General features: G+C 73.2%; 43 protein-coding genes (1 of these 43 running past the window's edge). 15 read left to right on the top strand and 28 right to left on the bottom strand.

Features of this window, described 5'->3' with window-relative positions; all coding sequences use genetic code 11:
* Positions 1 to 204 precede the first annotated feature (204 nt).
* From ABZY31_RS19490 to ABZY31_RS19480, 3 genes are all read right to left on the bottom strand, one after another.
* Entirely contained in the window at positions 205 to 1,065 is an 861-nt protein-coding gene (locus ABZY31_RS19490) for a MetQ/NlpA family ABC transporter substrate-binding protein (RefSeq protein WP_356412019.1), read from the bottom strand.
* 94 nt (positions 1,066 to 1,159) lie between these two features.
* Positions 1,160 to 1,828 (bottom strand): methionine ABC transporter permease, encoded by a 669-nt coding sequence (locus ABZY31_RS19485; protein WP_356412016.1) that lies wholly within the window; start codon positions 1,826 to 1,828, stop codon positions 1,160 to 1,162.
* On the bottom strand, positions 1,825 to 2,904 hold the full coding sequence (locus tag ABZY31_RS19480; protein WP_356412013.1) for an ATP-binding cassette domain-containing protein: 1,080 nt from the start codon (positions 2,902 to 2,904) through the stop codon (positions 1,825 to 1,827). Before ABZY31_RS19480 ends, ABZY31_RS19485 begins: the two co-directional genes overlap by 4 nt.
* Before the next feature lie 630 nt (positions 2,905 to 3,534).
* On the opposite strand from ABZY31_RS19480, the gene ABZY31_RS19475 reads away from it, so the two are divergent.
* Positions 3,535 to 3,903, top strand: coding sequence for a hypothetical protein (locus ABZY31_RS19475; RefSeq protein ID WP_356412010.1), 369 nt, complete (start codon positions 3,535 to 3,537; stop codon positions 3,901 to 3,903).
* Positions 3,896 to 4,324 (top strand): hypothetical protein, encoded by a 429-nt coding sequence (locus tag ABZY31_RS19470; RefSeq protein ID WP_356412007.1) that lies wholly within the window; start codon positions 3,896 to 3,898, stop codon positions 4,322 to 4,324. The genes ABZY31_RS19475 and ABZY31_RS19470 overlap by 8 nt, the downstream gene beginning before the upstream one ends.
* Before the next feature lie 24 nt (positions 4,325 to 4,348).
* Here ABZY31_RS19470 and ABZY31_RS19465 read toward each other — a convergent pair whose 3' ends face one another.
* From ABZY31_RS19465 to ABZY31_RS19455, 3 genes are all read right to left on the bottom strand, one after another.
* Positions 4,349 to 4,846: a GNAT family N-acetyltransferase gene (locus ABZY31_RS19465; protein ID WP_356412004.1), complete on the bottom strand. Its 498-nt coding sequence runs from the start codon at positions 4,844 to 4,846 to the stop codon at positions 4,349 to 4,351.
* Between the two features lie 37 nt (positions 4,847 to 4,883).
* Positions 4,884 to 5,402 carry a sigma-70 family RNA polymerase sigma factor gene (locus tag ABZY31_RS19460; RefSeq protein ID WP_356412001.1) on the bottom strand — a complete coding sequence of 173 codons (519 nt, stop codon included), beginning with the start codon at positions 5,400 to 5,402 and terminating at the stop codon, positions 4,884 to 4,886.
* A 91-nt stretch (positions 5,403 to 5,493) separates the two neighbouring features.
* Positions 5,494 to 6,681 (bottom strand): glycerophosphodiester phosphodiesterase, encoded by a 1,188-nt coding sequence (locus tag ABZY31_RS19455; RefSeq protein ID WP_356411998.1) that lies wholly within the window; start codon positions 6,679 to 6,681, stop codon positions 5,494 to 5,496.
* A gap of 290 nt (positions 6,682 to 6,971) precedes the next feature.
* Between ABZY31_RS19455 and ABZY31_RS19450 the strand changes: the two genes are divergently transcribed.
* Complete coding sequence (locus ABZY31_RS19450; protein ID WP_356411996.1) at positions 6,972 to 7,601, top strand: lysophospholipid acyltransferase family protein; 630 nt, start codon at positions 6,972 to 6,974, stop codon at positions 7,599 to 7,601.
* A gap of 44 nt (positions 7,602 to 7,645) precedes the next feature.
* On the opposite strand, the gene ABZY31_RS19445 is transcribed toward ABZY31_RS19450, so the two are convergent.
* The 3 genes from ABZY31_RS19445 to ABZY31_RS19435 form a co-directional block, all read right to left on the bottom strand.
* Positions 7,646 to 9,163, bottom strand: coding sequence for a membrane-associated oxidoreductase (locus ABZY31_RS19445; RefSeq protein ID WP_356411994.1), 1,518 nt, complete (start codon positions 9,161 to 9,163; stop codon positions 7,646 to 7,648).
* 88 nt (positions 9,164 to 9,251) lie between these two features.
* Positions 9,252 to 10,799: a DHA2 family efflux MFS transporter permease subunit gene (locus ABZY31_RS19440; protein WP_356411991.1), complete on the bottom strand. Its 1,548-nt coding sequence runs from the start codon at positions 10,797 to 10,799 to the stop codon at positions 9,252 to 9,254.
* Complete coding sequence (locus ABZY31_RS19435; protein ID WP_356411989.1) at positions 10,796 to 11,347, bottom strand: helix-turn-helix domain-containing protein; 552 nt, start codon at positions 11,345 to 11,347, stop codon at positions 10,796 to 10,798. The genes ABZY31_RS19440 and ABZY31_RS19435 overlap by 4 nt, the downstream gene beginning before the upstream one ends.
* A gap of 85 nt (positions 11,348 to 11,432) precedes the next feature.
* Between ABZY31_RS19435 and ABZY31_RS19430 the strand changes: the two genes are divergently transcribed.
* Positions 11,433 to 11,948 (top strand): HAD domain-containing protein, encoded by a 516-nt coding sequence (locus tag ABZY31_RS19430; protein ID WP_356411986.1) that lies wholly within the window; start codon positions 11,433 to 11,435, stop codon positions 11,946 to 11,948.
* Positions 11,949 to 12,028: 80 nt separating this feature from the next.
* On the opposite strand, the gene argH is transcribed toward ABZY31_RS19430, so the two are convergent.
* Both argH and ABZY31_RS19420 read right to left on the bottom strand, forming a co-directional pair.
* On the bottom strand, positions 12,029 to 13,456 hold the full coding sequence (gene argH / locus ABZY31_RS19425; protein WP_356411983.1) for an argininosuccinate lyase: 1,428 nt from the start codon (positions 13,454 to 13,456) through the stop codon (positions 12,029 to 12,031).
* Positions 13,457 to 13,561: 105 nt separating this feature from the next.
* Positions 13,562 to 14,755 (bottom strand): argininosuccinate synthase, encoded by a 1,194-nt coding sequence (locus ABZY31_RS19420; protein WP_356411980.1) that lies wholly within the window; start codon positions 14,753 to 14,755, stop codon positions 13,562 to 13,564.
* A gap of 120 nt (positions 14,756 to 14,875) precedes the next feature.
* Between ABZY31_RS19420 and ABZY31_RS19415 the strand changes: the two genes are divergently transcribed.
* Both ABZY31_RS19415 and ABZY31_RS19410 read left to right on the top strand, forming a co-directional pair.
* On the top strand, positions 14,876 to 16,519 hold the full coding sequence (locus ABZY31_RS19415) for a hypothetical protein (RefSeq protein ID WP_356411978.1): 1,644 nt from the start codon (positions 14,876 to 14,878) through the stop codon (positions 16,517 to 16,519).
* Positions 16,520 to 16,644: 125 nt separating this feature from the next.
* On the top strand, positions 16,645 to 17,313 hold the full coding sequence (locus ABZY31_RS19410; protein ID WP_356412029.1) for a L,D-transpeptidase family protein: 669 nt from the start codon (positions 16,645 to 16,647) through the stop codon (positions 17,311 to 17,313).
* A 21-nt stretch (positions 17,314 to 17,334) separates the two neighbouring features.
* Here the strand turns inward: ABZY31_RS19410 and ABZY31_RS19405 are convergent, their stop codons facing one another.
* From ABZY31_RS19405 to argC, 6 genes are read right to left on the bottom strand one after another with little or no spacing between them, the layout of a single operon-like run.
* Complete coding sequence (locus ABZY31_RS19405; RefSeq protein ID WP_356411975.1) at positions 17,335 to 18,141, bottom strand: hypothetical protein; 807 nt, start codon at positions 18,139 to 18,141, stop codon at positions 17,335 to 17,337.
* Between the two features lie 16 nt (positions 18,142 to 18,157).
* Positions 18,158 to 18,721 (bottom strand): arginine repressor, encoded by a 564-nt coding sequence (locus ABZY31_RS19400; protein ID WP_356411972.1) that lies wholly within the window; start codon positions 18,719 to 18,721, stop codon positions 18,158 to 18,160.
* Between the two features lie 7 nt (positions 18,722 to 18,728).
* Positions 18,729 to 19,988 carry an acetylornithine transaminase gene (locus tag ABZY31_RS19395; RefSeq protein WP_356411969.1) on the bottom strand — a complete coding sequence of 420 codons (1,260 nt, stop codon included), beginning with the start codon at positions 19,986 to 19,988 and terminating at the stop codon, positions 18,729 to 18,731.
* Positions 19,985 to 20,905 (bottom strand): acetylglutamate kinase, encoded by a 921-nt coding sequence (gene argB, locus ABZY31_RS19390; protein WP_356411966.1) that lies wholly within the window; start codon positions 20,903 to 20,905, stop codon positions 19,985 to 19,987. The genes ABZY31_RS19395 and argB overlap by 4 nt, the downstream gene beginning before the upstream one ends.
* The gene (gene argJ, locus ABZY31_RS19385; RefSeq protein ID WP_356411964.1) at positions 20,902 to 22,062 is read right to left on the bottom strand and encodes a bifunctional glutamate N-acetyltransferase/amino-acid acetyltransferase ArgJ; all 1,161 of its coding nucleotides are present in this window, start codon (positions 22,060 to 22,062) and stop codon (positions 20,902 to 20,904) included. Before argJ ends, argB begins: the two co-directional genes overlap by 4 nt.
* Entirely contained in the window at positions 22,059 to 23,099 is a 1,041-nt protein-coding gene (argC, locus tag ABZY31_RS19380; RefSeq protein WP_356411961.1) for an N-acetyl-gamma-glutamyl-phosphate reductase, read from the bottom strand. Before argC ends, argJ begins: the two co-directional genes overlap by 4 nt.
* 157 nt (positions 23,100 to 23,256) lie before the next feature.
* On the opposite strand from argC, the gene ABZY31_RS19375 reads away from it, so the two are divergent.
* The 5 genes from ABZY31_RS19375 (at position 23,257) to ABZY31_RS19355 (ending at position 25,979) form a co-directional block, all read left to right on the top strand.
* Positions 23,257 to 23,868, top strand: a complete 612-nt coding sequence (locus ABZY31_RS19375; protein WP_356411959.1) for a TetR/AcrR family transcriptional regulator — start codon at positions 23,257 to 23,259, stop codon at positions 23,866 to 23,868.
* A complete protein-coding gene (locus ABZY31_RS19370; RefSeq protein ID WP_356411956.1) occupies positions 23,865 to 24,212 on the top strand; it encodes a nuclear transport factor 2 family protein in 348 nt (115 codons plus the stop codon). The genes ABZY31_RS19375 and ABZY31_RS19370 overlap by 4 nt, the downstream gene beginning before the upstream one ends.
* A gap of 69 nt (positions 24,213 to 24,281) precedes the next feature.
* On the top strand, positions 24,282 to 25,019 hold the full coding sequence (locus tag ABZY31_RS19365) for a VOC family protein (RefSeq protein WP_356411953.1): 738 nt from the start codon (positions 24,282 to 24,284) through the stop codon (positions 25,017 to 25,019).
* Positions 25,020 to 25,063: 44 nt separating this feature from the next.
* Positions 25,064 to 25,552: a helix-turn-helix transcriptional regulator gene (locus ABZY31_RS19360; RefSeq protein ID WP_356411950.1), complete on the top strand. Its 489-nt coding sequence runs from the start codon at positions 25,064 to 25,066 to the stop codon at positions 25,550 to 25,552.
* 10 nt (positions 25,553 to 25,562) lie between these two features.
* Positions 25,563 to 25,979 (top strand): VOC family protein, encoded by a 417-nt coding sequence (locus ABZY31_RS19355; RefSeq protein WP_356411947.1) that lies wholly within the window; start codon positions 25,563 to 25,565, stop codon positions 25,977 to 25,979.
* A gap of 105 nt (positions 25,980 to 26,084) precedes the next feature.
* Here ABZY31_RS19355 and ABZY31_RS19350 read toward each other — a convergent pair whose 3' ends face one another.
* The gene (locus tag ABZY31_RS19350) at positions 26,085 to 26,489 is read right to left on the bottom strand and encodes a DUF5997 family protein (protein WP_356411945.1); all 405 of its coding nucleotides are present in this window, start codon (positions 26,487 to 26,489) and stop codon (positions 26,085 to 26,087) included.
* Between the two features lie 58 nt (positions 26,490 to 26,547).
* Between ABZY31_RS19350 and ABZY31_RS19345 the strand changes: the two genes are divergently transcribed.
* Positions 26,548 to 27,351 (top strand): LysR family substrate-binding domain-containing protein, encoded by an 804-nt coding sequence (locus ABZY31_RS19345; protein WP_356411943.1) that lies wholly within the window; start codon positions 26,548 to 26,550, stop codon positions 27,349 to 27,351.
* Between the two features lie 19 nt (positions 27,352 to 27,370).
* Here ABZY31_RS19345 and ABZY31_RS19340 read toward each other — a convergent pair whose 3' ends face one another.
* On the bottom strand, positions 27,371 to 28,807 hold the full coding sequence (locus ABZY31_RS19340; RefSeq protein WP_356411940.1) for a PLP-dependent aminotransferase family protein: 1,437 nt from the start codon (positions 28,805 to 28,807) through the stop codon (positions 27,371 to 27,373).
* Here ABZY31_RS19340 and ABZY31_RS19335 point away from each other — a divergent pair.
* Complete coding sequence (locus ABZY31_RS19335; RefSeq protein ID WP_356411937.1) at positions 28,806 to 29,768, top strand: DMT family transporter; 963 nt, start codon at positions 28,806 to 28,808, stop codon at positions 29,766 to 29,768. The two genes, ABZY31_RS19340 and ABZY31_RS19335, sit on opposite strands and share 2 nt — an antisense overlap.
* Positions 29,769 to 29,822: 54 nt before the next feature.
* Positions 29,823 to 30,011, top strand: a complete 189-nt coding sequence (locus ABZY31_RS19330) for a DUF1918 domain-containing protein (protein ID WP_356411934.1) — start codon at positions 29,823 to 29,825, stop codon at positions 30,009 to 30,011.
* Here ABZY31_RS19330 and ABZY31_RS19325 read toward each other — a convergent pair whose 3' ends face one another.
* Positions 30,012 to 31,277, bottom strand: a complete 1,266-nt coding sequence (locus ABZY31_RS19325; protein ID WP_356411931.1) for a family 10 glycosylhydrolase — start codon at positions 31,275 to 31,277, stop codon at positions 30,012 to 30,014. It lies immediately after the preceding gene.
* A 154-nt stretch (positions 31,278 to 31,431) separates the two neighbouring features.
* Between ABZY31_RS19325 and ABZY31_RS19320 the strand changes: the two genes are divergently transcribed.
* Positions 31,432 to 32,334 (top strand): 3-hydroxybutyryl-CoA dehydrogenase, encoded by a 903-nt coding sequence (locus ABZY31_RS19320; RefSeq protein WP_356411928.1) that lies wholly within the window; start codon positions 31,432 to 31,434, stop codon positions 32,332 to 32,334.
* Positions 32,335 to 32,354: 20 nt separating this feature from the next.
* Here ABZY31_RS19320 and ABZY31_RS19315 read toward each other — a convergent pair whose 3' ends face one another.
* From ABZY31_RS19315 to rplT, 8 genes are all read right to left on the bottom strand, one after another.
* A complete protein-coding gene (locus tag ABZY31_RS19315) occupies positions 32,355 to 32,885 on the bottom strand; it encodes an NUDIX hydrolase (RefSeq protein WP_356411925.1) in 531 nt (176 codons plus the stop codon).
* A gap of 53 nt (positions 32,886 to 32,938) precedes the next feature.
* Complete coding sequence (locus ABZY31_RS19310) at positions 32,939 to 34,297, bottom strand: transcriptional regulator (RefSeq protein ID WP_356411922.1); 1,359 nt, start codon at positions 34,295 to 34,297, stop codon at positions 32,939 to 32,941.
* A gap of 267 nt (positions 34,298 to 34,564) precedes the next feature.
* Positions 34,565 to 35,617, bottom strand: coding sequence for a PP2C family protein-serine/threonine phosphatase (locus tag ABZY31_RS19305; RefSeq protein WP_356411920.1), 1,053 nt, complete (start codon positions 35,615 to 35,617; stop codon positions 34,565 to 34,567).
* A gap of 138 nt (positions 35,618 to 35,755) precedes the next feature.
* Positions 35,756 to 38,284, bottom strand: coding sequence for a phenylalanine--tRNA ligase subunit beta (gene pheT, locus ABZY31_RS19300; RefSeq protein WP_356411918.1), 2,529 nt, complete (start codon positions 38,282 to 38,284; stop codon positions 35,756 to 35,758).
* Positions 38,284 to 39,411 carry a phenylalanine--tRNA ligase subunit alpha gene (pheS, locus tag ABZY31_RS19295; protein WP_356411915.1) on the bottom strand — a complete coding sequence of 376 codons (1,128 nt, stop codon included), beginning with the start codon at positions 39,409 to 39,411 and terminating at the stop codon, positions 38,284 to 38,286. The genes pheT and pheS overlap by 1 nt, the downstream gene beginning before the upstream one ends.
* Before the next feature lie 152 nt (positions 39,412 to 39,563).
* Positions 39,564 to 40,685: an ATP-binding protein gene (locus tag ABZY31_RS19290; protein WP_356411913.1), complete on the bottom strand. Its 1,122-nt coding sequence runs from the start codon at positions 40,683 to 40,685 to the stop codon at positions 39,564 to 39,566.
* Between the two features lie 57 nt (positions 40,686 to 40,742).
* Positions 40,743 to 41,606: an RNA methyltransferase gene (locus tag ABZY31_RS19285; RefSeq protein WP_356411910.1), complete on the bottom strand. Its 864-nt coding sequence runs from the start codon at positions 41,604 to 41,606 to the stop codon at positions 40,743 to 40,745.
* Positions 41,607 to 41,778: 172 nt separating this feature from the next.
* Positions 41,779 to 41,889, bottom strand: partial view of a 50S ribosomal protein L20 gene (gene rplT, locus ABZY31_RS19280; RefSeq protein ID WP_330329547.1) — the final stretch only. It continues 276 nt past the right edge of the window; only the last 111 of its 387 coding nucleotides appear in the window; its start codon lies off the right edge, out of view; the stop codon is at positions 41,779 to 41,781.

The following is a 41,889-nucleotide window of genomic DNA, read 5'->3' as shown; positions in this document are numbered from 1 at the left end:
CCCACCATTAACGCCGTTAACACCCCGGCACCGGCCACTCCCCCCACCGAGCCGGGATCCCCCCAACCCCCCCACCGGAAACGCCTGGTAAGGCCCGGCCGCGACCCCCCCCCCGCCGCGCCGCCCCCCCGCCCGCCCGGGGAGGGCGTGCGGGGCCGGGGCGGCCCGGGGCCCCTGTCGGGAGGCCCCGGTCGGGAGCCGGGATCAGGAGGCCGGGGCGCCGAAGGCCGGGATGACCGAGCCCTGGTACTTCTCCTCGATGAACTTCTTGACCTCGTCGGTGTTCAGGAGCTTGGCGAGCTTCTGGATCCGGGGGTCGTTCTGCTTGCCGTCCTTGACCGCGAGGAGGTTGGCGTAGGGGTTGCCCTCGGCCTTCTCCAGGACCAGCGCGTCCTTGGCGGGCACCAGCTTCGCCTCGATGGCGTAGTTGCCGTTGATGACGGCGGCGTCGACGTCGTTCAGGGCGCGCGGGACCGTGGCGGCCTCCAGCTCCTTGAACTCCAGGCCCTTCTTGTCGGTGATGTCGGCCAGCTTGGCGGCGGTGCCGACACCCTCCTTGAGGGTGATGAGCTTGTTGGCGGCGAGCAGCTGGAGCGCGCGGCCCTCGTTGGTGGGGTCGTTCGGGACGGCCACGGTCTGGCCGGCCTTGATGTCCGTGAGGGACTTGGCCTTCTTGGAGTAGAGGCCGAGGGGCTCCAGGTGGACGTTGACCACCGGGACGATGTGGGTGCTGTTCTTCTTGTTGAAGTCGTCCAGGTACGGCTTGTGCTGGAAGAAGTTCGCGTCGACCTGGCCCTGCTCGGTGGCGGTGTTGGGCAGGACGTAGTCGGTGAACTCCTTGACCTCGATCTTCAGGCCCTCCTTCGCCGCCAGCTTGTCCTTGACGAAGTTCAGGATGTCGGCGTGCGGGCTCGGGGAGGCCGCGATGACGAGGGGCTTGCTCTCGTCGGTCGTGCCGCCGGAGGAGGCGGCGGACGGGTCCGAGGAGGTGCCGCAGGCGGTGAGGCCGAGGGCGAGGGCCGCGGTGGTGGCGGCGAGGGCGGTGGACTTGATGGAGCTGCGCACGAAGAGTGCCTCTTTCCTGATGGTGCGGACAACGCCCAAGCACGACGAGTGCGGGCTGTGGGGGAAGGGAGTTCGTGGGGGCCGGGGCCCCGGGTCAGGCTGTCCGGCCGCGGCGGGCGAGGAGGCGGACCACGCCGTCGCCGAGCAGCTGGATCACCGTGACGAGTGCGATCAGTACGACCACGGTGGCGACCATGAAGCCGGTCTCGAAGCGCTGGAAGCCGTACGTGATGGCCTTGGAGCCGAGGCCTTCGCCGCCGACCGCGCCGGCCATGGCGGAGTAGCCGACCAGGGTGATCACGGTGGTGGTGACGGCGGCGACCAGCGAGGGCAGTGCCTGCGGCAGGAGCACCTTGCCGACGAGGGTGGGGACTCCCCCGCCCATGGACTCGACGGCCTCGACCAGTCCGTGGTCCACGCCGCGGACGGAGGTCTCGACGAGCCGGGCGAAGAAGGGGATGGCGCCGATGGCGAGCGGGACGATCATCGCGGTGGGGCCGATGAAGGTGCCGACGACGGCGGTGGTCACCGGGATCAGGAAGATCAGCAGGATGATGAAGGGCATGGAGCGGCCGACGTTCACGATCGCCCCGAGGACCTTGTTGACCACCCGGTTCTGCAGCAGGCCGCCGGTGTCGGTGAGGACGAGCAGGATGCCGGTGGGCAGCCCGCCGAGTACGGTCACCAGGGTGGACCACAGGACCATGTAGAGGGTGTCGTACGTGCCCTGGGTGAGCAGGGGCTGCATCTCGGACCAGGTCACTTGGCGCCGTCCTTCACGAGCTGGGCCGGGACGGTGCCGGCGGGGGCGGACGCTTCCCGGACCGCGGGTTCCCCGGCGTCGACCACGTCGACCTGGAGGCCCCGCTCGCGCAGGAAGCCGACCGGGACGACGTTGTCCTCGTAGCGGCCGGGGAGTTCGATGCGCATCCGGCCGACCTGGCGGCCGGCGACGGTGTCCATCGCCGCCCCCAGGATCGATATGTCGATGTTGTAGGTGCGCGACAGCTGGGAGATGACCGGCCGGGTGGCTTCCTCGCCGTGGAAGGTGACGTCGACCACCGTGCTGTCGGCGCCGGTGGCGACGCCGCTGACCGGGAAGAGCTCGTCGGCGAGTTCGGAGCCGGGGGTGGCCAGCAGTTCGGAGACCGTGCCGGATTCGACGATCCGGCCGCGCTTCATCAGGGCCGCGGAGTCGCAGACGGCCTTGACCACGTCCATCTCGTGCGTGATGAGCAGCACGGTGAGGCCGAGCTGCCGGTTGAGGTCGCGCAGCAGCTGGAGGATCGAGCGCGTGGTCTCGGGGTCCAGGGCGCTGGTGGCCTCGTCGGAGAGCAGCACCTTGGGGTCGCCGGCCAGGGCGCGGGCGATGCCGACGCGCTGCTTCTGGCCACCGGAGAGCTGACCGGGGTAGGAGCCGGCCTTGTCGGCGAGGCCGACGAGGTCGAGGAGTTCGAGGGCCTTGCGGGAGCGCTCGCGGCCGGAGATCCCGAGGATCTCCAGGGGCAGCTCGACGTTGCCCCGCACGGTGCGCGAGGACAGCAGGTTGAAGTGCTGGAAGACCATGCCGATGCGGCTGCGGGCCTCGCGGAGCTCCTTGCCGGCGCGGCGGCCCCGGCCGGCGAGTGCGGTGAGGTCGACGCCGTCGACGCTCACGGTGCCGGCGGTGGGACGCTCCAGCAGGTTCACGCAGCGGATGAGGGAGGACTTTCCGGCGCCGCTCTGGCCGATGACTCCGTAGACCTCGCCCTCGCGGACGTGGAGGTCGACCCCGTCCAGGGCGGTGACCTCGCGGCCACGGGACTGGTAGACCTTCGTGAGGCCCGATGTGGTGATCACAGGAATTCCGTCGCTGTCGAGTGCACGGCATGGCAGGCCGGGCACGGGGCAATCGTCTGGGGACGCGATGCGGGACGAACCGGGATGAATCGGCGGTTCGGCGCCGGGCGTGGGGCAGGAGTGTCCGGGGTGGCCCTACAGCGGGGAGGCGCTACGGCGGGCACGGTCCGGACGGACTCGGCCGGTCTCGCTTCGGGGCGCGAGGCTCAGGAAGGGGGGCCCTCAGAAGGCGCGCATTCGACACATACAACGAGCACCGGGCGTCATCGTCGCCTCGGTCGCAAGGGTGCGGCTGCTCGTCGTGGTCATGGCCCCAGTAAACCAGACGTATCCCTTCACCGATCAAAGGTGTCCGGATAGCGGACGGATATCGTCCGTCATCCGGATGCTTCCGGGCGGCGGCGCGGCGGCGCGGACCACCCGGAGCGACCCCGATGCCCGCCTGGTACCCGCCTGATGACCTGCGCCGAAGCCGTCGACGGCGCCGTGGCGAGCGCGCCGCGGTGCGGCGCCCGGACGGCCCGCGCTGTGGTCAAGACCACGGTCCCCGCCGCGGCCCGGGGGTCCGGGGCGGCCGGGCCGGGACGGGGCGCGCGCAGGGGGTCGCCGGACCCGTAATACCCTCGCAGCATGCTCGACGCCCTGACGGTCGCCATCGGCGCGGCCGCACTCGCCCTCGCCGCCTGGTGCGGATTCGCCGCCTGGCGGGACCAGCCGACCAAGGACTGGCACTTCGCCGGGATGGCCGTGGTCACGCTGCTGGTCCTGGCGCAGCTGGTGGTCGGGCTGGTCAAGCTCGGCGGGGGCGCGGAGCCGCACGACGGGACCGTGCTCTTCGTGGCGTACCTCGTCGGCGCCTTCGCGGCGGTTCCGGCCGCCGGGCTGCTCTCGCTGACCGAACGCAGCAAGTGGGGTTCGGTGACGGTGGCCGCCGGTGCGGTCGTCCTCGCGGTGCTCGAAGTACGGCTCTACGACATCTGGGGTGGCACCGGTGCCTGACACGAACGCGAACGCCGGGACGGCCGGCGGGCGCACGAAGCTGGTCTCCGGGCCGGGCGTGCTGCTCGTCTGGCTGTACGGGGTGATCACCGTCGGCGCGGTCTCGCGCTCGGCCTACCAGATTTCCACCGAGTTCGACCGGGCCCCGCTGCCCTACGCGCTGAGCGCGGTGGCCGCGCTGGTGTACGCCTTCATCACGTACTCGCTGGTGCGCGGCGGGGAAACGGCCCGCAAGGCGGCGCGGCTGTGCTGCGCCGCCGAGCTGACCGGCGTGCTCACCGTGGGGACCTGGACCGTGGTGCGGCCCGATTCCTTCCCCGACTCGACGGTGTGGTCGCAGTTCGGGATGGGCTACCTGTTCATCCCGGTGATCCTGCCGATCACCGGGATGCTCTGGCTGCGCGCGAAGCGCGGGCAGTGACGGGAGGGGCGGGGGTCCGGCCGGTCAGGCGCTGACCGCGTAGTCGGCGGTCTCCTTCTCCAGCATGACCAGCTCCACGCCGTCCGAGGCCGTGCGGCCGCCGACCGCGACGTAGCCCGCCTTGCGGTACATCCGCAGGTTGGACTCGCTCTTGCGGCCCGTGAAGAGCCGGAAGCGGGAGGTTTTGGAGCCGTCGGCCAGCGCCTCCTCCACACCGCGCAGCAGCCGGGCGCCGAGCCCGTGGCCCTGGAGGCGCGGGTGGACGCAGAGCTTGGCGATCTTGCCGGCGCCGTCCCCGTCGGTGCTGCCGCGCACCGCGCCGACCACCTCGTCACCGAGGCGGGCGACCAGCACGGTGTCGCTGGCCAGTTCGCCCTTGAGGGAGTCGAGGGACTGCGTGAGGGGCTGGATGAGGTAGTTGCCGTACAGCTCGGCCTCGCGCTGGAAGCACAGGTACTGGAGCTTGAAGATCTGCTCCGCGTCTTCGGCCGTCGCCGCCGAAATGGTCACGCTCATGCCCATGTGCGCATGCCTCCCGCTCACCTGGTAGCCCGTTGGTCTACCGCTCCTTTCCCCGCAGGCCAGGAGCCTCAACCTCTGCAGCCAGCATTCTGCGCAGACATCCCAGGCAACGGGAACGTACGGGCCCCAAACTTCCTTGTGAGATACCCAACTCTCCTGCGATTTCACGGTAGGTGAGGTCTCTGGGCGAAAGAAACGCATTCATGAGCTCCGGACAGCGTCCGGGCAGCCGGGCGACCGCCGACCGGACGGCGCGGTCCTGCTCCCGGTGGAGCAGCTCCCCTTCGGGTCCGTGTCCGGGCGCCTGCGCGGCGGATCCCGCGGGCCGCGCGTACGGGACTTCGCGCTGCGAGCGGCGGCGGCCGAGCCGGGCTTCGGCCCGCACGGCGCGGCGCAGCCAGCGGGCCGGTTCGGCGGGCGCGGGCCCGTGCGGGTCGCGCTCCAGCAGCCGCACCCACACGGCCTGTTCTAGATCGGCCGGATCCATCCCGGCGAGCGGTGCTTCGGCGGCGGCCTCCGCCGAGAGCAGGGGTCCGAGTTCCTTGAGCAGGTCCATGCCGGGCGGGACGCGAAGACCGCGCCCGGTGGTTTCCCGACCGGGCGCGGCACACTCGTACGAGTCATTCGGCCACCGGGTTGACGGCCGGTCAGCGCGGGCGGCGTCCCGGGCGGAAGTCCTCGGCGGCGATCAGCGCGGTGTCGGCGTTGTCCGAGAAGATCCCGTCGATCCCGAGGGCGAAGTAGGCGCGGAAGGCGCCGAAGGCGTCCCCGTAGGCGTTCGGGTCGGTGCCCTTGCGGAAGTCGGCGGGCAGGAAGACGTTCTCGTTGCGCGCGGTGTAGGGGTGCAGGACCAGTCCGCGCGCGTGGGCGTCGCGCACCAGGGTGGTCGGCGTCCCGAGCTTGCCCGCCGCGTCGCGCGGCACGATCAGGTCCAGGGTCGGGCCGATGCCCTGCGCGTAGCCCGCGATCCACTTCAGGCCCTCGGGCGTGACCAGGTCGGCGACGGTGCGCGGGTCCTTGGCCAGTTCGAAGTCCCAGGGGCGGGTGTTCGCGGCGCCGAGGAGCACGACGCGGGGAGCCGAGACCAGCTTGGCGAGCCGCTGGATGCTGGAGGGCTCGAAGGACTGGAGGAAAACGGCCGAGTTCCGCCGGTCGCGGCCGTAGCGGCGCAGCAGCTTCGCGAGCGGCTCCTCCAGGCCGAGGCCGAGGGCGCGGAAGTAGCTGGGGTGCTTGGTCTCCACGTGCAGCCAGACCCGCTTGCCGCGGCGCTTGCCCTCGCGGTCGGCCCAGCGCAGCACCTCTTCGAAGGTGGGGACCTCCCAGCGGCCGTCGTAGAGCGTGTTGCGCTGGCGGACGGCGGGGATGCGTTCCTTCGCGCGCAGGGTCTTCAGCTCGGCGAGGGTGAAGTCCTCGGTGAACCAGCCGGTGACGGAGACGCCGTCCACGGACTTGGTGGCCCGCCGGGAGGCGAACTCCGGTCGCTCGCCGACGTCCGTGGTGCCGCCGATCTCGTTCTCGTGCCGGCAGACCAGGTGCCCGTCCCGGGTGGGGACCAGGTCCTGCTCGATGACGTCCGCGCCGAGGTCGAGGGCCAGCTGGTAGGAGCCGAGGGTGTGTTCGGGCCGGTAGCCGCTGGCCCCCCGGTGGCCGATGACCGTGGGGTACGGCAGCTCGCGGTAGCCCCCGCCGTCGCCGTACGCCTGCGCGCCGGCCGCCTGCGCGCCGTCCGCGCCCGCTGCCGCCGCCGGTCCCGCGCCGAGCGCGAGCGCTCCGCCGCCCGCCGCCAGTACGGCCGCCCCCAGCACCGCGCGCCTGCCTGCCCCGCCCTGCGCCATCTTCGCCCTCATCCCGTTCGGACCGCCCGGAGCCTTCGCCCCCGGTCGGCGACCGATGGTAGGCAGCGGCCGGTGGCGCGCGGGCGATGCCCGGCGGGACGGGCGGAAAACATGGCGGAAACGTGCGTCAACTTTGGGTATCGGCCTCGTGAACCCGATGTGCGATCAGTGGGGACCCGCGAGTATCGTCCTCACCTGCACTGAGCACGCGCGGTGCTGAAGACGCATTCGATGCCGGAGGGCCCACGTTGTCCCGTATTGCGCTCATCAAAGCCACTGTCGGACCGGTCATGCGGATGATGTTCCGCACCCGTGTCGAGGGTGCCGAGAACATTCCGGGGACCGGGCCGGTCATCCTCGCGGGCAACCACCTGACCTTCATCGATTCGATGATCCTGCCCCTGGTGTGCGACCGCCAGGTGCACTTCATCGGCAAGGACGAGTACGTCACGGGCAAGGGCCTCAAGGGCCGCGCCATGGCCTGGTTCTTCACCGGCTCCGGCATGGTCCCGGTGGACCGCGACGGCGCCAACGGCGGGGTGGCCGCCTTGATGACCGGTCGCAGGATCCTCGAAGAGGGCAAGATCTTCGGCATCTACCCGGAGGGCACCCGCTCCCCCGACGGCCGCCTCTACCGCGGCCGCACCGGCATCGCCCGCCTCACCCTGATGACCGGCGCCCCCGTGGTCCCGTTCGCGGTGATCGGTACCGACAAGCTCCAGCCCGGCGGCAAGGGCATGCCGCGCCCGGGCCGGGTCACCGTCCGCTTCGGCGAGCCGATGGAGTTCTCCCGGTACGAGGGCATGGACCGCGACCGGTACGTCCTGCGCGCGGTCACCGACTCGGTGATGACCGAGGTCATGCGGCTCTCGGGCCAGGAGTACGTCGACATGTACGCGACCAAGGCCAAGGCGGCCTGAGCCCGTACGTCCCCGTCCGGTAGACCAGCGTCCCGCGCGCCGCGCTACTGCCTGCTCAGTGACCGGCTGACGCCCGCCGCGGTGGTCGTCGCCAGCACCCAGCCCGTCACGATCAGCAGGTACGAGAGCCACTGGTACCCGCCGCGCGGACCGAAGGCCTCCTCCTGCCCGAAGCCGATGATCGGCAGCATCAGGTCGAGCGTGTAGAAGACCGGGTTGAACTCGGGCGCCTCGCCGGGTTTGAGCGGGGGCGGCGGCCGCAGCCCGTACGCGAGGGCGCCCGTGCACAGCAGCGCCACGAGCCAGCCCGCCGCGCGCAGCGGCCGGAAGCCGTACCCCACGGTGACGTCCTGGAGCAGCCCCCACACCCGGGCGCGGCGGGGCAGGGTGCGCCGGTGCCTGCGGAGTTTGGCGAGCAGCACGCTGCGGGCGCCCGCCTCGTCCCCCGCCGTGCGGTAGGCGGCGGCCAGTTGCTCGTAGGCGTACGGAAGGTAGCCCGCGTCCTCCCGCTCCAGGACGGGCAGACGCTGCTCGGCGGGCAGGTGCGGGCGCAGCGAGCGGTAGCTCAGCCCGTCCAGGGAGACCGTTTCCGGCCATCCGCCGGGTTCCACGTGGAGCAGGTCGCACTGGGAGCGGCGCAGGTTCACCGCGCCCCGGACGGTGTCGCAGCCGCGCAGCCAGATCTCGCCGATCGCGCAGCTGGAGGCGCGCAGGGCGGTGCCGCCCGGGTTGGCCAGGCTGGAGTGGGCGAGGCCCAGTTGGCCCGGTATCCGGGAGCCGGCGAAGTTGACCCGGCCCCGCGCGTGCAGGCCGCGGGCGCGGACGTCGGTGCCGACGGTGAGGCTCTCGGCGTGCAGCGCCTCGCCGCCGGGGTCGAGCAGGCGGGCTCCTTCGAGGGTGATCCGGCCGCCGACGACTGCGCCGTTGATGCGCGTCTGGCCGTGGACGGTCAGCCCCGGGGCGATGACGTCGGTGCCGATGTCGGCGTGGTTGAGCTGGAGCGCAGGCTCGGCTTCCTCGACGGCTCCGCCGCTCTCCCCGGGGGCCGCCCGGCCCGGCGGGGTGCCGATGACGGCGCCGGTCAGGAAGAGGCCCCCGGCGATCCGGGCGCCGGCGAGCCGGACCGGTCCGGTGATCCGGCAGCAGGACAGCCGCAGCACCACGTCGACGCTGACGGTGGCGGCGGTCAGACCCGGCAGGGCGGAGTCGCTCAGGACGAACGCGCGCAACCGGGCTCCGTAGAGCAGGGGTTTGCGCTCGAACCAACAGCCGCGGAGCCGGATCGGGTGCTCGACGACGGCGTACTTGAGGTCGAGCTTGCCGGTGATGCGGAAGCCCTTGAGGTTGAGCCCGGCGACCTGGCCCCCGGGCGCGCCGCCGCCGAGCAGGAGGGCGGTGAGCACCTCGGCCCGTACGGTCCGCTCGAGTCCCCAGGCCGCGCCGTCGGCGGCGCTCTCGTCGGGGTCCCGGCGGGCGTCGACGCGTTCGCCGCGCGGGAAGGCGTCCCACACGCGGCGTTCGGCGGGGGTCAGGTCGGTCGGGGTCGGGTCGGTCGGCTCCATCGCGGGGATGGTGTCGTGCGCATGATCACCGTGTCAACTCCGCGCACGGCAGCGCCCCTTGGGTCTGCCCCGGGACGCTGCCGCAGCGTCAGTGTTCGAGGCCGTCCTGCAACTCCTGGCCCTTGAGCAGGAACCAGGCGGCGGCGGCCGTCGCGAGCAGGACGGCCGCGCCGACGCCCGCGGCGAGCCGCAGGCCGTCCACGAAGGCCTCCTGGGCCGCGTCGACCATCACCTGGGCGGTGTGCGGGTCGAGCGTCCTGGCCGCCTCGACGGCCCCGCCGAGGGATTCGTGCGCGGCGGTGGCGACCGGTCCGGACACCGAAGCCGGGGCGGTGAAGGTCTGGTAGACCCCGGTGACGATGGAGCCGAGCAGGGCGATGCCGAGGGCGGCGCCGAGTTCGTACGCCGTCTCGGAGACGGCCGAGGCCGAACCGGCCTGCTCCTTAGGCACGCTGGAGAGGATCACGTCGGCAGTGACGGTGAAGGAGAAGCCCGCGCCGAGGCCGACGACGAGCAGGGCGGCGCCGAGCAGCGGGTAGCCGGTCTCCTTGCCGATGACGGTGAGGGCGCCCAGCGCCAGGCCGATCGCGGCGAGCCCGCCGGTGACGATGACGCGTACGGAGTACTTGCGGGCGAAGCGGCCCGCGAGCAGACCGGTGACCACCGCGCCGACGGCGGCGGGCAGTTCGGCCAGGCCCGCTTCCAGCGGCTCGCGGCCCTGGACGAGCTGGAGGAACTGCGAGAGGAAGAAGACCAGGCCGGAGAGGCCGAAGACGGTGAGCAGGTCGGCGAGGACCGCGCCGGAGAAGCCGCGGTGCTTGAAGAGCTTCATGTCGAGCAGGGGCGCGGCCAGCGTGTGCTGGCGGCGGACGAAGGCGTAGAGCATGGCGGCGCCGAGGACCGCGGCCGTCCAGACCTCCCAGGTGAGGCCGTCGGTGGCGGCCTGCTTGACGGCGTAGACGACGCCGATGATGCCGACGAGCGAGAGGGCGACGCTGAGCAGGTCCCAGGGGCCCTTCGCGGGGCTCTTCGATTCGGGCAGCAGCTTGACGCCGACGACGACCAGCACGATCATCACGGGCAGGTTGATGAGGAAGACCGAACCCCAGTAGAAGTGCTGGAGCAGCGCACCGCCGATCACGGGGCCGATGGCGGCGCCGGCCGAGGCGGTGGCGCCCCAGATGCCGATGGCGAGGCTGCGTTCCTTGGGGTCGTGGAAGATGTTGCGGATCAGCGCGAGGGTGGACGGCATCAGGGTCGCGCCGGCGACGCCGAGCAGCGCGCGGGCCACGATCATCATCTCGGGGCTGGTCGCGTAGGCGTTCAGGACCGAGACGAGGCCGAAGGCGGTGGCGCCGAGCAGCAGCAGCTTCTTGCGGCCGATGCGGTCGCCGAGGGAGCCCATGGAGACGAGCAGACCGGCGATGACGAAGGAGTAGACGTCGCCGATCCACAGCAGCTGGGTGCCGGACGGCTTGAGGTCTTCGCTCAGGGAGGGCGTGGCGAGGCCGAGGACGGTGGCGTCGACCGCGACCAGCAGCACGGCCAGCACGAGGACCGAGAGCGCGATCCAGCGCCCGGGGCTCTTGCCGTCCTCCGTCCCCTTCCGCCTGCTGAGCTCTTCGGTTCTGGTCATTTCTCCACGCTCCGTCGTGCGCCACCGAGCAGCAACTCGGTGATCATGTACTGAAAGTCCTTGGCGGCGACCCGGCCGTCCATGACGGCCCAGGCGCAGGTGCCGATGAGCCCGTACAGGGCTTCGGTGAGCCAGGCCGGGGTCAGGTCGATCCGGATGTCGCCCTCCTGCTGGCCGCGCTTGAAGAGCGCCGAGACGCGGGCGTCGAGCCGGGCCCAGCCCTCGTGGACCTCGTCGCCCTCGAAGAGCTGGTTCTCGGTGACGAGGAAGGCCAGCAGCGGGGCGTTCGGCTCGGCCTCGGCGACGAGGCGCCGCAGGGCCTCGACGGCGCTCCCCTGGTCGAGGCGCGCCGTGTCGAAGGCGATCTCGAACTCGCGGATTCCGAGTTCCTCCAGGGCCCGTACGAGGGCGTCGCGCCCGGCGAAGTGCCGGTGCAGGGTCGCGCGCCCGATGCCGGCGGCGCGGGCGACCTCGTCCATCGTCGCGGTCGATTTGCGGGAGAGCAGGGCCGCCGCAGCGCGGAGCACCTGGTCACGATCCATGGCCATGAGACAACCATAACCCGAATGAGACGTTGATGTCTCATTCGATATTCGGATGCCCCACCGGGGGCACGGAAGGGATCCTGCCGTGATGACGACGAAGCCACTGCTGCTGATCGATGTGGACGGTCCGTTGAATCCCTACGCGGCCAGGCCGCAGCGACGCCCCGCCGGCTACACCACGCACCGGATGCGCCCCACCGGCTGGACGGGCGCCGAGAGCGCGAAGCCGCTGCGGGTGTGGCTCAACCCGGGGCACGGCGCGGAGCTGCTGGCGCTGGCGGACGCGTACGAGCTGGTCTGGGCGACGACCTGGAAGGACGAGGCCAACGACTGGATCGGCCCGCACCTGGGGCTGCCGCGGCTGCCGTTCATCGACTGGCCGCAGATGCACGGGAGGGCGCCCCGCGGGACCTTCTGGAAGACCCAGTACGTCCTGGAGTACGCGCAGGGCAGGCCGTTCGCGTGGGTCGACGACGACATCACGCCGATGGACCGGGAGTACGTCGACCAACGCCACCCGGCCCGGGCCCTGTTGCTGCGCATAGACGAGCGGGTCGGGCTGCTCCGGGAGGACTTCGCGCGACTGGCCGACTGGGCGGAGTAGGCCCGGGTACGCGGCAGGGGGCGGCCGGGGCGCTCGCCCCGGCCGCCCCCTGCGCGACGGCTGATTCCTGTGCTTCGGCTCTAGTTCTTGTGGTTCGCCCAGGCGTGCTGGATGACCAGGTCCGCCTTCAGTTCGTTCAGCTGGACGGCGACCGCGCTCGGGGCGGTGCCGCCGCGGCCGTTGCGGGAGGCCAGGGCGCCGGGCACGTTGAGGACCGTGCGGACCTCCGGGGTGAGGTGCTCGGAGATCTTCGCGAACTGTTCGTCCGTCAGCTCGTCCAGCTCGATGCCCAGGCCCTCGCACTCCTTGACGCACTCGCCCGCGACCTCGTGCGCCACCCGGAAGGGCACGCCCTGGCGGACCAGCCACTCGGCGATGTCGGTGGCGAGGGAGAACCCGGCCGGGGCCAGCTCCTCCATCCGCGCCCGGTTGACCGTGAGGGTCGCCATCATGCCGGTGAAGGCGGGCAGCAGGACCTCAAGGGTGTCGCAGGAGTCGAAGACCGGCTCCTTGTCCTCCTGGAGGTCCCGGTTGTAGGCCAGCGGCAGGGCCTTGAGGGTGGCGAGCAGACCGGTCAGGTTGCCGATGAGACGGCCCGACTTGCCGCGCGCCAGCTCCGCGATGTCCGGGTTCTTCTTCTGCGGCATGATCGAGGAGCCGGTGGAGAACGCGTCGTGCAGGGTGACGAAGGAGAACTCCTTCGTGTTCCAGATGATGATCTCCTCGGCGATCCGGGACAGGTTGATCCCGATCATCGCCGTGATGAACGCGAACTCCGCGACGAAGTCCCGCGAGGCCGTGCCGTCGATGGAGTTGCCGACCGAGCCGCGCTCGAAGCCGAGGTCCGCCGCGACCTGCTCGGGGTCCAGGCCGAGCGAGGAGCCCGCGAGCGCGCCCGAGCCGTACGGGGAGACCGCGGTCCGGGTGTCCCACTGCCGCAGCCGCTCCGCGTCCCGGGAGAGGGACTGCACGTGCGCCAGCACGTGGTGCGCGAAGAGCACCGGCTGCGCGTGCTGGAGGTGGGTCCGGCCGGGCATCGCCACGTCGGCGTGCGCCTCGGCGAGGCCGACGAGCGCGTCCTGGAGGTCGGCGATCAGCGAGCCGATGATCCGGGCGTGGTCGCGCAGGTACATCCGGAAGAGCGTGGCGACCTGGTCGTTGCGCGAGCGGCCGGCCCGCAGCTTGCCGCCGAGGTCGGGGCCGAGCAGCTCCAGCAGGCCGCGCTCCAGGGCGGTGTGCACGTCCTCGTCGGCGATGGTGCCCACCAGGGCGCCGGACTCGACGTCGGCCGCGAGCCGGTCCAGCCCGTCCGACATGCGCTGGAGTTCGTCGGCCGTGAGCAGGCCCGCCTTGTGCAGGACGCGGGCGTGGGCGCGCGAACCGGCGATGTCGTACGGCGCGAGGCGCCAGTCGAAGTGGACCGACGCGGACAGCTTCGCGAGGGCCTCGGCGGGACCGTCGGCGAACCGGCCGCCCCAAAGCCGGACGTCACCGTTGTTGCTGCTCACAGCTACTGCTCCTCAAGAGGTGGGTGTACGACGGCCTCCCCGTCGCGGAGGTCCGGGGAGGCCGTCAGAGCACTGCGCGTACCGCGTACGCGTAACGAGCGGACCTCAGGCGAGGTCGCGGCGCGCGGCGATCTTCGAGGACAGGCCGAAGATCTCGATGAAGCCCTGTGCCTTGGACTGGTCGAAGGTGTCGCCCGAGTCGTAGGTCGCGAGGTTGAAGTCGTACAGCGACTCGTCGGACTTGCGGCCGGTGACCACGGCGCGGCCGCCGTGCAGGGTCATCCGGATGTCACCGGTGACGTGCTGGTTGGCCTCGTTGATGAACCCGTCCAGGGCCCGCTTGAGCGGGGAGAACCACAGGCCGTCGTAGACCATCTCGCCCCAGCGCTGCTCGACCTGCCGCTTGTAGCGGGCCAGCTCGCGCTCGACGGTGACGTTCTCCAGCTCCTGGTGGGCGGTGATCAGCGCGATCGCGCCCGGCGCCTCGTAGACCTCGCGGGACTTGATGCCGACGAGGCGGTCCTCGACGATGTCGATGCGGCCGATGCCCTGGGCGCCGGCGCGGTCGTTGAGCTGCTGGATGGCCTGGAGCACGCTGACGGGGCGGCCGTCGATGGCGACCGGGACGCCCTCCTTGAAGGAGATGACGACCTCGTCGGGCTCGCGCGGCAGGGCCGGGTTCGAGGTGTACTCGTAGATGTCCTCGATCGGGGCGTTCCAGATGTCCTCCAGGAAGCCCGTCTCGACGGCGCGCCCGAAGACGTTCTGGTCGATGGAGTACGGGGACTTCTTGGTGGTCGCGATCGGGAGCTGCTTCTCCTCGCAGAAGGCGATCGCCTTGTCCCGGGTCATCGCGTAGTCGCGGACCGGGGCGATGCACTTGAGGTCCGGGGCGAGGGCGACGATGCCCGCCTCGAAGCGGACCTGGTCGTTGCCCTTGCCGGTGCAGCCGTGGGCGACGGTCGTGGCGCCGTGCTTCTTGGCCGCGGCGACCAGGTGCTTGACGATGGCCGGCCGGGAGAGCGCCGAGACCAGCGGGTAGCGGTCCATGTAGAGGGCGTTCGCCTTGATCGCCGGGAGGCAGTACTCGTTGGCGAACTCGTCCGAGGCGTCGGCGACCTCGGCCTCGACCGCACCGCAGTCGAGCGCGCGCTTGCGGATGACGTCCAGGTCCTCGCCGCCCTGGCCGACGTCCACGGCGACGGCGATGACCTCGGCGCCCGTCTCCTCGGCGATCCAGCCGATGGCGACGGAGGTGTCCAGGCCGCCCGAGTAGGCGAGTACGACGCGCTCGGTCACGGGTTTCTCCTTACAGGGTGCATCTGACGACAGGCATAACTATGCACTACTCCGTATGTTTCGTCAAAGAGCGCAGGAATGCGCTGGTCAGGGGCGTGGCCGGGACTTAGGGTCAGGGCCATGACGGGGGACACGAGAGCCATGACGCACGCGCCGCGCCACCGGGGGCGCAGGCGGTGGGACGAGGGCGCGGGCCGCGAGGCGGCCGAGCGGCTGGCCCGGGGCGGGGCACTGGCCGAGGTGCTCGACACCGGCGACCCGGCCGCGTGGATCGCCCTCGACCAGGCCGTACGGGGTCTCCCCCACCCGGACGGCGCACTGCCCGCGCTGCTGCGGGCCCGGCCGGAGACCGCGCTGTGCCACGCGGAGGGCCGGATCCGCGAAGAGGCCCTGCCGGCCCACGGGCAGGACGGCTCGCTGCTGCCCCTGGTCGTCATCCGCTGCGCCGACTGGATCCAGCCGGTACGGACCCGCGCCCGCGCGCTCCTGGAACGGGCCCTGGCCGAGCACCCGGGCCGCACCCTGGGTGCGCTCACCCCGCTGGTGCTGCGGCTCGGGGCGCGCGAGCGGGGCGCGTGGGCGCGGGAGCTGTTCGAGGCCGCGCTGCGGGAGGCTCCCGCGGGGGTGCTGGAGGAGCTGCTGCGCGGCGGCGACCCGGCCGCGCGGCGGTTCGCAGGGGGGCTGCTGCTGGAGTCCGCGCGCCCCGGTGCGGTGGAACTGGCCCGGCGGGCCGCCCGCGAGGGCGACGCGGTGCTGCGGCGGCTGTGGACCGACGCGGCCCTGGCGGCCCTGGCGGCGGAGGTGGAGCGGGCGCCGTACGCCGGTACGGACGCCCGGGCCTCGACCGGCCGGGCCGAGGACGGCGCGGGCGCCGGGCCCGACGCCGTGGTCGATCTGCTGCTCGGTGCCCGGTCCGGCCAGGTCCGGGCCGCCGGGGCGCCTTGTGCCGGGGACGCGGTGACGGGCCGGGACGGTGCGGGCGGGAGCGCGGAGGCGGGTGCCGGTGCCGACCTCGTGGTCGATCTGCTGCTCGGGGCCCGGTCCGGGCAGGTCCGGGCCGCCGGGGTCACCGCCCTGCGCCGCCTCGGCCGCGCGGCCGAGGCCGGCGATCACCTCGCGGACCGCGTGGCCGTCGTACGGGCCTGCGCCCGCTGGCTGGTCGGCCAGGACGGCGGCGACCCGCACGCCCGTTACCGGGAGCTGTGCGCCGCCCCCGCTACCCTGACCGGCGGGGCCGTGCTCGGGCTCGCCGAATGCGGGCGGCGCACGGACGCCCCCGTGCTGCGCGCCCTGCTGTCCCATCCCCGGCCCGGGGTGCGGGCGGGTGCGGTGGCCGGGCTGCGGCTGCTCGACGCCGCCGACGCCGACGCCGCGTGGCCGCTGCTGGCCGACCCCTCCGGGGCCGTCGTCCGGGAGGCGGCCCTCGCGCTGCGGCCCTCGGCCGACCGGCTGCCCGAGGCGCGGCTCACCGGGCTGCTGGGCCCAGGCGCTCCCCTGGCTCAGCGGCGGGCCGCGCACCGGCTGCTGCACGCCCGGGGCGGTGTGGCCGCCCTGCGGGCCTCCGTCGCCCTGCTGGAGGACCCGGATCCCGGCCTGCGCGGGCGGGCCGAGCAGTGTCTCCAGGCCCTGTGGTCGCCGTACGCCCCGCCGCCCCTGCCCGCGCGCGATCCGGAGGTGGACGCCCTGCTGGCGCGCTGCACCGGGGTCTTCAGCGACCACGTCCTGCGCCGGATGCGGGCGCGGCTCGGTTTCGCCACGCCCTGACGCGGCGCAGACGGGGGAAAGCGGGCGGGCGGCGGCCCGGCGGCCTCCTGCCGACGCTCGCGCGGCGTACCGTCCGCAGGGTGCTGCGTACCGCCGCCCTCCTCGGCTCACTGCTCGTCAGCTCCCTGCTGCTGCCGCAGGGAACGTTCCCGGCCGCCCCGCGGGAGACCACACTGCCCGACCGGCTCGCCGACACCGGCGGCGGCCGTCAGCTGATCACCGCCGTCGCCCCCTCGGCCGGTTCCACCACCGGCCGCCTCACCTGGTGGGAGCGCCGGTCGGGGCGGTGGGTCCCGATGGGCCGGGCGCCCGCCCGGTTCGGCGCGAACGGCCTCACCGAGGGCGCCACCCGCGTCCAGGGCACGGACACCACGCCCACCGGGCTGTACGACCTGCCGTACGCCTTCGGGATCCGGCCCGCACCGACGGGCACGGCCTACACCTACCGGCCGGTCCGTGAGGGCGCCTGGTGGTGCCAGGACAACGCCTCCGTGCACTACAACCGCTGGGTGGATCCGCTGCCCGCCGACTGCGCGCCCGGCGAGGCCGAGCACCTGGTGGGCTACGCACGGCAGTACGCGCACGCCCTGGTCATCGGCTTCAACTACGACCGGCCGGTGCACGGGCGCGGCGCCGGGATCTTCCTGCACGTCAACGGCAAGGGCGCGACGGCGGGTTGCGTGTCGGTGCCGGAGGAGTCCATGCGGGCGATCCTGCGCTGGGCCCGGCCGGAGCGGCGTCCGCACATCGCGGTGGGCACGGAGTCGGGGCCGCTGGACGTGACCCGGTACTGAGCCGCCGCCCGCCGCGCCGCGTCAGAACGCGCCGCCGCTGTCCACCCAGGTGTCCGTCTCCACCGGCCGCGGTGCGCGGTGGTCGAGGCGGGCCAGCCGCTCCGGGTCCAGGGCGCGGACGTCCGGGTGCGGGGGCAGCGCGGCACAGTACGCGCGGAAGGGGTCGCGCCGCTTCGGCCACACCCGCACCATGACCATGGCCGCGAGCAGGGCGCCGCAGGCGCCGACGGCCACCGCGAGCACGAAGGTGCCCATCAGCACGATCCCCCGCAGGGTGTCCGGCCGGGAGAGCACCACCAGCTGGAAGCTGTACCAGGCGACCACCGCCATGATCAGCAGGATCGCGGCGTCGGCGAGCCGGTCGCGGACCCGGATCGCGGCCAGGCGCGGGTACTTCGCGTCCTCGGCGGAGAGGAAGGCCTCGCGGGCGGCGCGCAGTGCGCTATCCCCGGACAGGTCGGCCAGGCCGGTCGGCCGGTCCCGGCGGATCAGCGCGGCCAGGACGGCGGCGGGCAGCGGGTGCACCGGCGCGGGACCCGGTTCCGGCCCCCGGTGCGGGCCGCCGGGAGCGATGGTCAGCAGGCCCCGCGCGTCGATCTCCACGGATCCGTCCAGCAGCAGCCTGGCGACCGCAGGGCGGTGCGTGTCCTCGCCGCGGCCCGCCACGGCCACCGCGTGGTACGGATCGGGCGGGGCGGTGGTCAGCACATCGGCCGCGGCCCGGTCGGCCCGGTCACGCAGCCGCCACAGCACACCGAGCACGGCGTAACAGGCGAGGGCGACGGCAGCGGCCTCGAACACCGCTGCCCAGAGGGGGTGTTGGCTCATGCCCCCAGGGTCGTCCTCAGCCCTCCTTCTGCGCCAGACGCAGGAGGTGATCGGCGAGGGCCTGGCCGCCCGCCGGATCGCGGCTGATCAGCATGAGGGTGTCGTCGCCCGCGATCGTGCCGAGGATGGCCTGGAGTTCGGCCTGGTCGATCGCCGAGGCGAGGAACTGGGCGGCACCCGGCGGGGTGCGCAGGACCACGAGGTTCGCGGAGGCCTCCGCGGAGATCAGCAGTTCGCCGGAGAGGCGCCGCATGCGCTCCTCCTTCGCCGACTCGCCCAGCGGGGCCTGCGGGGTGCGGAAGCCGCCCTCGCTCGGTACCGCGTAGATCAGCTCGCCGTTGGTGTTGCGGATCTTCACCGCGCCCAGCTCGTCGAGGTCCCGGGAGAGCGTCGCCTGGGTGACGCTCAGCCCGTCGTCGGCGAGCAGCTTCGCCAACTGGCTCTGGGAGCGCACCGGCTGCCGGTTGAGGATGTCCACGATCCGGCGGTGGCGGGCGGTCCGGGTCTGCGGAACGGACTGGCCTCCCCCGGACTCCGTCCGGGGGGACTCCCACGGCTCGTGTTCCTGCGCCTGGCTCATCGTCGTCTCATTCTCCGGATCCGTCCCCGTGGGCCGCGTCGAGGATGCCCGGCAGGGCCCGGAGGAACGCGTCCGCCTCGGCCTCGGTGAGTACGAACGGCGGCATCAGCCGTACGACGTCGGGGGCGGGCGCGTTGACCAGGAAGCCGGCATCCTGAGCCGCCTGCTGCACCTGTGGTGCGAGGGGCTCGGTCAGCACGATACCCAGCAGGAGGCCCGCACCGCGGACACGGGCGACCAGCGGGTGCCCGCTGCCCTCGATTCCGGAGCGCAGCCGCTCGCCGCGCTCCTTGACCCGGTCGAGGAGTCCGTCGGCGGCGATGGTGTCGATGACGGCCAGTCCGGCGGCGCAGGCGACCGGGTTCCCGCCGAAGGTCGTGCCGTGCTGGCCGGGCCGCAGCAGGTCGGCGGCCGGGCCGAAGGCGGCGAGGGCGCCGATCGGCAGACCGCCGCCCAGACCCTTCGCGAGCGTGACGAGGTCGGGTTCGACGCCCTCGTGCGCCTGGTGCTCGAACCACTGGCCGCAGCGGCCGATGCCGGTCTGCACCTCGTCGAGGGCGAGGAGGGTGCCGGTGGCGCGGGTGATCTCGCGGGCGGCGGTGAGGTAACCGGGCGGCGGGACGACCACGCCGTTCTCGCCCTGGATCGGCTCGATCAGGACGAGGGCGGTGTCCTCGGTGACGGCGGCCCGCAGGGCATCCACGTCGCCGTAGGGCACATGCGTGACGTCGCCGGGCAGCGGCAGGAAGGGGGTCTGCTTGGCGGGCTGGCCGGTCAGGGCGAGGGCGCCCATGGTGCGGCCGTGGAAGCCGCCGGTGGTGGCGACCATGTGCGGCCGCCCGGTCAGCCGGCCGACCTTGAAGGCCGCCTCGACCGCTTCGGCTCCGGAGTTGCAGAAGAAAACCCGGCCGGTGCGGCCGAAGAGCTGGAGCAGCCGTTCGCCGAGGGCGAGGACGGGTTCGGAGGCGTAGAGGTTGGAGACGTGGCCCAGCGAGGCGATCTGGTGGGAGACGGCTCCGACGACCGCCGGGTGGGCGTGGCCGAGGGCGTTGACGGCGATGCCGCCGACGAAGTCGGTGTACTGCTTGCCGTCGGCGTCCCAGACCTGGGCGCCCGCGCCGCGGACGAGGGCGAGCGCGGGGGTGCCGTAGTTGTCGGTGAGCGCCGCCTGCCAGCGGGCCCGGTAGGCCTCGTTGGACGGCGTCGGCCGCTGGGTCCGGTCGGCCGGGTTCGTCCGGTCCGTCTGCTGCGCGCTGTTCCCGCTCACGCGGATGTCCCTCCCTCTGCGTCGGGCACGACCATCGTGCCGATGCCCTCGTCGGTGAAGATCTCCAGCAGGATCGAGTGCTGGACCCGCCCGTCGATCACCCGGGCGGTGCTCACGCCGCCGCGGACGGCGTGCAGGCAGCCCTCCATCTTGGGGACCATGCCGCTGGACAGCTCGGGCAGCAGCTTCTCCAGCTCGCTGACGGTCAGCCTGCTGATGACCTCGTCGCTGTGGGGCCAGTCCGCGTACAGCCCCTCGACGTCGGTGAGGACCATCAGGGTCTCGGCGCCGAGGGCGGCGGCGAGCGCCGCGGCCGCGGTGTCGGCGTTGACGTTGTAGACGTGCGCGTCGTCGGCGCTGCGCGCGATGGAGGAGATGACCGGGATCCGGCCGTCCGCCAGCAGCGCCTCGATCGCGCCGGTGTCGATGGCGGTGATCTCGCCGACCCGGCCGATGTCGACGCGTTCCCCGTCGATCTCCGGCCGGTGCTGGACGGCGGTGATGGTGTGGGCGTCCTCGCCGGTCATGCCGACGGCGAGCGGCCCGTGCTGGTTGAGCAGGCCGACCAGCTGGCGCTGGACCTGCCCGGCGAGCACCATCCGTACGACGTCCATGGCTTCCGGGGTGGTGACGCGCAGGCCCGCCTTGAACTCGCTGACCAGGCCGTGCCGGTCGAGCTGGGCGTTGATCTGCGGGCCGCCGCCGTGCACGACGACCGGCTTGAGGCCGGCCTGGCGGAGGAAGACGACGTCCTGCGCGAAGGCGGCCTTCAAGTCCTCGTCGATCATGGCGTTGCCGCCGAACTTGATGACGACGACCTTGCCGTTGTGGCGGGTCAGCCAGGGAAGCGCCTCGATGAGGATCTCGGCCTTGGGGAGCGCTGTGTGCTTGCGGGCACTGCCGGGGGCGCCGCTCATGAGGAGTACGCGCTGTTCTCGTGGACGTAGTCGGCGGTCAGGTCGTTGGCCCAGATGACCGCGGACTCGCTGCCGGCGGCCAGGTCGGCGGTGATGCGGACCTCGCGGCCCTTCATCGAGACCAGGTCGCGGTCCTCGCCGACGCAGCCGTTCTTGCAGACCCAGATCCCGTTGATGGCGACGTTCAGCCGGTCCGGGTCGAAGGCGGCCTTCGTGGTGCCGATTGCGGAGAGCACCCGGCCCCAGTTCGGGTCCTCGCCGTGGATGGCGCACTTGAGCAGGTTGTTCCGGGCGATGGACCGGCCCACCTCGACGGCGTCGTCCTCGCTGGCCGCGTTCACGACCTCGATGCGGATGTCCTTGCTGGCGCCCTCGGCGTCGCCGATGAGCTGGCGGGCGAGGTCGTCGCAGACGGTCCGTACGGCCTCGGCGAACTCCTCGTACGCCGGCACCGTGGCGGACGCGCCGGAGGCGAGCAGCAGCACCGTGTCGTTGGTGGACATGCAGCCGTCGGAGTCGACCCGGTCGAAGGTGGTGCGGGTCGCGTCCCGCAGCGCCTTGTCGAGGGTGGCGCTGTCCAGGTCGGCGTCGGTGGTGAGGACGACGAGCATGGTGGCCAGGCCCGGGGCGAGCATGCCCGCGCCCTTGGCCATGCCGCCGACGGTCCAGCCCGCGGCGTGCGAGACGGTCGCGGTCTTGTGGACCGTGTCGGTGGTCTTGATGGCGATCGCCGCGGCCTCGCCGCCGTCGGCGGTGAGCGCTGCGGCGGCGCTCTCGATGCCGGGCAGCAGCTTGTCCATCGGCAGCGGGACGCCGATCAGCCCGGTGGAGGCCACCGCGATCTCCCCGGCGTTGTGCGCGCCGCCGAGGACGGCGGCGGCCTTCTCGGCGGTGGCGTGGGTGTCCTGGAAGCCGCGCGGGCCGGTGCAGGCGTTGGCGCCGCCGGAGTTGAGGACCACGGCGCTGACGGTACCGCCGCGCAGCACCTGCTCGGACCAGAGGACGGGGGCGGCCTTCACGCGGTTGGAGGTGAAGACGCCCGCCGCGGCCAGGCGGGGGCCGTGGTTGACCACGAGGGCCAAGTCCGGGTTGCCGTTCGCCTTGATTCCGGCGGCGATGCCCGCCGCGCTGAAACCTTGTGCTGCCGTGACACTCACGGTGCGACTCCGATCGTGGAAAGACCCAGGCCCTCGTCGAGCCCGAGAGCGATGTTCATGCTCTGCACCGCGCCACCGGCGGTGCCCTTGGTCAGGTTGTCGATGGCGCTGATCGCGATGATCCGCTGCGCCGACGCGTCGTACGCGACCTGGACCTGAACGGCGTTGGAACCGTAGACGGACGCGGTCGCGGGCCACTGGCCCTCGGGGAGCAGGTGGACGAAGGGCTCGTCCGCGTACGCCTTCTCGTACGCCGCCCGCACCGACTCGGCGGTGGTGCCCGGCACCGCCTTGGCCGAGCAGGTCGCCAGGATGCCGCGCGCCATCGGCGCGAGGGTCGGGGTGAAGGACACCGAGACGCGCCGTCCGGCGACGGCCGAGAGGTTCTGCACCATCTCGGGGGTGTGCCGGTGGCCGCCGCCCACGCCGTACGGGCTCATGGAGCCCATCACCTCGGAGCCGAGCAGGTGCGGCTTGAGCGCCTTGCCCGCGCCGGAGGTCCCGGTGGCGGCGACGATCACCGCCTCGGGCTCGGCGAGGCCGTCCTGGTAGGCGGGGAGGAGGGCGAGGGAGACGGCGGTCGGGTAGCAGCCGGGGACGGCCACGCGCTTCGACCCGGCCAGCGCGGCGCGGGCGCCGGGCAGCTCGGGGAGGCCGTAGGGCCAGGTGCCGGCGTGGGGGGCGCCGTAGAAGGCGTCCCAGTCGGCGGCGGACCGCAGCCGGTGGTCGGCGCCCATGTCGACGACGAGGACGTCCTCGCCGAGCCGGGCGGCGACGGCGGCCGACTGGCCGTGCGGCAGGGCGAGGAAGACGACGTCGTGCGGCGCGTCCAGCCCGGCGAGCACCTCGGGGGTGGTCGCTTCGAGCGTGCGCCCGGCCAGCGGCACGAGGTGCGGCTGGAGGGGGCCCAGGAGCTGCCCGGCGTTGGAGTTGGCGGTCAGCGCGCCGATCTCGACCTCGGGGTGGGCCAGGAGCAGGCGCAGGAGTTCCCCGCCCGCGTACCCGCTCGCTCCGGCCACCGCTACACGAACCACCATCGGACCCTCCTCGTCGATGGCATGACTATACGTATCGATGCACGTTTATGCAAAGCTCGGAAGGGCGTCAACCGATCTTCGCGCAGGAGCGTTCCGCGTGCTATTTTTTGTGAGCGATCGTTCAACTAAAGCGGTCGCTCGACGAAAGGGACGCGCGATGGGCCGCAAACAGGTGTGGGACCAGGACGAGGTGCTGGCGTCCGCCATGGGCCTCTTCCGCCGCCGCGGCTACCTCGGCGCCTCGCTGCGCGACCTCGAAGAGGCGACCGGCATGCACCCCGGCAGCCTGTACCGGGCCTTCCACAGCAAGGAAGGCCTGTTCAGCGCCGCGCTGGACGCCTACAACGAGCGCGTGGTGGAGGGCCGGGTCCGCGTCCACCTGCGGGACGCGCAGGACCCCGTCGCCGGCATCCGCTCCTTCTTCACCTCGGCGTTCGAGACCGGCGTCACCGACGGACCGGACCCGGGGTGCCTGCTCACCAACACCGCGGTGGAGTCGTTCACCGTTCCGCAGGCGACACCGGGCGTGCGCCGCGGCCTGGACACCATCGAGTCCGGTTTCGCCGCCGCGCTGACCCGGGCCCGCGCCCTGGGCCTGGTGCCCGCGGACCTCGACGTCGCGGGCGCGGCCGCGCTGCTCCTGGCCCTCTACCAGGGCCTGCTGGTGCTCGTCCGGTCGGGCACGGACGCCGCGAAGCTCCACACCATCACCGACGGAGCACTGACATCGGTCGGTGCCCGGCACGCCAACGAAGAGGAACAGCGATGAGTGACCAACAGCAGCTCTGGGACGACTACGCCGCCTGCTGGTCGGCCGACCCCTCGGTACGGCTCGACGCGCTCGGCGCGGTCGCGGTCGACGACATCGCCTACCGGGACCCCGGCACCGAAGTCGGCGGCCTGGCCGCGCTCGACGCCTACATGAACGGGTTCGCCGGGGCGTTTCCCGGACACCGCTTCCGCATAGACGAGGTCCTGGACCACCACGACCGGTCCCTGGCCCGCTGGACCCAGGTCGGTCCGGACGGCGGGACCTTCATGACGGGCGTGAGCAGCGCGGTGCACCGGGACGGCCGCCTCGCCGACGTGACCGGGTACTTCCTGCCCGCCTGACGGCCTCAGGGGTGCCGGGACGGCGGGACCGGATGCCCGGGCGGGCGCGGCGTGCATAGGGTCGGATCCATGACGACACGGCTGGTGCAGCTCGCGATGGACGCCCGGGACGACCGCGCGGTCGGCCGCTTCTGGGCGGAGGTGCTCGGCTGGGGCCTGGACAGCGAGGGGCCCGGCGTCACCAACCTCGCACCCGTGGGGTTCGCCTATCCCGGCCCCACCGCCGTGTGCATCGACGTGGTGCGCGTCCCGGAACCCAAGACGGTGAAGAACCGGGTGCACGTCGACCTGGCCACCACCTCGGCCGCCCATCAGGAGGAGCTGGTCGCCCGCCTGCTGGCACTCGGCGCGACGCCCGCCGACATCGGCCAGGGAGACGTCCCCTGGACGGTCCTGTTCGACCCGGAGGGCAACGAGTTCTGCGTGCTGGAGCCCCGGCCGGTCTACCGCGACACCGGGCCGATGGCCGCGGTGGTGGTCGACTGCGCGGATCCGCGGGCCATGGCCCGGTTCTGGGGCGGGGCGATGGACTGGACCCTGCACCGGGTGACCGGCGACCAGGCCGTGCTGCGCTCCGCCGCGCAGGTCGGCCCGTACCTGGAATTCGTCCGCACGCCGGACGCGAAGACCGTGAAGAACCGCACCCACCTCGACCTGCGCCCCTACCCCGGGGGCAACACGGCTGCGGAGGCGGCCCGGCTGCGGGCCCTCGGCGCCACCGACGTCGACCTCGGCCAGGGCGACGTCCCGTGGACGGTCCTGGCCGACCCCGAGGGCAACGAGTTCTGCGTCCTCTCCCCGCGCTGACACGCCCGCGGAGGCGCCGGGGACCGCGTGCGATGCTGGTGGGCGTGACGATCGAGGATCTCGTACGGCTGCGGCGCGCCCGGGACGCGATGGACCGCGACTACGCGCAGCCGCTGGACGTTCCCGCCCTGGCGGACATCGCCCTGATGTCCCCCGGGCACTTCTCCCGCAGCTTCCGCGCGGCCTTCGGCGAGACGCCGTACAGCTACCTGATGACCCGCCGGGTCGAGCGGGCGAAGGCACTGCTGCGCCGCGGCGACCTGAGCGTGACCGAGGTCTGCTTCGCGGTCGGATGCACCTCGCTGGGATCGTTCAGCTCCCGGTTCACCGAGCTGGTAGGCGAGAGCCCGAGCGCCTACCGGTCCCGCCGTCACGACGACGGAGCCGCCATCCCGGCGTGCGTGGCCAAGATCCTCACCCGCCCGGCCAGGAACGGGCCCGCCGCCAGGGCCCAGCGCCCCGACGCCGCCGGCGCGGACGGGGCTGCGGACACGGGGGCCGAACCGCAGGCGGAAACCGGCGTCACGTCGTAGCGTCGCCGTCATGACCATCAAGCTCTCGCAGTGTTTCATCGCGGTCGACGACCACGACAAGGCCCTCGCCTTCTACCGCGACATCCTCGGCCTGGAAGTACGCAACGACGTCGGCTTCGAGGGGATGCGCTGGGTCACCGTCGGCTCGCCGGAGCAGCCCGACGTGGAGGTCGTCCTGGAGCCGCCGCTCGCCAACCCCAACGCCTCGCCGGCCGACAAGCAGGCGATGGCGGAACTGCTGGCCAAGGGCATGCTCCGCGGCGTGATCTTCACGACGGACGACGTCGACGCCACCTTCGCCCGCATCCGGGCCGCGGGCGGCGAGGTGCTGCAGGAACCGGCCGACCAGCCCTACGGCGTGCGCGACTGCGCCTTCCGCGACCCGTCCGGCAACATGCTGCGCTTCAACCAGCCGCGCGCACGCTGAGCCCGCACGCGGCGGTGCCCCGGACCCGGCGGCGTGGGCCGCGGGTCCGGGGCACCGGTCACCGCACGGGGTGCGGGGCGTGGGGCAGCGTGGAGCGGACCGCGCTCAGGAACGCTGGTCGCCGGACTTCGCCGCGCGCTCCGCGTTGCGCTCCTTGATGCGGACCGTCTCCTTGCGGACCTCGGCCTGTGTGGCGCGCTCCTTCTGGAGCCACTCGGGCATCTCGGCCTTGATGGCTTCGATCTGCTCGGTGGTGAGGGCCTCGGTGACGCCCCCGCGCGCGAGACCGGCGATGGAGACGCCGAGCTTGGACGCGACGACGGGACGCGGGTGCGGACCGTTGAGGCGCAGGTCCTGGAGCCACTGGGGCGGATCGGCCTGGAGCGCACTCAGCTCGGCCCGGGAGACGACACCCTCCTGGAACTCGGCGGGTGTGGCCTCGAGGTACACACCCAGTTTCTTCGCCGCGGTCGCGGGCTTCATGGTCTGGGTGTTCTGGTGCGACGTCATGGGGTCAAGAGTATCGAGCGTGTGCGCCACCTCCGACCACGCCCGGTAACCTGGCCGGGTGACAGGCTCGGAAACACCCCCTTCGTTCCGGCTCGCATACGTCCCGGGAGTGACGCCCACCAAGTGGGTGCGGATCTGGAACGAGCGGCTGCCCGACGTCCCGCTGACCCTGGTCCAGGTGACCCCCGGGGAGGCGCCCGCCCTGCTGCGCGACGGTGGCGCCGACGCGGGCTTCGTGCGCCTGCCGATCGACCGTACGGACCTCAGCGCGATCCCCCTCTACACCGAGACCACCGTGGTCGTGATCCCCAAGGACCACCTGATCACCACGGCCGAAGAGGTGTCCACGGGCGACCTGGCCGACGAGATCGTGCTGCACCCCCTCGACGACACCCTCGACTGGGAGCAGCTGCCGGGCAGGCCCGCGCTCGCCCGCCCCGAGACGACGGCGGACGCGATCGAGCTGGTAGCGGCGGGGATCGGCGTCCTCGCCGTGCCGCAGTCCCTCGCACGCCTGCACCACCGCAAGGACCTCACCTACCGGCCGCTGACGGGCGCGCCCGAATCGCGGGTCGCGCTGTCGTGGCCGGAGGCGGACGAGACCCCCGAGCTGGTCGAGGAGTTCATCGGGATCGTGCGCGGGCGTACGGTCAACAGCTCGCGCGGGCGTACGCCGACCCCGCCGCAGCCGAAGAAGGCCAAGCGCCCCGACGCCGCGGCGGCGCGCCGCAAGCCGGCCGGCGGCAAGCCGACGGGCGGCAAGAACCCGCGCGGCGCCTCCGGAGGCGGCGGCGCCAAGGGCGGCACCGCGAAGGGCGGCGGCAAGGGCGGCGCCAAGCGGGGCAAACCGCGCGGCCGCTGAGCCCTCTCTTTCGGATCGGTCACGCGCCCCGGCCCGCCCCCTGGCGCAGGGTGCGGACGGCCGCCGCCAGTTCCCCGGCGCCCGCGACCCCCGCGAAGCTCATGCGCACGTACGGACCCGGCGGTTCCGCGCAGAAATACGGGCGGCCCGGGGTCACCGCCACCCCCGCCCTCAGCGCCCCCGCGACGAAGGCCGCCTCGTCGGCCCCGTCGGGCAGCCGCAGCCACAACTGGTACCCACCGCACGGCAGGTGCGGCAGGGTCAGCTCGGGCAGCTCCCGGCGCAGCGCCCCGGCGAGCACGTCCCGCCGGTGGCGCAGCTCGGCGCCGACGGCGCGCAGGTGGCGCGGCCAGGCGGGCGCCCCGACCAGCTCCAGCGCGGCCTCCTGGAACGGCCGCGGCACGAAGAAGCTGTCCACGACCTGGATGGCGCGCAGCCGCTCCAGGACCGGTCCGCGCGCGGCGAGCGCGCCCACCCGCAGGCTGGGCGAGGTCACCTTCGTCAGTGACCGCACGTGCACCACCACCCCGTCGGGGTCCTCGGCGGCCAGGGTCGCGGGCAGCGGCCCGGCGTCCTCGTGGGCCAGGGCCCGCGCGTAGTCGTCCTCGACGACGAAGGCCCCGGCGGCCCGCGCGATCCGCCGCACCTCGGCCCGCCGCGCCTCGGCCAGCACCGAACCGGTCGGGTTCTGGAAGAGCGGCTGGCATACGAACACCCGCGCGCCGGCGGCTTCGAACGCCGCGGCGAGGTGGTCCGTCCGCACCCCCTCGGCGTCACAGGGCACCGGCACCGGCCGGCAGCCGGCGGCGCGGGCGATGGCCAGCAGGCCGGGGTAGGTCGGGGACTCGACCAGGATCGGCGCCCCGGGCGGGGCCAGCGCCCGCAGGGCGGTGGTCAGCGCGCTCTGGCCGCCCGCGGTGATCAGCACGTCGGCGGCGGTGAGCGGGCCGCCGATCTCCCGCGCGAACCAGTCGCGCAGTTCCGTCAGCCCTTCCACGGGCGGCCGGGACCAGGCCCCGGGCCGTCGTCCGGCCCGGGCCAGCGCGGCCGCCAGGGCCCGTTCGGGCTGGAGGGAGGAGTGCAGGTAGCCGCCGTTCAGCTCGGCGACGCCGGGCGGCGGGGTGGCGAGGGAAACCAGCACGCCGGAGGCGTCCACCGAGCGAGGCACGATCTCGTCGCTGCCCTCCCCCGCGCTGAGGGCGACCTCCTGCCAGGAGGTGTCCACGGCGGCCGGAGCGCTCTCGCGCGGCGCGCTGCGGAACGCCCCGGCGCCGGGGCGGGTCACGACGAGCCCTTCGGCGGCGAGCTGGGCCAGTGCCCGGGACACCGTCACCGGGCTCACCCGGAACCGCTCCACCAGGGCGCGGCTCGACGGCAGCTTTCCACCCACACAGTAGCGGTCCAGCTCCGAGCGGAGGCATTCCACCAGTTCAGTCGCACTGCTACGCTCATACATGAGAGCACAGAATAGCGCTACCCGGCCGAACGCGATAGCGGTTGGCCCGCAGACCCGCCCCGCCGCCGATCGTGCGCCGGGCAGCCGACGGACCGGCGTCGCGTCCGGCCGGGGCGGCGGTACCGCTCTCGCCGCCCTCGGCGTCGTCGCCTTCTCCCTCACCTTCCCCGCCACCGTGTGGGGCATGGAGAGCTTCGGCCCCTGGTCGTTCGTGGCCCTGCGCAGCGTCCTCGCCGCCCTGATCGCCGCCGCCTTCCTGCTCGCCCTGCGGGTCCGCCCGCCCGCCCGCACGCACTGGGCCGGTCTCGTCGTGGTCGCCGCCGGGGTGGTCGTCGGCTTCCCGATGCTGACCACGCTGGCCCTGCGCACCTCGACCACCGCGCATTCCGCCGTGGTGGTCGGCCTGCTGCCGCTGACCACCGCCGCGCTCGCCGCGCTGCGCACCGGCGTCCGCCCTTCGCGCGCCTTCTGGGCCGCCGCCGTCGCCGGGGCCGCGGTGGTGCTCGGCTTCACCTTCGCGCAGAGCGGCGGGGCCGTCTCGGCGGGCGATGCCTACCTCTTCGCCTCCCTGCTGGTGTGCGCCGCCGGTTACACCGAAGGGGCCCGTCTCGCCAAGGCGATGCCCGGCTGGCAGGTCATCGGCTGGGCGCTGGTGCTGTGCCTGCCGCTGACGGTGGCCGGCTCGGCGCTCGGGCTGGCGTGGGAGCCCGTACACCTCACCGCGCACGGGATCGCGGGCCTGCTGTGGGCGGCGGCGGGTTCCAGCTTCCTCGGGCTGTACGTCTGGTACCGCGGGATGGCCGAGATCGGGCCCGCCCGCGCCAGTCAGCTCCAGCTCGCCCAGCCGCTGCTGACGCTGGTGTGGGCGGTGGCCCTGCTGGGCGAGCGGCTCACCCCGGCCGCGCCGGTGGCGGCGGCCGCGGTGCTCGTCTGCATTGCCCTGACGCAACGGGTCAAATAGGCCCGGAACGCCGTAAACTGGCGTCACCGACCGGACCGGCCCGAGGAGGTCAGCATGCACGCGACCGAGGGTGACCAGCTGGTGCAGCACGGCAGGATCGTCGGCCAGAACGACAAGGTCGGCGAGATCCTCCAGGTCCTGGGGGACAACGGGACCCCGCCCTACCGGGTCCGCTTCCAGGACGGCCACGAGGCGCTGATGGCCCCCGGGCCCGACTGCGTCGTACGGCACCCCGCCGAGTAGTCAGCGCGGCGGCACCCGCGTCGGATAGTGATCGGCCACCACCCGTGCCATCGCCCCGTTCGGGTCCGCGACCACCTGCTTCGCGGAGAAGTAGACGTGGCCGCGGACCTCCGGGTAGCGGGCGGCGACACCCAGGTGCCGGGACAGCTCCGCCGGGTCCCGCCAGGCCTCCGTGTCGCTGTCGGGATCGCAGCGGTAGAGCGCCTCGCCGATCAGGAGGTCCACGCCGGCGCCCCGGACGGTCCCCGACCACCAGTCCACGAGCGTCTCGTAGTCGCACTGCGGGTGCCCGATCGGCCAGTAGAGCTGCGGCGCGATGTAGTCGATCCAGCCCTCGCGCACCCACCGGCGGGTGTCGGCGTACAGGTCGTCGTACGTGCTCACGCCCGCCCGCGTCGGCGAGCCGAGCGGGTCGTCCGCCTGATTGCGCCAGACCGCGAAGGGGCTGACCCCGAACCGGACCCCCGGGCGGGCCGCGGCGATGCCCGCGGCCATCTCCCGTACCAGCGTGTCGATGTTGTCGCGCCGCCACTCCGCGCGCGAACCGAAGCCGGAGCCGTGCTCCGCGAAGGCGTCGTCGTCGTCGAAGGACCGGCCGGCCACGGGGTAGGGGTAGAAGTAGTCGTCCCAGTGCACCGCGTCCAGCGGGTAGCGGGTCACCGCGTCGAGCATCGCCCGCTGCACGAAGGCGCGGACCTCGGGCAGCCCGGGGTTGTAATAGAGCTTCCCGCCGTACGGGACCACCCACTCCGGGTGGAGCCGCGCGGGGTGCTCGGGCACCAGCAGGGCCGGGTTCTCGTGGTTGGCCACCCGGTAGGGGTTGAACCAGGCGTGCAGCTCCAGCCCCCGCTCGTGCGCCCGGGCCACGGCCGTGCCCAGCGGGTCCCAGCCCGGGTCCTCGCCCTGCCGCCCGGTCAGCCACTGCGACCAGGGTTCCAGCGCCGAGGGCCACATCGCGTCGGCGGTCGGCCGGACCTGGAGCACCACCGCGTTCAGCCGCCGCTCGACCGCGGTGTCGAGCAGGGCGACCAGCTCCGCCTCCTGCTCCCGCGCGTCCAGCCCCGCCGCCGAGGGCCAGTCGATGTTCTCCACGGAGGCCACCCACATCCCGCGGAAGGCGGGCGCGGTCCCGGACGCGCCCGCCCGCGCCGCGATGCCGGGCCGCGTCCGCGGACCCGCGCTCGCCCCCGCGGGAGTGACCGCCGCCGTCGCCGCCAGCACCCCCAGGCCCGCCGCCAGCAGTGCCCTCCGGCCGATGTGCGCCATGTGTCCGCTCCGTTCCGCACAGTGATATTGACCTCGGTGCGCCCAGCATGCCCGCCCCGGGCCGTCATCAGGCCGGAGGTCGGGAGTAACGTCGGGGGGCGTGGCGGGCGCCGGAATGCAGTGACCACTGTCAACGACGGGGGACCCGCGATGGATGAGCAGCGAAAGGCACGATGTGACGGACCTCCCTACCCTCCCGACCGACATCGCACGGGTCGGCGTAGTGGGCTGTGGCCAGATGGGCGCGGGCATCGCCGAGGTGTGCGCCCGCAGCGGTCTTGAGGTGAAGGTCGCCGAGACCACCGGCGAGGCCCTGGAGATCGGCCGTACCCGGCTGCACAACTCCCTGACGAAGGCCGCCGAACGCGGCAAGATCACGGAGGAGGAGCGGGACGCCACCCTGGCCCGCCTCAGCTTCACCACGGACCTCGGCGAGTTCGCCGACCGTGACCTGGTCATCGAGGCCGTCGTCGAGAACGAGCAGGTCAAGACCGAGATCTTCCAGGTGCTCGACCAGGTGGTGACCCGCCCGGACGCGATCCTCGCCTCGAACACCTCCTCCATTCCGCTGGTGAAGCTGGCCGTCGCCACCTCCCGGCCGGACCAGGTCATCGGCATCCACTTCTTCAACCCGGCCCCGGTGCAGCAGCTCGTCGAGCTGATCCCGGCGCTGACCACGGGTGACGAGACGGTCAAGCGGGCCGAGGCCCTGGTCCGGGACGTGCTCGGCAAGCACGCGATCCGCGCCCAGGACCGCTCGGGCTTCGTGGTCAACGCGCTGCTGATCCCGTACCTGCTGTCCGCGATCCGGATGTTCGAGTCGGGCATCGCGAGCCGCGAGGACATCGACAACGGCATGGAGCTGGGCTGCGCCCACCCGATGGGCCCGCTGAAGCTGGCCGACCTCATCGGCCTGGACACCGTGGCCTCGGTGGCCGACTCGATGTACTACGAGTTCAAGGAGCCGCTGTACGCCGCTCCCCCGCTGCTCCAGCGCATGGTGGACGCGGGCCGCCTGGGCCGCAAGACGGGCTCGGGCTTCTACCCGTACGGCTGACCCTGCCGGTCAGCCTCGGTTCAGCCCAGCCGCAGGTGGTGCAGCAGCAGGAGCCCGGCCGCCATGTTGGCGGCCGGGACCTCGCCGCGCGCGATCATGTCCGGCACCCGCGTGAGCGGTACCCACGCGCGGTGCGAGGACTCGAAGTCGTCCTCGGGATGGCCGGTGTACGTCGCCCCCTCCGCCCAGTAGAGGTGGTGGCGGGCGTCGGTCAGGCCGTTGGAGGGCTCCACCGTCATCAGGTGGTGGAGGGGGCCCGGACGCCAGCCCGACTCCTCCTCCATCTCCCGGGCCGCCGCGTCGGCGATGTCCTCGCCGTCCTCGACGACCCCGGCGGGCAGTTCCCAGCCCCAGCTGTCGGTGATGAAGCGGTGGCGCCACAGCAGCAGCACCTCATCGGCCTCGTTGACCGCCGTGGCGACGGCGACCGGGCGCAGCCGGATCACGAAGTGGTCCAGGTGCCGGCCGTCGGGGAGTTCGACGTCCGCGAGGTTCACATCGAACCAGCGGTTCTTGTACACAGTCTGCTCACTCAGGTTCATCCACTGCACGGTTGTGCCACCTTTCGTATCTGTAGGTGGCAACATGGCAGCAGTTCGGCGCGTCACAGCGGAACGCGCAGCGCCCCGTCGATGAGGTGCGCGGTCTCCTCGGCCCCCGAACATCCGCTGGTCAGCAGCTGTTCACGGACCGAGCGCAGCCGGTCGCGCAGGCGCAGCGACTCCATCCCCTGGGCGCGTTCGGCCATTTCGGCCGCGGCGGCCACCGCCCGGTCCGCCTCCCCCTGGCGCAGCTGGATCTCGCACAGCATCGCCAGCCGGTGCACCCGGCCCCGGTCGTGCGCCGGGGTCCCGACGGCGGCCGTCGCCTGCTCGTGCGCGGCGTCCAGTTCGCCGAGACCGAGCAGCGCCTCGGCCACCTGCACGTTGACCAGGCCGGGTTGTACGTACCCGGTCTCGGCCGGTTCGCTGCCGGGCCGGATCCGCTCGGCCGCCGCCTCGGCGTGCCGGATGCCGGTCAGGGCCGCGGCGCCGTCGCCGAGTTGGGCGTAGGCCTTGGCCTGCATGGCGTACAGGTCGGCCGCCAGCGCCGGGGTGGTGTGCCGCCCCGCGGCCCGCAGCGCCGCCTCCGCGAAGGCGACGGCCTGGCGGAACTCCCGCAGGTGCAGGGACTGGTTGACGAGCAGCGCGATCACATAGGCACCGAGGCCCCGGTCCCCGCTGGCCTTCGCGAGCCGCAGGGCCTGGTGGAAGTAGCGCTGGGCGAGCCCGTGGGCGTCCGAGTCGTACGCGCAGATCCCGGCCACGGCGACCAGCGACCCCGTGGCGCGGTAGAGGCCGCGGCCGAGCGCGTCGGGGTAGCTCCCGCGCAGCAGGGGCGCGGTCTCGCTGCCCAGGAAGCGGACGATGCGGTCCCGGGTGGCCACGCCGCCCGCCCGCCGGTACATCAGCTCGTAGTGCGCGCGGGCGGCCCGCAGCATCTCGATGTGCTCCGGGCCGACGGGGTCCGGACCCGTGCGGGAGACGTCGGCGTCCTCGGGCGGGTTCTCCCACTCCCAGACCGGGATGACGGCCGGGGTGCCGCACACCGCCCCGGCGGTCAGCAGGTGCGGGCGGGCCTGGCCGTCCGCGCGCCACAGGGCGGTGGCCCGGTCGACGAACCCGCCCAGCGGGGACCCGGCCGCGGCGTCGGGACCGGTGAGGGCGGCGGGCGAGCCGGGCAGGCCGAGCCCGATGTCGTCGAGCGAGAGGGGCCGCCGCAGCCGGCTGCCGAGCACCTCGCAGAGCAGGTCGGGCACTTGGCCGCGGGGGCGCTGGCCCTTGAGCCAGCGGGCGACGGCGGTGTGTTCGTACCGCAGGGCCAGGCCGCGGCTGCGGCCGGCCTGGTTGACGTGTGCGGCGAATCCGGCGTGGGACATGCCCGCCTCGGCGAGGAGGGCATCGAGCAGTGCGTTGGGCTGCATGGGCCGCTCCAAGGGCTCGTCGCTGTCAGGTTAATGGGTGCTCGCTTCACACGGGGTGTGAACCGGATGCGCGCATAAATGCGCCGCGCACCCTGCCGCGAGGGGGCGCGGGAGCGGTTCACTGAAGAGCCTCGCCAAGAGGTAGCCCGGGTCGTCGGCTCCCCCTCGAACAGTGCGACGACCCGTACTAGCGCCGCCCGTTCTGCTGTCTGCCCGACACTCCATGGCAGACGGGCGGCGCGACCCCACCACCGCCGCCGCCCCGGCTCAGGCCCGGCCGAACCGGTCGTTGCGGAGCACGAGCAGGGCGACGTCGTCCACGAGCCGCCCGCCGGTGTGCCGGAGCAGGGCCGCGTGCACGCCCGCGACCAGCCGCGCGGGCGTGAGCGCGGCGGCGGCGGCCGCCTCGGTGACGGCGCCGGCGAGCGGGAAGAACCGGCCCGCCCGGTCACGCGCGTCGGCGACCCCGTCGGTGTGCAGGAACAGCGCCTCCCCCGGAGCGAGCCGCCCGCACCCCCGCGCGACCAGCCCCCGGGGCAACGGCACCACCCCGAGCGGCGGCAGCGTCTCACCCCCGAGCACCTCCAACCCCACCCGCGGCACACACGCCAGCCCCGCGACCCCCGAGCCGAATTCCAGCCCCGCCGGCGTTCGAGGCGCGGGGTCCGGGGCGGAGCCCCGGGAAACGGCGCCGCACCGCTCGGCCACCGGCACCGGCACGGCCACCGGCAGCCACCGCAGCACGTACGGCCACGGATGCCCGCAGTTCAGGGCGATCAGACTGCCGTCCGGCGCGATCTGCAGGACCAACACCGTGACGAACTCCTCCGGCTCCCCCCGCACGTACCGCGCCAGCCCCCGCTCCATCCGCCGCAGCACCCCGCCCAGCGTCGCCTCGTCATAGGCCGCCTCCCGGAAGGAGCCGAGGACCGCCGCGGCCACCCCGAGCGCTCCCGGCCCGTGCCCCCGCGCGTCGCCGATGACCACCCGCACCCCGAACGGCGTCGGCAGCGCCTCGTAGAGGTCCCCGCCCACCGACAGCTGGGCCGCGGCCAGCGCCAGCCCCTCCATCCGGGCCGGGAGCGGCCGCAGCACGGCCCGTTGCACCGCGCCCGTGGTCTCCTGGCTGCGCCGCAGCTCCGCGAGCAGCCGCTTGCGGATGTGCAGCGCGCACCCGGTGGCCAGCAGCAGGAAGGCCGCGCAGGTGGCCAGGCTCGGCCCGAGCGGCCCGGGGGAGGACAGCTCCCAGGACACCGCGGCGCCGCCCCAGGCAAGGACGCACGCCCGGCGCACGTGGGGCTTGTCCTCGTGCGTGATCATCCGTTGGGCCTCCCCTCGGCCGCAACGATTGTGTCCACCCACCGGGGCGCGGGACACGGGTCGCCGGGGTTCTCACCCGAATGAGTGAGGGGCGCCGCGGGTGACCCCGGGCGCCCCTCACAGACCTGCCACCTGGTGCTACGCGCCGCGCAGCACCGCTCCCGTGCGCTCGGCGGCCAGCGCCACCGCCGCGTCGCGGGCGGCCGTGGACTCCTCGGCCGTCAGCGTGCGGTCCGCCGCGCGGAAGCGCAGCGCGTAGGCGAGGGACTTCTTCCCCTCGCCGACCTGCTCGCCGGTGAAGACGTCGAACAGCCGCAGCGATTCGAGGAGTTCACCGGCGCCCGCGCGCAGCGCGCTCTCGACCTCGGCGGCCGGGACGGCGCCGTCGACGATCAGCGCCACGTCCTGGGTCGCCACCGGGAAGGTGGAGATCCGGGGCGCCTGGAGGGCCTCGGTCCCGGCCGCCGCGAGGCGGTCGAGGTCGATCTCCATCGCGCTGGTACGGGCGGGCAGACCCAGCGCCTTGACGACGCGCGGGTGCAGCTCACCGGCGTGGCCGACGACCTGCTCCGCCCCGTCGAGGGTGACGACGAGCTCGGCGCAGCGGCCCGGGTGCCAGGGACCGTAGCGGCCCTGGCGCACGACCAGCTCGGCACCGGCCTCGTCGGCCAGCGAGCGGGCGGCCTGGACGGCGTCCGCCCAGTCGGCCGGGCGGCCCTTGCCCCACCAGCCGGCCTGCTCGCGGGCCCCGGCCAGCACGACCGCGGCGTACCGCGGCTGCTCGGGCAGGGCCGCGTTCAGGGTCGCGATCTCCTCGGCCGTCGGACGGCGGTCGACGGGCAGCCGCACCGCGACGCCGGCCTGCGGACCGGCCCGGAAGACCGAGCCCGTCTCGAAGAGCGCGAGGTCGTGGCTGCCGCGGCTGTCGTTGCGGCGCAGCGCGTTCAGCAGCCCCGGCAGCAGCGTGCTGCGCAGGGCCGGCTCCTCGTCGGAGATCGGGTTGACGAGGGTGACCACCCGGCGGGCCGCGTCGTCCGCGGGCAGCTGGAGCTGGTCGAAGACCTGGGCCCCGAGGAACGGGTAGTTCAGCGCCTCGACGTACCCGGCGCCGGCCAGGGTGCGGCCGAACCGGCGGTGCAGCCGCTGCCGGGCGGTGAGTCCGCGGCCCGACGGGGGCTGCGGCAGCGTGGAGGGCAGGTTCGCGTAGCCCTCCAGCCGGATGACCTCTTCGGCGAGGTCGTTGGGCTCGGCGAGGTCGGGGCGCCACGAGGGCACGGTGACGACGAGCTCGTCCTGGCCGTAGACGTCGCAGCCCACCTCCTGGAGGCGGCGCACGACGGTCTCGCGGCCGTAGTCCACGCCCGCGACCCGGTCCGGGTGGTCCGCGCGCATCGCGATGCTGCGCGGCGCCGAGGGGGCGGACAGCTCGGTCACGCCCGCTTCGGCGGTACCGCCCGCGAGCAGCACGAGCAGGTCGACGGTGCGCTGCGCGGCGGCGGCCGCGGCCTGCGGGTCGACCCCGCGCTCGAAGCGCTTGGACGCCTCGGAGGCGAGCTTGTGGCGGCGGGCGGTGCGCGAGATCGACAGCGCGTCGAAGTGCGCCGCCTCGATGACCACGTCGGTGGTGCCCGTGACCCGGAGGGTCTCGGGGTCCGTGACGGAGTCGGCGATCTCGGTGTTGGCGCCGCCCATGACACCGGCGAGCCCGATGGGCCCGCTGTTGTCGGTGATCACCAGGTCCTCGGCGTCCAGCGTGCGCTTGACGCCGTCGAGGGTGGTGAAGGTCTCGCCCTGCTCCGCGCGGCGGACGCCGATCGGACCGTCCACGCGGGAGCGGTCGTAGGCGTGCAGCGGCTGGCCGAGTTCGAGCATCACGTAGTTGGTGACGTCGACCGCGAGCGAGATCGGCCGCATGCCGGCCTTCTGCAGGCGGCGGGTGAGCCAGATCGGCGAGCGGGCCTCGGGGTCGAGGCCGACGACCGTGCGGGCGGTGAAGCGGTCGCAGCCCTGCGGGTCGGCGATCTGCACCGGGTAGCCGTAGGAGTTGGGGCCGGGGACGTCGAGCAGCGCCGGGTCGCGCAGCGGCAGCCCGTAGGCCGTCGCCGTCTCCCGGGCCACGCCTCGCATCGAGAGGCAGTAGCCGCGGTCCGGGGTGACGGCGATGTCGAGGACCTCGTCGACCAGCTCCAGGAGCTTGATCGCGTCGGTGCCGACCTCGTGCTCCGGCGGCAGCACGATGATGCCGTGCGTGCCGTCGTCGCCCATGCCCAGCTCGTCGCCGGAGCAGATCATGCCGTGGGAGGTGCGGCCGTACGTCTTGCGCGAGGCGATCGCGAAGTCACCGGGGAGCACCGCGCCGGGGAGCACCACGACGACCTTGTCGCCGACGGCGAAGTTCCGCGCGCCGCAGACGATCTCCTGGGGCTCGCCGGTGCCGTTGGCCTGGCCGACGTCGACCGTGCAGAAGCGGATCGGCTTGCGGAAGCCCTCCAGCTCCTCGATCGTCAGCACCTTGCCGACGACCAGGGGGCCCTGGAGGCCGGCGCCGAGCTGCTCGACGCGCTCGACTTCGAGTCCGGCGTCGACGAGCCGCGCCTGTACGTCGCGACCGGTCTCGCCCGCGGGCAGGTCGACGTACTCCCGCAGCCAAGAAAGCGGGACCCGCATCAGATCTCCATCCCGAACGGCCGGGTGAAACGAACGTCACCCTCGACCATGTCTCGCATGTCTTCGACGTTGTGGCGGAACATCAGCATCCGTTCGATGCCGAACCCGAAGGCGAATCCGCTGTACTTCTCGGGGTCGACCCCGCAGGCGACGAGCACCTTCGGGTTGACCATGCCGCAGCCGCCCAGCTCGATCCAGCCCTCGCTGGAGCAGGTGCGGCAGGGGCGGTCGGGGTTGCCCACCGATGCGCCGCGGCACACGTAGCACTGCATGTCCATCTCGGCGGACGGCTCGGTGAACGGGAAGTAGTTCGGGCGCAGCCGGGTGGTCATGTCCGGCCCGAAGAGCGCCTGGACCATGTGGTCCAGGGTGCCCTTGAGGTCGGCCATGGTCAGGCCCTCGTCCACGGCGAGCAGCTCGACCTGGTGGAAGACCGGGGTGTGCGTCGCGTCCAGCTCGTCAGTGCGGAAGACCCGGCCGGGGCAGACGACGTAGACGGGCGGGGTGCGCTCCAGCAGCGTGCGCGCCTGCACCGGGGAGGTGTGGGTGCGCAGGACGACACCGGACTCGTCGTCGACGGTGCCCTCGGGCCCCTGGACGAAGAAGGTGTCCTGCATCTGGCGCGCGGGGTGGTCGGGGGTGAAGTTGAGGGCGTCGAAGTTGAACCACTCCGCCTCCACCTCGGGGCCCTCGGCCACCTCGTAGCCCATGGCGACGAAGATGTCCGCGATGCGGTCCATCAGCGTGGTCAGGGGGTGGCGGGCGCCGGCCGGGACGCGGTCGTAGGGCAGCGTGACGTCCACGGCCTCCTCGACCAGGACGCGCTCGTCGCGCTCCGCCTCCAGCTCGACCGTGCGCGCGCCGAAGGCCTTGTTCACGGCGCCGCGGGCCTGGCCGACGCGCTTGCCGGCCTCTGCCTTCGCCTGCGGTGGCAGGGCGCCGATCTCGCGGTTGGCGAGCGCCAGGGGCGAGCGGTCGCCCATGTGCGCGGTCTTCGCCTCCCGCAGCGCGTCGAGGTCGCCGGCGGACGCGAAGGCGGCGAGCGCCTCGTCCCGCATGCGCTCGATCTCATCCGGTTTCAGTGCCTCGACCTCAACAGGGTCGTACGACTTGTTCGGTGCCGACATCTCTTCCCGTACTTCCGATGGCTGGCTGGTGGTCCCCCGCGCGACGCGCAGGACGCGCTCGGCACTAGGACACGAAGGTGCCAAAGGACGAGTCTAAAGGTCGCCGGGGGTGGAGGGAGCCCGTGGGCCGTCCGGTGAGACGCTCCGCAGGGTCACTGCGTGAGGTACGCCGGCGCGGCGACGGGCAGGGTGAACCGGAACTCGGCGCCGCCGCCGGGGCCGCGCCCGACCGTGATGGTGCCGCCGTGGGCTTCGACGATGCCCTTGACGATGTACAGGCCCAGACCGGTGCCGCCGCGCTTGCTGCCCCGCCAGAAGCGGGTGAAGACGCGGCGCATGGAGTCCTCGGGGATGCCGGGGCCTTCGTCGGTCACGGTGACGGCCGTACCCATCTCGTTGTCGTTCTTGGTCGCGGTGGCACCGGCAGGGGCGGGTGCCACCTCGATGGTGACCGTTCCCTCACCGTGGCGCACCGCATTTTCCAGAAGATTGCCGAGGATCTGATCGATCTTGTCCGGGTCGGCCCACAGCGCGGGCAGCGGGCTGGCGACCCGCACGACGAACCGGTCCGGGGCCTGGCCGTTCGCGGTGAGCGCCTGGACGTGCCGCGCCACGGCGGTGGCGATGTCCACGGGCTGGCGGCGCACCTCCAGCCGGCCGGAGTCGATCCGGGAGATGTCGAGCAGCTCGGCGATCAGCCGGGTGACCCGGTTGGCGTCGGCGTCGACGGTCTCCAGCATCAGCCGCTTCTGGTCGTCGGTGAACCGCTCCCACTTCGCCAGCAGGGTCGCGGTGAAGCCCTTGACGGAGGTGAGCGGGGAGCGCAGCTCGTGCGCGACGGTGGCGATCAGCTCGGCATGGCTGCGTTCGGTGCGGCGCCGGGCCTCGGTGCCGCGCAGGCACACCACGAGGCGGCTGAGCGGGCCGGTGGGGTGCGTACGGACGTAACGCGCCGAGACGAGGACCTCGCGGCCCCCCGGCAGCAGCAGGTTGCGCTCGGGCTGGCCGCGCCGGGTGGCGAGGCCGCCGTACGGATCGGTCAGCGCCCACCAGCGGCGGCCTTCGAGGTCCTCCAGCGGCAGCGCCTGCTCGATCCGGTCCCCGAGGGCCTTGCGGGGGTCGACGGCGGTGATCCGGGCGGCGGCCCGGTTGAAGCAGACGACCCGGCCCGCGTGGTCCGCGACGACGAGCCCGTCGGGCAGGTCGTCGGGGTCCATTGCGAAGCCCGCGCCGAGCAGGTCGCCCGGCCCGGCACTGTCCGTACCGACGGTCATGTCCCCGTACCCCACATCTCCGGTCGGCACAGTGGGCGCCCCCGGGCCGCCACATTACTAGCTGGGGGTCACGGAGCGGCACCCTCCGGACGCCCGCTGTGCACGCGCGGAGGCGTAGAGGCACACGGCGGCGGCCGTGGCGAGGTTCAGGCTCTCGGCCTTGCCGTGGATCGGCACGCGCACGACGGCGTCCGCCAGGGCCCGGGTCTCCTCCGGCAGTCCCCAGGCCTCGTTGCCGAACACCCACGCCGAGGGGCCGCCCATGGTGCCGGCGTCCAGCTCGGCGTCGAGGTCGTCCTCCCCCGCGCCGTCGGCGGCCAGGATCCGCACGCCCGCGGCGCGCAGTCCCGCCACGGCCTGCTCGACGGGGACGCCCACGGCGACCGGCAGGTGGAAGAGGGAGCCGACGGAGGCCCGTACGGACTTGGGGTTGTACAGGTCCACGGAGGCGTCGGTCAGGATCACCGCGTCCGCTCCAGCGGCGTCGGCGCAGCGCAGCACGGTGCCCGCGTTCCCGGGGTCGCGGACGTGCGCGAGGACGGCGACCAGCCGGGGGCCGGCCGCCAGGACCGACTCGAAGGAGGTGTCGAGGAAGTGGCAGACGCCGACCAGGCCCTGCGGGGTGACCGTCTGGGAGACCTCGGCGAGGACCTCGTCGGAGGCGTAGTGCACGCGCGCCCCGGCGGCCTCGGCCGCCTCGACGATGTCGGCGTAGCGCTCGGCGGCCTCGACGGTCGCGAACAGTTCGATCAGGGTCGCGCCCGCCTCGCCGCGGTGCTCGGCGGCCTCGCGGACGGCCTGCGGGCCCTCGGCGATGAACCGTCGCTCCTTGGTGCGGAAGTTCCGGCGCGCGAGCCGTCGGGCGGCGGCCACCCGGGGGGATCGCGGGGAGATCAGCTCGGCGGGGACGGGGGTGCCCATGGCGGTCGGCTCGCTTCCGTACGTACTGCGGGTCGCAACAGGGGGTTGGACAGGACGACCGGGTAGGCCGGTCGGCCGGTCAAACGCACCGGACCCGCAGGCACGAGGCCTGCGGGTCCGGGCTGTGGCCGGTGAGGGCCGGTGAGCCGGTGGGCTCGGAAGGACGGACTGCTTAGGCAGCGGCCTTCGGGGCGTTGACGTCGGCCGGAAGCGCCTTCTGGGCGACCTCGACCAGCGCGGCGAACGCGTTGGCGTCGTTGACGGCCAGCTCGGCGAGGATCTT

Origin of the sequence: Streptomyces sp. NPDC006529 (genome assembly GCF_040611795.1) — a bacterium.
GTDB lineage: Bacteria > Actinomycetota > Actinomycetes > Streptomycetales > Streptomycetaceae > Streptomyces.
The sequence above is the reverse complement of the archived record's forward strand: the minus strand, read 5'-3'. Positions and strand labels throughout refer to the sequence as shown.

Bases quoted from the DNA above. Each gene is read 5' to 3' on its own strand.
- ABZY31_RS19310 (WP_356411922.1), bottom strand. From the start codon at position 34,297: ATGCAGCCCAACGCACTGCTCGATGCCCTCCTCGCCGAGGCGGGCATG.
- ABZY31_RS19375 (WP_356411959.1), top strand. From the start codon at position 23,257: ATGGGCCGCAAACAGGTGTGGGACCAGGACGAGGTGCTGGCGTCCGCC.
- ABZY31_RS19285 (WP_356411910.1), bottom strand. From the start codon at position 41,606: ATGGGCACCCCCGTCCCCGCCGAGCTGATCTCCCCGCGATCCCCCCGG.
- ABZY31_RS19325 (WP_356411931.1), bottom strand. From the start codon at position 31,277: ATGGCGCACATCGGCCGGAGGGCACTGCTGGCGGCGGGCCTGGGGGTG.
- ABZY31_RS19450 (WP_356411996.1), top strand. From the start codon at position 6,972: ATGCGGATGATGTTCCGCACCCGTGTCGAGGGTGCCGAGAACATTCCG.
- ABZY31_RS19475 (WP_356412010.1), top strand. From the start codon at position 3,535: ATGCTCGACGCCCTGACGGTCGCCATCGGCGCGGCCGCACTCGCCCTC.
- ABZY31_RS19355 (WP_356411947.1), top strand. From the start codon at position 25,563: ATGACCATCAAGCTCTCGCAGTGTTTCATCGCGGTCGACGACCACGAC.
- ABZY31_RS19365 (WP_356411953.1), top strand. From the start codon at position 24,282: ATGACGACACGGCTGGTGCAGCTCGCGATGGACGCCCGGGACGACCGC.
- ABZY31_RS19305 (WP_356411920.1), bottom strand. From the start codon at position 35,617: ATGATCACGCACGAGGACAAGCCCCACGTGCGCCGGGCGTGCGTCCTT.
- argC (WP_356411961.1), bottom strand. From the start codon at position 23,099: ATGGTGGTTCGTGTAGCGGTGGCCGGAGCGAGCGGGTACGCGGGCGGG.
- ABZY31_RS19370 (WP_356411956.1), top strand. From the start codon at position 23,865: ATGAGTGACCAACAGCAGCTCTGGGACGACTACGCCGCCTGCTGGTCG.
- ABZY31_RS19455 (WP_356411998.1), bottom strand. From the start codon at position 6,681: ATGGCGCAGGGCGGGGCAGGCAGGCGCGCGGTGCTGGGGGCGGCCGTA.
- ABZY31_RS19460 (WP_356412001.1), bottom strand. From the start codon at position 5,402: ATGGACCTGCTCAAGGAACTCGGACCCCTGCTCTCGGCGGAGGCCGCC.
- ABZY31_RS19405 (WP_356411975.1), bottom strand. From the start codon at position 18,141: ATGAGCCAACACCCCCTCTGGGCAGCGGTGTTCGAGGCCGCTGCCGTC.
- ABZY31_RS19440 (WP_356411991.1), bottom strand. From the start codon at position 10,799: ATGACCAGAACCGAAGAGCTCAGCAGGCGGAAGGGGACGGAGGACGGC.
- pheS (WP_356411915.1), bottom strand. From the start codon at position 39,411: ATGTCGGCACCGAACAAGTCGTACGACCCTGTTGAGGTCGAGGCACTG.
- ABZY31_RS19340 (WP_356411940.1), bottom strand. From the start codon at position 28,807: ATGTATGAGCGTAGCAGTGCGACTGAACTGGTGGAATGCCTCCGCTCG.
- ABZY31_RS19465 (WP_356412004.1), bottom strand. From the start codon at position 4,846: ATGGGCATGAGCGTGACCATTTCGGCGGCGACGGCCGAAGACGCGGAG.
- ABZY31_RS19400 (WP_356411972.1), bottom strand. From the start codon at position 18,721: ATGAGCCAGGCGCAGGAACACGAGCCGTGGGAGTCCCCCCGGACGGAG.
- ABZY31_RS19350 (WP_356411945.1), bottom strand. From the start codon at position 26,489: ATGACGTCGCACCAGAACACCCAGACCATGAAGCCCGCGACCGCGGCG.
- ABZY31_RS19335 (WP_356411937.1), top strand. From the start codon at position 28,806: ATGAGAGCACAGAATAGCGCTACCCGGCCGAACGCGATAGCGGTTGGC.
- argB (WP_356411966.1), bottom strand. From the start codon at position 20,905: ATGAGCGGCGCCCCCGGCAGTGCCCGCAAGCACACAGCGCTCCCCAAG.
- ABZY31_RS19445 (WP_356411994.1), bottom strand. From the start codon at position 9,163: ATGGAGCCGACCGACCCGACCCCGACCGACCTGACCCCCGCCGAACGC.
- ABZY31_RS19435 (WP_356411989.1), bottom strand. From the start codon at position 11,347: ATGGCCATGGATCGTGACCAGGTGCTCCGCGCTGCGGCGGCCCTGCTC.
- ABZY31_RS19430 (WP_356411986.1), top strand. From the start codon at position 11,433: ATGACGACGAAGCCACTGCTGCTGATCGATGTGGACGGTCCGTTGAAT.
- ABZY31_RS19320 (WP_356411928.1), top strand. From the start codon at position 31,432: ATGAGCAGCGAAAGGCACGATGTGACGGACCTCCCTACCCTCCCGACC.
- pheT (WP_356411918.1), bottom strand. From the start codon at position 38,284: ATGCGGGTCCCGCTTTCTTGGCTGCGGGAGTACGTCGACCTGCCCGCG.
- ABZY31_RS19290 (WP_356411913.1), bottom strand. From the start codon at position 40,685: ATGACCGTCGGTACGGACAGTGCCGGGCCGGGCGACCTGCTCGGCGCG.
- ABZY31_RS19330 (WP_356411934.1), top strand. From the start codon at position 29,823: ATGCACGCGACCGAGGGTGACCAGCTGGTGCAGCACGGCAGGATCGTC.
- ABZY31_RS19415 (WP_356411978.1), top strand. From the start codon at position 14,876: ATGACGGGGGACACGAGAGCCATGACGCACGCGCCGCGCCACCGGGGG.